Annotated in this window: 50 protein-coding genes (2 of these 50 cut by a window edge); 23 read left to right on the top strand and 27 right to left on the bottom strand. The window is 72.1% G+C overall.

The annotated features are described in order from the left end of the window. On the top strand, positions 1-427 hold the end of the coding sequence (locus AB0F56_RS25310; protein WP_362013549.1) for a bifunctional [glutamine synthetase] adenylyltransferase/[glutamine synthetase]-adenylyl-L-tyrosine phosphorylase. It extends 2,564 nt beyond the left edge of the window; 427 of the gene's 2,991 nt are visible here — the last part of the coding sequence; its start codon lies beyond the left edge, outside the window; its stop codon occupies positions 425-427. Between the two features lie 12 nt (positions 428-439). On the opposite strand, the gene AB0F56_RS25305 is transcribed toward AB0F56_RS25310, so the two are convergent. Continuing rightward, positions 440-1,054, bottom strand: a complete 615-nt coding sequence (locus tag AB0F56_RS25305; protein WP_362013547.1) for a TetR/AcrR family transcriptional regulator C-terminal domain-containing protein — start codon at positions 1,052-1,054, stop codon at positions 440-442. Between the two features lie 106 nt (positions 1,055-1,160). Here AB0F56_RS25305 and AB0F56_RS25300 point away from each other — a divergent pair, with 106 nt between their 5' ends. Together AB0F56_RS25300 and AB0F56_RS25295 are read left to right on the top strand one after the other, a co-directional pair. After that, positions 1,161-2,702 (top strand): APC family permease, encoded by a 1,542-nt coding sequence (locus AB0F56_RS25300; RefSeq protein ID WP_362013546.1) that lies wholly within the window; start codon positions 1,161-1,163, stop codon positions 2,700-2,702. Continuing rightward, positions 2,606-4,180 carry an amidohydrolase gene (locus AB0F56_RS25295; RefSeq protein WP_362013544.1) on the top strand — a complete coding sequence of 525 codons (1,575 nt, stop codon included), beginning with the start codon at positions 2,606-2,608 and terminating at the stop codon, positions 4,178-4,180. The genes AB0F56_RS25300 and AB0F56_RS25295 overlap by 97 nt, the downstream gene beginning before the upstream one ends. Positions 4,181-4,183: 3 nt before the next feature. Here the strand turns inward: AB0F56_RS25295 and AB0F56_RS25290 are convergent, their stop codons facing one another. From AB0F56_RS25290 to AB0F56_RS25280, 3 genes are all read right to left on the bottom strand, one after another. Beyond that, positions 4,184-5,086 carry a phosphatase PAP2 family protein gene (locus tag AB0F56_RS25290; RefSeq protein ID WP_362013542.1) on the bottom strand — a complete coding sequence of 301 codons (903 nt, stop codon included), beginning with the start codon at positions 5,084-5,086 and terminating at the stop codon, positions 4,184-4,186. 102 nt (positions 5,087-5,188) lie between these two features. Next, a complete protein-coding gene (locus AB0F56_RS25285) occupies positions 5,189-6,217 on the bottom strand; it encodes a LacI family DNA-binding transcriptional regulator (protein ID WP_260226580.1) in 1,029 nt (342 codons plus the stop codon). A gap of 25 nt (positions 6,218-6,242) precedes the next feature. Then, entirely contained in the window at positions 6,243-7,910 is a 1,668-nt protein-coding gene (locus tag AB0F56_RS25280; RefSeq protein ID WP_362013539.1) for a glycoside hydrolase family 13 protein, read from the bottom strand. 356 nt (positions 7,911-8,266) lie between these two features. On the opposite strand from AB0F56_RS25280, the gene AB0F56_RS25275 reads away from it, so the two are divergent. From AB0F56_RS25275 to pulA, 7 genes are all read left to right on the top strand, one after another. Next, positions 8,267-9,547, top strand: coding sequence for an extracellular solute-binding protein (locus tag AB0F56_RS25275; protein ID WP_362013537.1), 1,281 nt, complete (start codon positions 8,267-8,269; stop codon positions 9,545-9,547). A 19-nt stretch (positions 9,548-9,566) separates the two neighbouring features. After that, the gene (locus AB0F56_RS25270) at positions 9,567-10,580 is read left to right on the top strand and encodes a sugar ABC transporter permease (RefSeq protein WP_362013535.1); all 1,014 of its coding nucleotides are present in this window, start codon (positions 9,567-9,569) and stop codon (positions 10,578-10,580) included. A 32-nt stretch (positions 10,581-10,612) separates the two neighbouring features. Beyond that, positions 10,613-11,440: a carbohydrate ABC transporter permease gene (locus AB0F56_RS25265; RefSeq protein ID WP_362013616.1), complete on the top strand. Its 828-nt coding sequence runs from the start codon at positions 10,613-10,615 to the stop codon at positions 11,438-11,440. Positions 11,441-11,508: 68 nt separating this feature from the next. Next, complete coding sequence (locus AB0F56_RS25260; RefSeq protein WP_362013533.1) at positions 11,509-13,161, top strand: glycoside hydrolase family 13 protein; 1,653 nt, start codon at positions 11,509-11,511, stop codon at positions 13,159-13,161. Then, the gene (locus tag AB0F56_RS25255) at positions 13,149-14,231 is read left to right on the top strand and encodes a LacI family DNA-binding transcriptional regulator (RefSeq protein ID WP_362013531.1); all 1,083 of its coding nucleotides are present in this window, start codon (positions 13,149-13,151) and stop codon (positions 14,229-14,231) included. The genes AB0F56_RS25260 and AB0F56_RS25255 overlap by 13 nt, the downstream gene beginning before the upstream one ends. Before the next feature lie 122 nt (positions 14,232-14,353). Continuing rightward, entirely contained in the window at positions 14,354-16,045 is a 1,692-nt protein-coding gene (locus AB0F56_RS25250) for a carbohydrate-binding module family 20 domain-containing protein (RefSeq protein ID WP_362013529.1), read from the top strand. Between the two features lie 649 nt (positions 16,046-16,694). Then, positions 16,695-22,070, top strand: a complete 5,376-nt coding sequence (gene pulA / locus AB0F56_RS25245; protein WP_362013527.1) for a pullulanase-type alpha-1,6-glucosidase — start codon at positions 16,695-16,697, stop codon at positions 22,068-22,070. 45 nt (positions 22,071-22,115) lie between these two features. Here pulA and AB0F56_RS25240 read toward each other — a convergent pair whose 3' ends face one another. Then, the gene (locus AB0F56_RS25240) at positions 22,116-22,829 is read right to left on the bottom strand and encodes a TetR/AcrR family transcriptional regulator (protein WP_362013525.1); all 714 of its coding nucleotides are present in this window, start codon (positions 22,827-22,829) and stop codon (positions 22,116-22,118) included. Positions 22,830-22,867: 38 nt separating this feature from the next. On the opposite strand from AB0F56_RS25240, the gene AB0F56_RS25235 reads away from it, so the two are divergent. Continuing rightward, on the top strand, positions 22,868-23,134 hold the full coding sequence (locus AB0F56_RS25235; protein ID WP_362013524.1) for a hypothetical protein: 267 nt from the start codon (positions 22,868-22,870) through the stop codon (positions 23,132-23,134). Between the two features lie 8 nt (positions 23,135-23,142). On the opposite strand, the gene AB0F56_RS25230 is transcribed toward AB0F56_RS25235, so the two are convergent. The 4 genes from AB0F56_RS25230 to AB0F56_RS25215 form a co-directional block, all read right to left on the bottom strand. Then, a complete protein-coding gene (locus AB0F56_RS25230) occupies positions 23,143-24,195 on the bottom strand; it encodes a PDR/VanB family oxidoreductase (RefSeq protein ID WP_362013522.1) in 1,053 nt (350 codons plus the stop codon). Between the two features lies 1 nt (position 24,196). Beyond that, a complete protein-coding gene (locus AB0F56_RS25225; protein WP_362013520.1) occupies positions 24,197-25,081 on the bottom strand; it encodes a metal-dependent hydrolase in 885 nt (294 codons plus the stop codon). A gap of 83 nt (positions 25,082-25,164) precedes the next feature. Further along, entirely contained in the window at positions 25,165-27,114 is a 1,950-nt protein-coding gene (locus AB0F56_RS25220; protein WP_362013614.1) for a hypothetical protein, read from the bottom strand. A gap of 87 nt (positions 27,115-27,201) precedes the next feature. After that, on the bottom strand, positions 27,202-28,002 hold the full coding sequence (locus tag AB0F56_RS25215) for a tyrosine-protein phosphatase (protein ID WP_362013518.1): 801 nt from the start codon (positions 28,000-28,002) through the stop codon (positions 27,202-27,204). Positions 28,003-28,125: 123 nt separating this feature from the next. Here AB0F56_RS25215 and AB0F56_RS25210 point away from each other — a divergent pair, with 123 nt between their 5' ends. Beyond that, positions 28,126-28,539 carry a hypothetical protein gene (locus tag AB0F56_RS25210; protein ID WP_362013517.1) on the top strand — a complete coding sequence of 138 codons (414 nt, stop codon included), beginning with the start codon at positions 28,126-28,128 and terminating at the stop codon, positions 28,537-28,539. 29 nt (positions 28,540-28,568) lie between these two features. Here the strand turns inward: AB0F56_RS25210 and AB0F56_RS25205 are convergent, their stop codons facing one another. Together AB0F56_RS25205 and AB0F56_RS25200 are read right to left on the bottom strand one after the other, a co-directional pair. Continuing rightward, positions 28,569-28,937: a peptidase inhibitor family I36 protein gene (locus AB0F56_RS25205; RefSeq protein WP_362013515.1), complete on the bottom strand. Its 369-nt coding sequence runs from the start codon at positions 28,935-28,937 to the stop codon at positions 28,569-28,571. A 175-nt stretch (positions 28,938-29,112) separates the two neighbouring features. Then, on the bottom strand, positions 29,113-30,489 hold the full coding sequence (locus AB0F56_RS25200; protein ID WP_362013514.1) for a DUF1996 domain-containing protein: 1,377 nt from the start codon (positions 30,487-30,489) through the stop codon (positions 29,113-29,115). A 224-nt stretch (positions 30,490-30,713) separates the two neighbouring features. Between AB0F56_RS25200 and AB0F56_RS25195 the strand changes: the two genes are divergently transcribed. Together AB0F56_RS25195 and AB0F56_RS25190 are read left to right on the top strand one after the other, a co-directional pair. Further along, the gene (locus AB0F56_RS25195) at positions 30,714-31,364 is read left to right on the top strand and encodes a hypothetical protein (protein WP_362013512.1); all 651 of its coding nucleotides are present in this window, start codon (positions 30,714-30,716) and stop codon (positions 31,362-31,364) included. Positions 31,365-31,409: 45 nt separating this feature from the next. After that, positions 31,410-32,846, top strand: coding sequence for a PepSY domain-containing protein (locus tag AB0F56_RS25190; RefSeq protein ID WP_362013510.1), 1,437 nt, complete (start codon positions 31,410-31,412; stop codon positions 32,844-32,846). Here the strand turns inward: AB0F56_RS25190 and AB0F56_RS25185 are convergent, their stop codons facing one another. The 4 genes from AB0F56_RS25185 to AB0F56_RS25170 all read right to left on the bottom strand — a co-directional run bounded on the left by AB0F56_RS25185 (position 32,847) and on the right by AB0F56_RS25170 (position 37,530). Further along, a complete protein-coding gene (locus AB0F56_RS25185) occupies positions 32,847-33,407 on the bottom strand; it encodes a winged helix-turn-helix domain-containing protein (RefSeq protein ID WP_362013508.1) in 561 nt (186 codons plus the stop codon). Between the two features lie 341 nt (positions 33,408-33,748). Next, positions 33,749-34,780, bottom strand: coding sequence for a glutamine synthetase (glnII, locus tag AB0F56_RS25180; protein WP_362013506.1), 1,032 nt, complete (start codon positions 34,778-34,780; stop codon positions 33,749-33,751). Positions 34,781-34,930: 150 nt separating this feature from the next. Next, positions 34,931-36,112 carry a hypothetical protein gene (locus tag AB0F56_RS25175; protein ID WP_362013505.1) on the bottom strand — a complete coding sequence of 394 codons (1,182 nt, stop codon included), beginning with the start codon at positions 36,110-36,112 and terminating at the stop codon, positions 34,931-34,933. Continuing rightward, the gene (locus AB0F56_RS25170; RefSeq protein WP_362013503.1) at positions 36,109-37,530 is read right to left on the bottom strand and encodes a hypothetical protein; all 1,422 of its coding nucleotides are present in this window, start codon (positions 37,528-37,530) and stop codon (positions 36,109-36,111) included. The genes AB0F56_RS25175 and AB0F56_RS25170 overlap by 4 nt, the downstream gene beginning before the upstream one ends. 195 nt (positions 37,531-37,725) lie before the next feature. Here AB0F56_RS25170 and AB0F56_RS25165 point away from each other — a divergent pair, with 195 nt between their 5' ends. Then, positions 37,726-38,619, top strand: coding sequence for a Gfo/Idh/MocA family oxidoreductase (locus AB0F56_RS25165; RefSeq protein ID WP_362013502.1), 894 nt, complete (start codon positions 37,726-37,728; stop codon positions 38,617-38,619). A gap of 21 nt (positions 38,620-38,640) precedes the next feature. Here the strand turns inward: AB0F56_RS25165 and AB0F56_RS25160 are convergent, their stop codons facing one another. Further along, on the bottom strand, positions 38,641-39,099 hold the full coding sequence (locus AB0F56_RS25160) for a MarR family transcriptional regulator (protein ID WP_362013500.1): 459 nt from the start codon (positions 39,097-39,099) through the stop codon (positions 38,641-38,643). 63 nt (positions 39,100-39,162) lie between these two features. On the opposite strand from AB0F56_RS25160, the gene AB0F56_RS25155 reads away from it, so the two are divergent. Next, positions 39,163-40,023 carry an alpha/beta fold hydrolase gene (locus AB0F56_RS25155; RefSeq protein ID WP_362013498.1) on the top strand — a complete coding sequence of 287 codons (861 nt, stop codon included), beginning with the start codon at positions 39,163-39,165 and terminating at the stop codon, positions 40,021-40,023. Between the two features lie 4 nt (positions 40,024-40,027). On the opposite strand, the gene AB0F56_RS25150 is transcribed toward AB0F56_RS25155, so the two are convergent. Beyond that, positions 40,028-40,387 (bottom strand): arsenate reductase family protein, encoded by a 360-nt coding sequence (locus tag AB0F56_RS25150; protein WP_362013496.1) that lies wholly within the window; start codon positions 40,385-40,387, stop codon positions 40,028-40,030. A 148-nt stretch (positions 40,388-40,535) separates the two neighbouring features. Here AB0F56_RS25150 and AB0F56_RS25145 point away from each other — a divergent pair, with 148 nt between their 5' ends. Continuing rightward, positions 40,536-40,811 (top strand): hypothetical protein, encoded by a 276-nt coding sequence (locus AB0F56_RS25145; RefSeq protein ID WP_362013494.1) that lies wholly within the window; start codon positions 40,536-40,538, stop codon positions 40,809-40,811. A 56-nt stretch (positions 40,812-40,867) separates the two neighbouring features. On the opposite strand, the gene AB0F56_RS25140 is transcribed toward AB0F56_RS25145, so the two are convergent. Continuing rightward, entirely contained in the window at positions 40,868-41,692 is an 825-nt protein-coding gene (locus AB0F56_RS25140) for an excalibur calcium-binding domain-containing protein (protein WP_362013492.1), read from the bottom strand. A 188-nt stretch (positions 41,693-41,880) separates the two neighbouring features. After that, positions 41,881-43,290: a type I glutamate--ammonia ligase gene (gene glnA, locus AB0F56_RS25135; RefSeq protein WP_362013490.1), complete on the bottom strand. Its 1,410-nt coding sequence runs from the start codon at positions 43,288-43,290 to the stop codon at positions 41,881-41,883. Positions 43,291-43,513: 223 nt separating this feature from the next. On the opposite strand from glnA, the gene AB0F56_RS25130 reads away from it, so the two are divergent. Then, on the top strand, positions 43,514-43,981 hold the full coding sequence (locus AB0F56_RS25130) for an RDD family protein (RefSeq protein WP_362013488.1): 468 nt from the start codon (positions 43,514-43,516) through the stop codon (positions 43,979-43,981). Between the two features lie 80 nt (positions 43,982-44,061). On the opposite strand, the gene AB0F56_RS25125 is transcribed toward AB0F56_RS25130, so the two are convergent. The 4 genes from AB0F56_RS25125 to lipB form a co-directional block, all read right to left on the bottom strand. Then, positions 44,062-44,766 (bottom strand): DUF4191 domain-containing protein, encoded by a 705-nt coding sequence (locus tag AB0F56_RS25125; RefSeq protein WP_362013486.1) that lies wholly within the window; start codon positions 44,764-44,766, stop codon positions 44,062-44,064. A 10-nt stretch (positions 44,767-44,776) separates the two neighbouring features. Continuing rightward, a complete protein-coding gene (locus AB0F56_RS25120) occupies positions 44,777-44,989 on the bottom strand; it encodes a hypothetical protein (RefSeq protein WP_362013484.1) in 213 nt (70 codons plus the stop codon). Between the two features lie 291 nt (positions 44,990-45,280). Beyond that, entirely contained in the window at positions 45,281-46,249 is a 969-nt protein-coding gene (lipA, locus tag AB0F56_RS25115; protein WP_362013482.1) for a lipoyl synthase, read from the bottom strand. Positions 46,250-46,374: 125 nt separating this feature from the next. Continuing rightward, positions 46,375-47,193 (bottom strand): lipoyl(octanoyl) transferase LipB, encoded by an 819-nt coding sequence (gene lipB / locus AB0F56_RS25110; RefSeq protein WP_362013480.1) that lies wholly within the window; start codon positions 47,191-47,193, stop codon positions 46,375-46,377. Positions 47,194-47,481: 288 nt separating this feature from the next. Between lipB and AB0F56_RS25105 the strand changes: the two genes are divergently transcribed. Then, entirely contained in the window at positions 47,482-48,393 is a 912-nt protein-coding gene (locus tag AB0F56_RS25105; protein ID WP_362013479.1) for a hypothetical protein, read from the top strand. A gap of 206 nt (positions 48,394-48,599) precedes the next feature. Further along, on the top strand, positions 48,600-50,078 hold the full coding sequence (locus tag AB0F56_RS25100) for a regulator (protein WP_362013478.1): 1,479 nt from the start codon (positions 48,600-48,602) through the stop codon (positions 50,076-50,078). A gap of 22 nt (positions 50,079-50,100) precedes the next feature. Here AB0F56_RS25100 and AB0F56_RS25095 read toward each other — a convergent pair whose 3' ends face one another. Both AB0F56_RS25095 and AB0F56_RS25090 read right to left on the bottom strand, forming a co-directional pair. Continuing rightward, on the bottom strand, positions 50,101-51,468 hold the full coding sequence (locus tag AB0F56_RS25095) for an NAD(P)/FAD-dependent oxidoreductase (RefSeq protein WP_362013476.1): 1,368 nt from the start codon (positions 51,466-51,468) through the stop codon (positions 50,101-50,103). A 177-nt stretch (positions 51,469-51,645) separates the two neighbouring features. Then, positions 51,646-52,542: a TIGR01777 family oxidoreductase gene (locus AB0F56_RS25090; RefSeq protein ID WP_362013474.1), complete on the bottom strand. Its 897-nt coding sequence runs from the start codon at positions 52,540-52,542 to the stop codon at positions 51,646-51,648. 46 nt (positions 52,543-52,588) lie between these two features. On the opposite strand from AB0F56_RS25090, the gene AB0F56_RS25085 reads away from it, so the two are divergent. After that, a complete protein-coding gene (locus tag AB0F56_RS25085; RefSeq protein ID WP_362013472.1) occupies positions 52,589-53,092 on the top strand; it encodes a GNAT family N-acetyltransferase in 504 nt (167 codons plus the stop codon). Positions 53,093-53,095: 3 nt separating this feature from the next. Here the strand turns inward: AB0F56_RS25085 and AB0F56_RS25080 are convergent, their stop codons facing one another. Continuing rightward, complete coding sequence (locus tag AB0F56_RS25080; RefSeq protein WP_362013470.1) at positions 53,096-53,764, bottom strand: TetR family transcriptional regulator; 669 nt, start codon at positions 53,762-53,764, stop codon at positions 53,096-53,098. A gap of 112 nt (positions 53,765-53,876) precedes the next feature. Here AB0F56_RS25080 and AB0F56_RS25075 point away from each other — a divergent pair, with 112 nt between their 5' ends. Then, a complete protein-coding gene (locus tag AB0F56_RS25075) occupies positions 53,877-54,662 on the top strand; it encodes an SDR family oxidoreductase (protein WP_362013469.1) in 786 nt (261 codons plus the stop codon). Positions 54,663-54,759: 97 nt separating this feature from the next. Here the strand turns inward: AB0F56_RS25075 and AB0F56_RS25070 are convergent, their stop codons facing one another. After that, positions 54,760-55,287: a DUF4240 domain-containing protein gene (locus AB0F56_RS25070; RefSeq protein WP_362013612.1), complete on the bottom strand. Its 528-nt coding sequence runs from the start codon at positions 55,285-55,287 to the stop codon at positions 54,760-54,762. Positions 55,288-55,387: 100 nt separating this feature from the next. On the opposite strand from AB0F56_RS25070, the gene AB0F56_RS25065 reads away from it, so the two are divergent. Then, a protein-coding gene (locus tag AB0F56_RS25065) for an SDR family oxidoreductase (protein WP_362013467.1) crosses the window boundary here: on the top strand, positions 55,388-55,775 show its start. It continues 533 nt past the right edge of the window; the window shows 388 of its 921 coding nt (coding positions 1-388); its start codon is at positions 55,388-55,390; its stop codon lies beyond the right edge, outside the window.

Genomic DNA, 55,775 nt, shown 5'->3' with positions numbered 1-55,775 from the left:
GATGGAGACCGAGCGGCTGCCGCGCGGCGCCGACCCGACCCTCCACGCCAAGCTCGGCCGGGGCGGCCTGAGCGATGTCGAGTGGACCGTCCAGCTGCTCCAGATGCGGCACGGCTGGGCCGAGCCGGGGCTGCGCACGACCCGGACCCGGGAGGCCCTGGCCGCCGCCCACGCCGCCGGGCTCATCCCCACGGACGAGGCCCAGATCCTGGACGAGGCCTGGGTGCTCGCGACCCGCGTCCGCAACGCGGTGATGCTGGTACGGGGCCGGCCCGGGGACACCTTCCCCTCGGACGGGCGCGAACTGGCGGCGGTCGGGCGGTACTTGGGGTACGGCCCCGGCCATGTCGGGGAGATGGTCGACGACTACCGGCGGATCACGCGCCGGGCCCGCGCGGTCGTCGAGGAGCACTTCTACGGGGCGTAGGGGCGCGGGGGATCAGCCGTCCGCGTGCTCGAGCAGGGCCCGGCAGTGCACCAGGAACGCCTCCAGGGCCAGGTCGAACGCGGCGTCCGCGCGGGCCGGGCCGACCGCCGCGAGGGCCTCGGCCAGCCGCGGGGTCGTGACCTCGTCGGGCAGCTCCCACATGGCGTCCGGGGCCGCGAGGTCGAGCGCCGAGCCCAGGACCATGTTCTCCAGGGCGACGATCACCGTCATCACGTCGGCGTTGTCGAAGCCGACGGCGAGCAGCAGGGTCACCGCCGCCTCGTACTGGGCGAGCACCATCGGCGCCCGCACCGGTGACGTCATCAGCATCGGGATCGCCCGGGGGTGGGCCGCGAAGGCCGCGCGGTAGGAGCGCGCCCAGGCCGCCATCGCCGCGTCCCACGGTCCCGTCTCCAGGGTGGAGCCGTCGATCGCCGCGCTGACCCGCTCCCGCAGCAGCTCCACGATCCCGTCCCGGCCGTCCACATGGTGGTACACCGACGCCGTCTGCACCCCGAGCCGCTTCGCGATCTGCGGGACGCTGAACTCGCCCCGCTCATCGACGAGTTCGAGCGCCACCGTGGTGATCCGCTCGCGGTCGAGGAGGGGCTTGCGGGGCCGGCCCATGATTGATTTTCCCCCTGGTCAGGTCTTCCCGAATCGTTGAACGCGAGGTTACATTGCGCGAACCGAAAGCCTTTAGGTTTCCTGCCTCGGAAGGGCTTCCCGCTCCATGTCCTCAACTACCACCACCGCTCCCAAGGGGCTGAGAACCGGCACGCTCTCCACCGCCGACGTCTCCTTCTTCGTCGTCTCCGCCGCCGCCCCGCTCACCGTCATGGCCGGCGTCGCCCCGATCGCCGTCGTCCTCGGCGGAGTCGGCGCCCCCGCCGGCTACCTCCTCGCCGGCATCACCCTCGCGGTCTTCGCCGTCGGCTTCACCGCCATGAGCCGGCACGTCCGCAACGGCGGCGCCTTCTACGCGTACATCACCCGCGGCCTCGGCAAGCCCGTCGGCATCGCCGCCGCCCTGCTCGCCATGCTCGGCTACAACGGCATGGAGATCGGCGTCTACGGACTCCTCGGCACCGCCACCGCCGACACCGGCCAGGCCCTGTGGGGAATCGACATCCCCTGGCTCCCCGTCTCCCTCGCCGGGCTGCTGCTCATCTGGTACGGCGGCTACCGCTCCATCGACTTCGGCGCCAAGGTCCTCGGCGTCCTGCTCGTCGCCGAGACCGGCATCCTCGTCCTCCTCGCGGGCGGCGTCCTGCTCGACGGCGGCGCCGACGGGCTCACCCTGACCTCCTTCGCCCCCGGCAACGTGCTCGTCCCCGGCACCGCCGCCGTCCTGGCCTTCGCCTTCGCGGCCTTCACCGGCTTCGAGTCGACGGTCATCTACCGCCGCGAGGCCCGCGACCCCGAGCGCACGATCCCCCGCGCCACCTACATCGCCGTCGGCTTCCTCGGCCTCTTCTACGCCTTCGTCGTCTGGACCGTCATCCAGGCCTTCGGCCAGGACAAGGTCGTCCAGGCCGCCACCGACGACCCCGGCGGGCTCTTCTTCGCCGCCATCACCACCTACGTGGGCGCGTGGGCCGCCGATCTGATGCACATCCTGATCGTCACCAGCGTCCTCGCCTCGCTCCTCGCCTTCCACAACGCGATCAACCGGTACGGCCTCGCGCTCGCCGAGGAAGGCGTCCTGCCCGCGGCCTTCGCCCGCGTCCACCCGCGCCACCGCTCCCCGTACGTCTCCGGCATCCTCCAGACCGTCCTCGGCGCGATCGTCGTCGTCGGCTTCGCGGCCGCCGGAGCCGACCCGTACCAGCAACTGCTGCTCTGGGTGAACACCCCCGGCATGATCGGCCTGATGGTCCTCCAGCTCCTCGCGGCGCTCGCCGTACCGCTCTTCTTCCGCCGGATCAGCCACGACGAGGGCACATTGCGCACGGTGGTCGCGCCCGTCGCCGCCTTCGTCCTGCTCGGTGGGGCCATCGGTCTCGTCGTCACCCACGTCGACCTCTTCACCGGCGCCTCCACCACCGTCAACACCATCCTGATCTCCCTCGTCCCCGCCGTCTTCGTCCTCGGCCTCCTCCTCGCGTACCGGCTCCGCCGCACGCGCCCCGAGGTCTACGCGAACTTCGCAGCAGAGCCCGCAGAAGGAGAAACCTCGTGCCCGCCCCCGACCTCGTCCTCGTCGACGCCCACGTCCGCACCCTCGACCCCGACCGACCGCACGCCACCGCTGTCGCCGTCCACGACGGACTGATCACCGCGGTCGGCGACGCGACCGACGCCCGAGACTGGCGCGGACCCGGCACCGAGACCGTCGACCTCGGCGGCGCCACCCTCACCCCCGGCCCCACCGACGCCCACAGCCACCCGGTCTGGGGCCTGGAGATGGCCACCGGGACGGACCTCTCCGCCGTCCGCGACCTCGACGGCCTCCGCTCGGCCCTGGCCGGCGCCGAACGCCGCGAGGGCTGGATCATCGGCTTCGGCCTCGACCACAACGCCTTCGGCGGCCGGCCGATCCACCGCGAGCTGATCGAGGACGTCCTCGGCGGCGCCCCCGCCTTCCTGCGCCTCTACGACGGACACTCGGCCCTCGCGAGCGAGACGGCCCTGAAACTGGCCGCCGTCAACGGCCCCCGCACCTTCGCGCAACGCTCGGAGATCGTCTGCGACGCCGACGGACGGCCCACCGGCCATCTGATCGAACACGCGGCGATGGACCTGATGACCCCCGTCCTGCCCGCCCAGCCCTTGACCGAGCGCCGCGACCGGCTGGTGGAGCTGCTCGGCTCCATGGCCGCGACCGGACTGACCGGCGCGCACGTCATGGACATGGGCGGCCACGACGTACCCGGGCTGCTCACGGCCCTGGAGGCCGACGGCGACCTGCCGCTCCGGCTCCGGCTCGCGCCCTGGTGCATGCCCGGCGCGACCGTCGAGGAGCTGGACGAGCTGGTACGGCTCCAGGAGCGGGCCGGGCGGCTGTGGCGGGTCGGCGGGGTGAAGTTCTTCATGGACGGCACCGTCGAGGGCGGCACCGCCTGGCTGGAGCACGCCGACTGCCACGGCCAGGGCACCGACGCCTTCTGGCCCGACCCGGCCGCCTACTCGGCCGCCGTACGCCACCTCCACGAGGCCGGCGTCGGCACCGCCACGCACGCCATCGGCGACGCGGCGGTCCGGCACGTCCTGGACACGGTGGAAGCGCTCGGCGCCCCGGGCCCCCGGCACCGGATCGAGCACATCGAGACGGTCCCCGACGACCAGCTCGGCCGGTTCGCGGCCCTCGGCGTCGTCGCCTCGATGCAGCCCCCGCACACCGCGTACACCCGGGCCGACCACACCGACGAGTGGTCCAAGCGCCTCGGCGACGTCCGCGCGGACCGCGCCTGGCGCTGCCGGGACCTGCGGGACGCGGGCGCCCATCTGGCGCTCGGCTCGGACTGGCCCATCGCCCACTACGACGCCCGCCAGGTCCTCGCCACCGCCCAGGCCCCCCGCGGGGCCGCCTCGGCCCGACACGGCCTGACCGGTTCGATGGCCCTGGAGGGCCTGACCACGCACGCGGCCGTCGCGGCGGGCGAGGAGCACCTCGGCGGCCGCATCGCCCCGGGCCTCCGCGCCGACCTGACGGCCTTCACCCTGGACCCGACGACGGCTCCCGCGGACGAGACGGCTGAGGCCCCGATCCGCCTGACGATCGCGGGCGGCCGCATCACGCACCGGGGCTAGGGGCTAGCGGGTCGCGCGCTCCTTCTCCTGTTCCTCCTCGCGGGCTTCAGCCGTCCGCGAGGAGGGGCCGCCCCGGGCCACCGGGGCCGGGGTCTCCACCAGCTTGGGGAGGCCCTTGGGGAGGGAGCCGTACCAGAAGTAGGAGACGGCGAAGCCGAAGGCGAGGCAGATCATGCCGCCCACCGCGTCCAGCCAGAAGTGGTTGGCGGTGGCCACGATCACGACCAGCGTGGCGGCGGGGTAGAGCAGACCGAGGATCTTGGCCCAGGGCGCCGAGGCCAGGGCGAAGATGGTCAGACCGCACCAGAGCGACCAGCCGATGTGCATCGACGGCATCGCCGCGTACTGGTTCGACATGTGCTTGAGGTTGCCCGAGGCCATCGAGCCCCAGGTGTGGTGGACCAGGACCGTGTCGATGAAGGACTGGCCGTTCATCAACCGGGGCGGCGCGAGCGGATACAGGTAGTAACCGACCAGGGCCACACCGGTGGTGGCGAACAGGACCGTGCGGGACGCCGCGTAGCGGCCCGGCTGCCATCGGTACAGCCACACCAGCACACCGATCGTCACGACGAAGTGCAGCGTGGCGTAGTAGTAGTTCATCGAGACGATCAGCCATGTCACCGAGTTCACGGCGTGGTTGACGGTCTGCTCGAAGGCCAGTCCGACGCTCTTCTCGACGTCCCAGATCCAGTCGGCGTTCTTCAGCGCCTGGGCCTTCTGCTCCGGTACCGCGTTGCGGATGAGCGAGTACGTCCAGTAACTGACACCGATGAGCAGGATCTCGAACCAGATCCGGGGGCGTCGCGGCATGCGAAGCCTGGCCCGCACACCGCCACCGTCCGACATGGGTGACGGGCTGGCCGCCGTCCGGCCTTCCAAACTCTTCACGGTCGCTTCACCCATAGGAGGAGAGTCTGCCAGATCCATTCCCCTCGTCCGATCATCCCTCCGACGGGTTCGGGGCGCACATGCTCCGCCTTGAGACGGAGGCGCGTGCCGGGACCGTCAGGGATTGCCCTGACTCGGCGCCGAAGCGGTTGAACCGCGAACGACCAGCTCAGGCATGAAGACGAACTCGCTGTGCGGCGCCGGGGTACCCCCGACCTCTTCGAGCAGCGCCCGCACCGCCGCCTGCCCCATCGCCTGCACGGGCTGGCGGATCGTGGTCAGCGGCGGGTCGGTGAACGCTATGAGCGGGGAGTCGTCGAAACCCACCACGGAGACGTCCCGGGGGACCTGGAGCCCCTGCTGCCGGGCCGCCCGGATGGCGCCGAGCGCCATCATGTCGCTCGCGCAGACCACCGCCGTGCAGCCGGCCGAGATCAGCGCGCCCGCGGCGGCCTGCCCGCCCTCCAGCGTGTACAGAGAGTGCTGGATCAACTCCTCGGACTCCTCCGGGGAGAGCCCGAGCCGCTCCTTCATCCCGCGCTGGAACCCCTCGATCTTGCGGAGCACCGGCACGAACCGCTTCGGGCCCACCGCCAGCCCGATCCGGGTGTGCCCGAGCGCGGCGAGATGGGTCACCGCCAGCTGCATCGCGGCCCGGTCGTCGGGCGAGACGAAGGGGGCCTGCACCTTGGGCGAGAAGCCGTTGATCAGGACGTACGGGACGCCCTTGCCGCGCAGCTGGTCGTAGCGCGTCATGTCGGCGGTGGTGTCGGCGTGCAGCCCGGAGACGAAGATGATCCCGGAGACGCCCCGCTCGACGAGCATGTCCGTCAGCTCGTCCTCGGTGGACCCGCCGGGGGTCTGTGTGGCGAGCACGGGGGTGTAGCCCTGCCGGGTCAGGGCCTGCCCGATGACCTGCGCGAGCGCGGGAAAGATCGGGTTGTCCAGTTCGGGGGTTATCAGTCCGACGAGCCCGGCGCTGCGCTGACGCAGCCGGACCGGACGCTCGTATCCGAGGACGTCGAGTGCGGCAAGCACGGATTCACGGGTGGCCGAGGCCACGCCGGGCTTGCCGTTGAGCACGCGGCTGACTGTGGCTTCACTGACCCCCGCCTGGGCTGCGATGTCGGCAAGCCGCGCGGTCATGGGATTGGACTGTACCGGTCGCACGTCAGATTGCCCACCAAACGCAGGAGTCGGCGGGAACCCGGACGTTGTGCGCATGCGCGGCGCGGGCGGTGAACTCCGTGGCGGGGGAGGGGAGTACGAGAACCCCCGGGAGCGGGGTGCTGCTCAGCAGGGGAGAGGCCGTGAGCGGCAGGGGCACCTCCCGCGCCGTCGTGTTCAGGGTGACCAGGACGTCCCCGCCCTCCGAACGGCGCCGGAACGCGAGGACGCCCTCCGGGAGTCCGTCCAGCCACTCCACCGCCTCGCCCGCGCCGAGCGCGGGGTGTTCGCGGCGCAGCCGCAGCGCCCGGCGGTACAGCTCCAGGTCCGAACCCGGGTCGGCGGCCTGCGCGGCGACGCTCAGGCCCGACCACTCCGCGGGCTGCGGGAGCCAGGAGCCGCCGGGACCGAAGCCGTACGACGGTCCCTCCGGCGTCCACGGGAGCGGGACCCGGCAGCCGTCGCGCAGCCCGTCCTGCCCGTCGCCGCGCAGGAACGCCGGGTCCTGCCGCAGCTCGTCCGGCAGGTCCACGACCTCGGGCAGGCCCAGCTCCTCGCCCTGGTAGACGTAGGCGGACCCGGGCAGCGCCAGCATCAGCAGCGCCGCCGCCCGGCCGCGCGCCGGGCTGCCGTACCGCGTGGGGTGCCGGACGACGTCGTGGTTGGAGAGCACCCAGGTCGTCGGGGCGCCCACCGAGGCCGTGGCGCGCAGCGACTCGTCGACGACCGACCGCAGCGCCGTCGCGTCCCACGGACAGTTCAGGAACTGGAAGTTGAAGGCCTGGTGCAGCTCGTCGGGGCGTACGTACAGGGCGAGCCGCTCCGGCGTCGGCGCCCAGGCCTCCGCGACCCCGATCCGGTCGGGGCCGTACGACTCCAGGAGCCGGCGCCAGCCGCGGTGGATCTCGTGCACCCCGTCCTGGTCGAAGAAGGGCAGCCGCTGGGTGCCGATCAGCTTCGCCTGCTGCCCGTGCCCGATGTCCGGCAGGCCCTCCGCCTTGACCATGCCGTGGGCGACGTCGATCCGGAAGCCGTCCACCCCCAGGTCCAGCCAGAACCGGAGCACCGAGTCGAACTCCGCCCGTACCTCCGCGTTCTTCCAGTTCAGGTCCGGCTGCTCGGGCGCGAAGAGGTGGAGGTACCAGGTGCCGTCCGCGACCCGGGTCCAGGCGGGGCCGCCGAAGACCGACTCCCAGTCGTTGGGGGGCTCGGCGCCGGCCGGGCCACGGCCCGGCCGGAAGACGTACCGGTCCCGGCCCACCCCGGCGAGCGCCTGCTGGAACCAGGGGTGCCGGTCGGAGGTGTGGTTGGGGACGATGTCCACGATGACCTTCAGGCCGAGCCCGTGCGCCGCGCGCACCAGGTCGTCGGCGTCCGCCAGGTCCCCGAAGACCGGGTCCACCGCGCGGTAGTCCGCCACGTCGTAGCCGCCGTCGGCCTGCGGGGAGGCGTAGAACGGCGTCAGCCAGACCGCGTCCGCGCCGAGCTCCGCGATGTGCGGCAGCCGCTCCCGTACGCCGCGCAGGTCCCCGATCCCGTCGCCGTCGCTGTCCGCGAAGGAGCGGACGTACACCTGGTAGATGACGGCGTCCCGCCACCAGCCGGGCCGTGCGGGGCTTCCGCAAGAGCTTGCGGAGTCCGACATCGACGGTGAGGTGAGCTCGTGGGCCATGTGCGGTGTCCCTCTCGCGTGTTCCGGGGCGGGTTTCGTGCGGACGACTCGTACTGACAACGAGGTCGGAGCGGCCGTGAAACGGTCCTGCAAGAGATGATGCAAAGACTTGCAGGGCTGGGGGACGGCCGCAAGAGGGCCTGGGGAGGGCCTGGGCCTGCTGTCAAGCGACTCGTCGGCAACCTTCAGGACACGTCGATGTAACGATCGCCGGGTCTTGCAGAAAGTTCTCGCAAGGTCTTTCGGCTCGTTTTCATCCCTGTTACGTTCCTGGCAACCCGGCGCGCCGCGAGGGAGCGGTCGCATGAGGCAGGTTCCAGCCCCTCGTCACCCCGGGATCAGTTGAAGGAGTTCACATGCGGCGTGGCATAGCGGCCACCGCGCTGGTCGCTGCCCTGGGCGTGACCCTGGCGGCGTGCGGAAGTGACGACGGTTCGGCGAACGGCGGCGGCTCGAAGGGCTCCGGCGAGCTCTCCGGCACCGTCACCTGGTGGGACACCTCCACGGTCGGCTCCGAGGACAAGGTCTTCAAGAAGATCGCCGAGGACTTCACCAAGAAGCACCCGAAGGTCACCGTCAAGTACGTGAACGTGCCGTTCGGTGAGGCGCAGAACAAGTTCAAGAACGCCGCGCAGTCCGGCTCCGGCGCCCCGGACGTCATCCGCTCCGAGGTCGCCTGGACCCCGGACTTCGCCAGCCTCGGCTACCTCCAGCCGCTCGACGGCACCCCGGCCCTGAAGGACGAGGGCGACTTCCTCAAGCAGGCGGCCGCCTCGACCAAGTTCGACGGCAAGACCTACGCCGTGCCGCAGGTCATCGACTCCATGGGCATCTTCTACAACAAGAAGATCCTCAAGGACGCCGGCGTCGAGGTCCCCAAGACCATCGCCGAGCTGAAGACCGCCTCCGCCACCATCAAGCAGAAGACCGGCAAGACCGGCATGTACCTGCGCGGTGACGACCCGTACTGGTTCCTCTCCTTCCTGTACGGCGAGGGCGGCGACCTGGTCAACGCCGAGACCAAGACCGTCACCGTCGACGACGCCAACGGCGTCAAGGCGCTGGCGACCGTGAAGGACCTGGTCGACTCCAAGGCCGCGATCACCGACGCGACCAACGGCTGGGACAACATGCAGGCCGCCTTCAAGGACGGCAAGGTCGCGATGATCATCAACGGTCCGTGGGCCGTCACCGACACCTTCGCGGGCAAGGAGTTCGCCGACAAGGCGAACCTGGGCATCGCCCCGGTCCCGGCCGGCTCGGCCGCCCAGGGCGCCCCGCAGGGCGGCCACAACCTGGCGATCTACGCGGGCTCCAAGAACCTGGACGCCTCCTACGCCTTCACCGAGTACATGACCTCGGTCGAGACCCAGACGCAGATCGCCAAGGAGCTCAGCCTGCTCCCCACCCGCGAGTCCGTCTACGTCAAGCCCGACGTCGCGAGCAACCAGATGATCGGCTTCTTCAAGCCCGTCGTCGACAAGGCCGTCGAGCGCCCCTGGATCCCCGAGGGCGGCAGCCTCTTCGAGCCGGTCAAGGTCGAGTACGCCAAGGTCCTCACCGGCCAGGCCACCCCGGAGGCCGGGGCCAAGGCCATCGGCGAGTCCTACCGCAAGCTCCTGAAGGACTGGAAGTAGAAGGAAGGCAGGCCGACTGATGGCTGTGGACACCAGCAGCCAGTCGGTGGCGAAGGCCGCGGGCGACAGCGTCGCCCGCGGCCGGCGCCGCGGTACTGGCACATCCCGGGGCCCGCTCAGGCGCTCCCTCTCCACCCACTGGTACGCCTGGGCGATGGTCGCCCCGGTGGTGATCGTGATCGGCGTGATCATCGGTTACCCGCTGGTGCGCGGCATCTACCTGTCGCTGACCGACGCGAACGAGCGGAACGTCGCGCGCTCCATCGGCGTCAACGAGATCCCCGCGACGTACGAGTTCGTCGGCCTGGACAACTACGCCGACGCGCTCAGCGGCGACCAGTTCCTCTCCACCCTCGGGTGGACGCTGGTGTGGACCGTCGCCTGTGTCTCGGTCACCTTCGGCCTGGGCCTCGTCCTCGCCAACATGCTCAACCGGAAGATCGCGGGCCGCTCGCTCTACCGGCTGCTGCTGATCCTGCCGTGGGCCGTGCCCGGCTTCGTCTCGGTCTTCGCCTGGCGCTTCCTCTACGACGAGCGCCGCGGTCTGCTCAACCAGATCCTCGCCGGCGGCGGCCTCGACGCGCTGCCCTGGCTCAACGACCCCACCTGGGCCAAGTTCTCGGTCATCGCCGTCAACGTCTGGCTCGGCATCCCGTTCATGATGGTCGCCCTCCTCGGCGGGCTGCAGTCCATCCCCGGTGAGCTGTACGAGGCCGCCGAGATGGACGGCGCGAACGCCTGGCAGCGCTTCCGGCACATCACGATGCCCGGACTGCGGTCCGTGTCCACCACCGTGATCCTGCTGTCCACCATCTGGACCTTCAACATGTTCCCGGTGATCTTCCTGCTCACCCGGGGCGGTCCCGGCGAGGCCACCCAGATCCTGGTCACCCAGGCGTACAAGTTCTCCTTCGAGATCAGCCCCCGCGACTTCGCCCAGTCGTCCACCTGGGGCGTCCTGATCCTCGTCCTCCTGATGGTCTTCGCCGCGGTCTACCGGCGCGTCCTCCGCAAGCAGGGAGAAGTCTGGTGACCACCGCCACGAACACCACCGCCAACACCCCGATGCGCGGCCGCCGTTCGCCGCTCGCCTCGGTCGGGCTGCACGCCACCCTGATCGTGGCCTCCGTGATCGCCGTCTTCCCGGTGCTCTGGGTCTTCCTGACCTCGATCAAGCCGGCCAAGTACGCGACCACCACGGACTTCGTCAAGGAGACGACGTTCGAGAACTACACGAACCTGCTGAACGACACCCCGTTCCTCACCTGGTTCGGCAACTCGCTGCTCGTCGCCGGTCTCACCACGGTCCTCGGGGTCTTCATCGCCTCCACCACCGGCTACGCCGTCAGCCGCTTCCGGTTCCCCGGCAAGCGCGGGCTGATGTGGACGCTGCTGATCACCCAGATGTTCCCGGTCGCCGTCCTGATCGTGCCGATCTACAACATCATGTCGTCGATGGGGCTGCTCAACGAGCCCGCCGGCCTGGTCATCACGTACCTCACCATCGCCGTGCCGTTCTGCGCCTGGATGATGAAGGGCTTCTTCGACACCATCCCGCGCGAGATCGACGAGTCCGGGCAGGTCGACGGCCTCACCCCGTTCGGCACCTTCTGGCGGCTCATCCTGCCGCTCGCCAAGCCCGGCATCGCGGTGACGGCGTTCTACTCCTTCATCACCGCCTGGGGCGAGGTCGCCTACGCCTCCGCCTTCATGGTCGGCGACGAGAACCTCACCCTGGCCGGCGGCCTGCAGAAGTTCGTCAACCAGTACGGCGCCCAGTGGGGCCCCATGTCCGCGGCGTCCGTCCTCATCGCCCTCCCGGCCGCGCTGGTGTTCCTCTTCGTCCAGCGGCACCTGGTGACCGGCATGTCCGCCGGCGCGGTGAAGGGCTAGCGGCGGCTGTCCGCCCGCTCCCGTATTCGTCTTCGTCCTTACGCCTCTCCTTACCGATCAAGGAAGACATGACCCAGCATCTCGCTGCCCCCGCCGCCGCCCCGACCACCGGCACGCACACGGGCTGGTGGAGAGACGCGGTGATCTACCAGGTCTACCCACGCAGCTTCGCCGACGGAAACGGCGACGGCATGGGCGACCTGGAGGGCATCCGCAGCCGGCTGCCGTATCTGAAGGACCTCGGCGTCGACGCCGTCTGGCTCAGCCCCTTCTACGCCTCCCCGCAGGCCGACGCCGGCTACGACGTCGCCGACTACCGGGCCATCGACCCGATGTTCGGCAACCTGCTCGACGCCGACGCGCTCATCCGCGAGGCGCACGAGCTGGACTTGCGGATCATCGTCGACCTGGTGCCCAACCACTCCTCCGACCAGCACGAGTGGTTCCAGCGCGCGCTGCGCGAGGGCCCCGGCTCCCCGCTGCGCGAGCGCTACCACTTCCGCCCCGGCAAGGGCGAGAACGGCGAACTGCCGCCCAACGACTGGGAGTCCATCTTCGGCGGCCCCGCCTGGACGCGGGTGGCGGACGGCGACTGGTACCTGCACCTCTTCGCGCCCGAGCAGCCCGACTTCAACTGGGAACACCCCGCCGTACGCGACGAGTTCCGCTCCATCCTGCGCTTCTGGCTCGACATGGGCGTCGACGGCTTCCGCGTCGACGTCGCCCACGGCCTGGTCAAGGCCGAGGGCCTCCCGGACATCGGCGCCCACGACCAGCTCAAGCTGCTCGGCAACGACGTCATGCCCTTCTTCGACCAGGACGGCGTCCACGAGATCTACCGCTCCTGGCGCCAGGTCCTGAGCGAGTACGACGGCGAGCGCGTCCTCGTCGCCGAGGCGTGGACCCCGACCGTCGAGCGCACCGCCCACTACGTCCGCCCCGACGAGATGCACCAGGCCTTCAACTTCCAGTACCTGGGCACCCATTGGGACGCCGAGGAGCTGCGCCGGGTCATCGACGCCTCGCTCGCCGCGATGCGCCCGGTCGGCGCGCCCACCACCTGGGTGCTCTCCAACCACGACGTCACCCGGCACGCGACCCGCTTCGCCAACCCGGCGGGCCTCGGCACCCAGCTGCGCGAGCCCGGCGACCGCGCGCTCGGCCTGCGCCGGGCCCGGGCGGCGACGCTCCTGATGCTGGCGCTGCCCGGCTCGGCGTACGTCTACCAGGGCGAGGAGCTCGGTCTGCCGGACGTCACCGACCTGCCCGACGAAGTGCGTCAGGACCCGTCGTTCTTCCGGGCCACCGGCCAGGACGGCTTCCGCGACGGCTGCCGGGTGCCCATCCCGTGGACCGTCGAGGGTTCGTCGTACGGCTTCGGCGACGGCGGCAGCTGGCTGCCGCAGCCGGCGACCTGGGGCGGCCTGAGCGTCGAGGCCCAGGCGGGCGACCCCGGCTCCACCCTGGAGCTGTACCGCAGCGCGCTCGCGGTGCGCCGCGAGCGACCCGAACTCGGTGCGGGCGAAGGCGTCGAGTGGCTGGAGGCACCCGAGGGTGTGCTCTCCTTCCGCCGCGACGGCTTCGTCTGCACCGCCAACACCACCGGCCGGGCCATCTCCGTCCCGCTGCCCGGCCGGTTCCTCCTCTCCAACGAGACCGTCTCCCACGGAGAGGGTGTCGTGGAACTGCCCGCCGACACCACCGTCTGGTGGGCGGTGTGACCGTTCCCCTGCCGCGGGGCGCCGGGAACGGCGCCCCGCGGCTCGCGGACATCGCGGCCCAGTCGGGCGTCAGCGAGGCCACGGTCAGCCGCGTCCTCAACGGCAAGGCGGGTGTGGCCGGCGGCACCCGGCACCGCGTCCTGGCCGCGCTCGACGTGCTCGGCTACGAGCGTCCCGTACGGCTCAAACGCCGCAGCGCGGGCCTGGTCGGCCTGGTCGTGCCCGAGCTGACCAACCCGATCTTCCCCGCGTTCGCGCAGGTCATCGAGCAGGTCCTGGCCGGGCACGGCTACACCCCCGTGCTCTGCACCCAGATGCCGGGCGGGGCCACCGAGGACGAGCTGGTCGAGCAGCTGGAGGAGCGCGGGGTCACCGGCATCGTGTTCCTCTCCGGGCTGCACGCGGACGCCACCGCCGACCCTGAGCGGTACGTCCGACTGGCCGCGCGGGGCGTCCCGTTCGTCCTCATCAACGGCTACAACGAGCGCGTGGACGCCAACTTCGTCTCGCCCGACGACCGCGCCGCGGCGCGGATGGCCGTACGGCACCTGGTCGAGCTTGGCCACGAGCGGATCGGCCTGGCGATCGGGCCGACGCGTTACGTCCCCTCGCGCCGGAAGGCCGAGGGCTTCACGGCCGAGCTGCACGCGACCCTCGGCCTGGACCGTGCGGAGGCCGAACGGTACATCCGGCCCACGCTGTTCGGCGTCGAGGGCGGGCACGCGGCGGCCGACATCCTGCTCGACCAGGGCTGCACCGGGATCGTGTGCGGCTCCGACCTGATGGCGCTCGGCGCGATCCGCGCGGTGCGCGCCCGGGGCCTCGACGTGCCCCGTGACGTGTCGGTGGTCGGCTTCGACGACTCGCCGCTCATCGCCTTCACCGACCCGCCGCTCACCACCGTGCGCCAGCCCGTGCAGGCGATGGCTACGGCGGCGGTGGGCGCGCTCCTGGAGGAGGTGGAGGGCAACCCCGTGCAGCGCACGGAGTTCGTCTTCCAGCCGGAGCTGGTGGTACGCGGCTCCACGGCGCAGCCGCCGGCCGGGCGCTCGCTGCAACTCCTTGCGTAATTGCTTGCGTTGAGGGGTCCAAAGGGTTGACCCCGCCCCGGGGCGCTCGTACGGTCACGGCTGAAAACAGTTGCTGTTATTTTCGGCAACTTCTTGCGACAGGGACGTCGTCAGGAGGAATCATGGCCAGAAAGACCGTGGCCGCTGCACTCGCCTTGGTGGCGGGAGCCGCTGTGGCCGTCACGGCGCCGCCGCCCGCCCCGGCGTGGGCGGCGGCACCCGGGCCCAAGGACGTCACCGCGGTGATGTTCGAGTGGAAGTTCGCCTCGGTGGCCAAGGCCTGTACGGACCAGCTCGGTCCGGCCGGCTACGGCTACGTACAGGTCTCGCCGCCCCAGGAACGGATCCAGGGCTCGACCTGGTGGACCGCGTACCAGCCCGTCAGCTACAAGATCGCCGGACCGCTCGGTGACCGCACCGCCTTCAAGTCGATGGTCGACACCTGCCACGCGGCGGGTGTGAAGGTCGTCGCCGACACCGTCATCAACCACATGGCGAACGCGTCGGGTACGGGGACGGGCGGAACCTCGTTCTCCAAGTACGACTACCCGGGCCTGTACTCGGGCGCCGACATGGACGACTGCCGGGCCACCATCTCCACCTACCAGGACCGGGCCAACGTCCAGAACTGCGAGCTGGTGGGCCTCCCGGACCTCGACACCGGCGAGGACTGGGTGCGGGGCCGGATCGCCGCGTACATGAACGACCTGCTGTCGCTGGGCGTGGACGGCTTCCGCGTCGACGCGGCCAAGCACATGCCGGCGGCGGACCTCGCGAACATCAAGTCGCGGCTGAGCAACCCGGGCGTCTACTGGAAGCAGGAGGCGATATTCGGGGCCGGTGAGGCGGTGTCGCCGAGCGAGTACCTGGGCAACGGGGACGTGCAGGAGTTCCGCTACGCGCGGGACCTGAAGCGGATCTTCGGCTCGGAGAAGCTGTCGTACCTGAGCAACTTCGGCGAATCATGGGGCTACATGCCGTCGGGCTCGTCGGGCGTCTTCGTGGACAACCACGACACGGAGCGCGGCGGCGACACCCTCAACTACAAGAACGGCGCGACGTACACCCTGGCCTCGGTGTTCATGCTGGCCTGGCCGTACGGCTCCCCGGACGTCCACTCCGGCTACGAGTGGTCCGACAAGGACGCGGGCGCGCCGGGCGGTGGCCAGGTCAACGCCTGCTACACCGACGGGTGGAAGTGCCAGCACGCGTGGCGCGAGATCGCCTCGATGGTGGGCTTCCGCAACGCGACGCGCGGCACGGCGGTCGGCAACTGGTGGGACAACGGCAACAACGCGATCGCGTTCGGGCGGGGCGACAAGGGGTACGTCGCGATCAACCACGAGAGCGGCTCGCTGACGCGCACGTTCCAGACGGGGCTGGCAGCGGGCACGTACTGCGACGTGCAGACCGGCACGCCGGTGACGGTGAACGCGTCGGGCCAGTTCACGGCGACGCTGGGGTCGAACACGGCGCTGGCGCTGCACGCGAACGCGCGCACGTGCGCGCCGCCTTCATCGACGTCGGGGGCGTCCTTCGGGGTCACGGCGACGACGACGGTGGGCCAGAACATCTACGTGACGGGCAACCGCACGGAGCTGGGCAACTGGTCCCCGACGGCGGCGCTGAAACTGGACCCGGCGTCGTACCCGACCTGGAAGCTGGACGTCCCCCTCCCGGCGGGCACGACGTTCGAGTACAAGTACCTCCGCAAGGACGCGGCGGGCAACGTGACGTGGGAGTCGGGCGCGAACCGCGTAGCGACGGTCCCGTCGGCCGGCCAGGTATCCCTGACGGACACGTTCCGCACGTGACGCACGGCGCCTGTACGGGGCCGGGCTGAACGACCCCGTACCGGGGGACGGGCTGAGCGCCCCTGCCTCGGGCACCGCCCCCGTGGGTTGTGCCCACCCGTTCCGCCCCGGCGGAACGTTTGCCCACGACGGTGGTTGCGGCGGCGGCGCGAAGCTGCGGCCCGCGTGCGGGGCTCGGGCTGAACGTCCTTGTCCCGGGCACTGCCCCCGTGCCGGGGCCCGGCCGAACGGCCCTGCCTCGGGCACCGCCCCCGTGGGTTGTGCCCACCCCGTTCCGCCCCGGCGGAACGTTTGCCCACGACGGGGGTCGCGATCCTGCGGCGCGCACCGCCCACCGGCGGCGCCGCGGGGCCGTGGCCCACGGTCTTGTTCCGGGTGCCGCCCTTGTGGGTTGTGCCCATCCGGTCCGCCCCGGCGGAACGCCCGCCCACAAAGGGAGCCGCCACCCGGCGGCGCCCCGCCCACCGCCCGCGGCGCGGACCTGCCGCGCCACCCGCCCACCGCCTTGCGGCGCGAAGCCGCCGCACCGCCCGCCCCCCGGGGCCCGGGGGGCGAAGCCCCCGGTAGTACCGGCCCGCCCCCACCAGCCCCCGGCAGAGTTTCGGGGAGGGGTGGGGCGGGGTGTCCGAACTCGTTAAGGAGAACGCACTTGTTCCGCACCGGACGATCGCGCGCCCTAGGCGTCGCCCTCGCCGCGAGTCTGGCGGTCGGGCTCGGCCCCGCCCTCCCCGCAGCCGCCGCGCCCCCGCCCCCACCACCCCCCACCGACCGGGCGCTCGCCGACCAACCCGCCCGCCACGACCTCACCCGCGAGCAGTTCTACTTCGTCCTGCCCGACCGCTTCGCCAACGGCGACCCCGCCAACGACCGCGGCCGCCTCACCGGCACCCGCCTCCAGACCGGGTTCGACCCTGCCGACAAGGGGTTCTACCAAGGTGGCGACCTCAAGGGGCTCACGAAGAAGCTCGACTACATCAAGGGGCTCGGCACCACCGCCATCTGGCTCGCGCCGATCTTCAAGAACCAGCCCGTCCAGGGCACCGGCAAGGACGCCAGCGCCGGCTACCACGGCTACTGGATCACCGACTTCACCCAGGTCGACCCCCACTTCGGCACCAACGCCGACCTGGAGAAGCTGATCGACCAGGCCCACGCCAAGGGCATGAAGGTCTTCTTCGACGTCATCACCAACCACACCGCCGACGTCGTCGACTATGAGGAGAAGGCGTACGACTACCTCTCCAAGGGTGCCTTCCCGTACCTGACGAACGACGGCGTCCCCTTCGACGACCGCAGCGGCACCTTCCCCCGCGTCGACGCCGACTCCTTCCCCCGCACCCCCGTCGTCCCCGCCGACAAGAAGAACCTCAAGGTTCCCTCCTGGCTCAACGACCCCACGATGTACCACAACCGCGGCGACTCCACCTTCGCCGGCGAGTCCTCCCAGTACGGCGACTTCGTCGGACTCGACGACCTCTGGACCGAGCGTCCCGAGGTCGTCGAGGGGATGGAGAAGATCTACCAGCGGTGGGTTCGGGACTTCCGCATAGACGGGTTCCGTATCGACACCGTCAAGCACGTCGACACCGCCTTCTGGACCCAGTGGGCCACCGCCCTCGACGCGTACGCCGCCAAGCGCGGGCGCGACGACTTCTTCATGTTCGGTGAGGTGTACTCCGCCGACCCGGCGATCACCGCCCCGTACGTCACCGAGGGCCGCCTCGACGCCACCCTCGACTTCCCCTTCCAGGACGCCGCCCGCGCCTTCGCCTCCCAGGGCGGTCCGGCGGACAAGCTGGCCAACCTCTTCGGCCAGGACTACCGCTACACCACCGACAAGGCCAACGCCTACGAGTCCGTGCCCTTCCTCGGCAACCACGACATGGGCCGCTTCGGCACCTTCCTGAAGCAGGACAACCCGAAGGCCGACGACGCCGAACTCCTCGCCCGCTACCGGCTCGCCAACGAGCTGATGTTCCTCACCCGGGGCAACCCCGTCGTCTACTACGGCGACGAGCAGGGCTACACCGGCGCCGGCGGCGACAAGGACGCCCGCCAGACCCTCTTCGCCTCGAAGACCGCCGACTACCTGGACGACGACCAGCTCGGCACCGACCGCACCCACGCCACCGACGCGTACGACCCCACGCACCCCCTCTACCGGCAGATCGCCGCCCTCTCGAAGCTCACGCGCGAGCACCCCGCTCTGCGCGACGGCGTCCAGGAGCAGCGGTACGCCGAGGGCAACGTCTACGCCTTCTCCCGTACCGACGCCCGGGCCAAGGTCGAGTACGTCGTCGCCGTGAACAGCTCCACCGAGGCCAGGACCGTCGAGATCCCCACCGGCTCCGCCGCCGGCACGGACTTCACCGCCCTCCACGGCGGCGGCTCGACCCGCGTCACCAGCGCCGGTGACACCAAGGTCAAGGTGACCGTCCCCGCCCTCGGCTCCCTCGTGCTCAAGGCCGCCAAGCCGCTCCCCGCGCCCGCCGCCACCCCCACGCTCACCCTCAAGGCGCCCGCCGCCGGAGCCACCGGCACCGTCGAGATCAGCGCCGACGTCGACGGCGGCCGGCTCAACCGCGTCGTCTTCGCCGCCCAGACCGGCACCGGGAAGTGGCAGGTCCTCGGCTCCGCCGACCACGCCCCGTACAAGGTCACCCAGAAGGTCACCGCGCCCGCCGGAACGGCCCTGCGCTACAAGGCCGTCGTCGTCGACAGCGCCGGCCGCACCGCGAGCGCGACCACCGCGACCACCAGCGGCGCCCCGGCCGTCGAGCAGCCGCCGACCGCCACCCAGCGCGACTACGCGATCGTCCACTACAAGCGCCCCGCCGGGGACTACGACGACTGGGGCCTCTACACCTGGGGCGACATCGCCGACGGCGAGGGCACCACCTGGCCCGCCGGAAAGCCGTTCACCGGCCGTGACGCGTACGGCGCCTTCGCCTACGTCAAGCTCAAGCCCGGCGCCTCCTCGGTCGGCTTCATCGCCGTGAACAAGGACGGCGTCAAGGACACCGACGCCGACCGGACCGTCGACCTGTCCCGCACCGGCGAGGTCTGGATCGAGCAGGGCAAGCCGACCGTCATGAACTCCGCGCCCGACGGTGCGTACCCGCCGCAGGACACGACCAAGGCCGTCCTGCACTACAAGCGGGCCGACGGGAACTACACGGGCTGGGGGCTGCACACCTGGACCGGCGCCGCGAACCCCACCGACTGGAGCAAGCCGCTGGAGCCGGTCCGCGTCGACGCCTACGGAGCCGTCTACGAGGTCCCGCTCGCCGCCGGCGCCACCTCCCTCTCCTACATCCTCCACAAGGGCGACGAGAAGGACCTGCCCAGCGACCAGTCCCTCGACCTGAAGGCCAACGGCCACGAGGTCTGGCTGCTCGGCGGCCAGGAGAAGTACCTGCTCCCGCAGCCCAAGGGCGGCGGCGCGGCCCTGGACCTCACCAAGGCCCAGGCCGTCTGGATCGACGGGACGACGCTCGCCTGGAACGGCAGCGACGCCGCCGCCTCCAGCGTGCTGCTCGCCTCCCGCGACGGTTCGATCATCGTCGAGGACGGCGCGCTGAGCGGCGACCGGCAGGTGCTGCGCCTGAACCGGACGCAGCTCACGGACGCCCAGAAGGCCGCGTTCCCGCACCTGAAGTCGTACGGCGCCTTCACCGTCGACCCGCGCGACCGCGACCGGATCCGCGAGGCCCTGGGGGGTCAGCTCGTCGCCGCCCAGTACGCCGCGAACGGCGCCGTCCTGACCGCCACCGGCGTCCAGCTCGCCGGGGTCCTCGACGCGCTGTACGCGCCGAAGGCGACCGGCGCCGACCTCGGCCCGGTCTTCCGCAACGGCCGTCCCACGCTCTCCCTCTGGGCGCCCACCGCCCAGTCGGTCGCCCTCGAACTCGACGGCAGGACCGTGCCCATGCGCCGCGACGACGCCTCCGGCGTCTGGTCGGCCACCGGCACGCGCGCGTGGACCGGAAAGCCGTACCGGTACGTGGTGAAGGTCTGGGCCCCGAGCGTCCAGCGGCTCGTCACCAACAAGGTCACCGACCCCTACTCCACCGCCCTGACCACCGACTCCACCCACAGCCTCGTCGTCGACCTCACGGACCCGAAGCTCGCCCCCAAGGGCTGGACCGGCCTGAAGAAGCCCGCGGCCGTCCCCCTGCGGGACGCCCAGATCCAGGAGCTCCACGTCCGCGACTTCTCGATCGCGGACACCACGGCCGTCCCGGCCCACCGGGGCACGTACCTCGCCTTCACCGACGCGGGCAGCAAGGGCTCGCGCCACCTTCGTGACCTGGCCGCCTCGGGGACCTCGTACGTCCACCTCCTCCCGGCCTTCGACATCGGCACGATCCCCGAGAAGAAGTCCGACCAGACCGCCCCCGCCTGCGACCTGAAGGTCTACGCCCCCGACTCCGAGGAGCAGCAGGCCTGCGTGGCCGCCGCCGCGGCCAAGGACGCCTACAACTGGGGCTACGACCCGCTGCACTACACCGTCCCCGAGGGCTCCTACGCCACCGACCCCGAAGGCACCCGCCGCACGGTCGAGTTCCGGCAGATGGTCCAGTCCCTCAACGGGGCCGGACTGCGCACGGTCATGGACGTCGTCTACAACCACACGGTGGCGAGCGGCCAGGCCGACAGGTCCGTCCTGGACAAGGTCGTGCCCGGCTACTACCAGCGCCTCCAGGCCGACGGCTCCGTCGCCACCTCCACCTGCTGCGCCAACACCGCGCCCGAGAACGCCATGATGGGCAAGCTCGTCGTGGACTCGGTCGTCACCTGGGCCAAGCAGTACAAGGTGGACGGCTTCCGCTTCGACCTCATGGGCCACCACCCGAAGGCGAACATCCTCGCCGTCCGCAAGGCCCTGGACGCGCTGACCGTGGCGAAGGACGGTGTCGACGGCAAGGCGATCGTCCTCTACGGCGAGGGCTGGAACTTCGGCGAGATCGCCGACGACGCCCGCTTCGTCCAGGCCACCCAGAAGAACATGGCCGGCACCGGGATCGCGACCTTCTCCGACCGGGCCCGTGACGCCGTGCGCGGCGGCGGCCCCTTCGACGAGGACCCGGGCGTCCAGGGCTTCGCCTCGGGCCTCTTCACCGACCCCAACTCCTCGACGGCCAACGGCACCCCGGAGCAGCAGAAGGCCCGCCTGCTCCACTACCAGGACCTGATCAAGGTCGGTCTCTCCGGCAACCTCGCCGACTACACCTTCACCGACACCTCGGGCCGTACGGTCAAGGGCAGCCAGGTCGACTACAACGGCTCCCCGGCGGGGTACGCGGCGGCCCCCGGCGACGCGCTCGCGTACGCCGACGCCCACGACAACGAGACCCTGTACGACGCGCTCGCCTTCAAGCTCCCGGCGACCACCTCGGCCGCCGACCGGGCGCGCATGCAGGTCCTCGCCATGGCGACGGCGACGCTCTCGCAGGGCCCCGCGCTCTCCCAGGCGGGCTCTGACCTGCTGCGTTCCAAGTCGCTCGACCGCAACTCGTACGACAGCGGTGACTGGTTCAACGCGATCCACTGGGACTGCCGGGACGGCAACGGCTTCGGCCGCGGCCTGCCGCCGGCGGCGGACAACAAGCCGAAGTGGGGGTACGGAAAGCCCCTGCTGACCGCCCCCTCACTGACGGTCGGCTGCGCCGAGATCGACGGAGCCTCGGCCGCGTACCGGGACCTGCAGAAGATCCGTACGACCGAGCCCGCCTTCTCCCTGGCGACCGCCGGGCAGGTCCAGGACGCCCTGTCCTTCCCGCTCTCGGGCACGGACGAGACCCCGGGCGTGATCACCATGCGTCTGGGCGACCTCGTGGCGGTCTTCAACGCGACCCCGCAGCGGCAGCCCCAGCGGATCGCGGCCCTGTCCGGAAAGCCCTACGCCCTCCACCCGCTCCAGGCGGCGGGCGCGGACACCACGGCGAAGTCGGCGTCCTACGACCCGACGACGGGCACCTTCACGGTCCCGTCCCGCACAGTGGCCGTCTTCAAGGCCGGCTGAGCACAGGGCCGGGTGGGCACTCCTCAGGGGGTGCCCACCCGGCGGCTAGCGCGCGCCCTGCGCCGGCACCCTCGGTACCAGGGTCATGAGCCGGCCGACCAGCTCGCCGAACGGGCCGTCCGACGGCTCGTCGGCGAGCATGCGGATCAGTATGTCCGCCATCTCCGTGTCGTACGCCGCACTCACCGCCGCGAGGGCCGCGAAGTCGTGCACCAGCTGGAGCTCGAGCTCCGCGCGCGGCACCCGACGCCCGTCGAGCCAGATCAGCGCCGTCGACTCCGCCAGCGACACCCAGGAGCGGACGACCAGTTCCAGGCGGGCCGAGGGGGTCTCCACCTCCAGGTGCGCCAGGATCTGCTCGTACGCCGCCTGCCGCACCTCGTCGATCATCGCGTTCGTCGTGGAGGAGCCCACCGCGGGGCCGCCCCGCATCAGCGCCGCGAAGCCCGGGCCGTGGTCGTCGACGAAGTCGAAGAACCGGCCCATCACCCGCAGCAGCCGCGCGCCAAGGGGCCCATGCGGCGGCTCCAGGAAGCGGGCGGCCAGCTCGTCCGCCGCCCGCCGCAGCGCCGCCTCGTACAGGCTCTGCTTGCCGGGGAAGTAGTGGTAGACCAGCGGCCGCGAGATCCCCGCGGCCGCGGCGATCTCGTCGATGGAGACCTCGTCGGGCGAGCGGTGGCTGAACAGCTCGAGGGCCACCCCGATCAGCTGCTGCTTGCGCTCCTCGACGCCCATCCTGCGGCGCACTCCGGTCGTCATGCGAACAGCCTAACGGGCGTCCGATACGCTCCCTCGACATGAGCACATCCGGTTTGAGCCCGAAGCAGGCACGCCAACTACGGATAGCCGCCGCGTCCGTTCTGCTGGTCGCCATGGCCGTGGTCCTGGCGATCCGGCTCGCGAGCCGGACGTCCGTTCTGGTCGTCGGCGTGTACGGGCTCGCGATGATCCTCTGCGGCGTCGTGATCGAGCTCTCCCGCAACGGCCGTACCCGCCTGGGCACCTGGCTCCTGGTGGGCGGCCTCGCGGCCGCCCTCGCCTTCGACTGGCTGATCCTGCCCTGACCCGACCCCTACAGGTCCAGTACCAGGCGCTCCCCGGCGCACCGCGAGACGCAGATCAGCATCGAGCCCGGCCGCTCTCCGTCCGTGAGCAGCTCGTCCCGGTGGTCGACCTCGCCCTCCAGGACCCGCTGTTGGCAGGTGCCGCAGAAGCCCTGCTCGCAGGAGTACGCGACCCCGGGCACCGCGCCCCGGACGGCGGCGAGGACCGACTGGTCGGCGGCCACCGTCACCGTACGCCCGGAGCGGCGCAGTTCGACCTCGAACGGGCCGCCGCCCGCCGTACCGGCGGGGGAGAAGCGCTCCAGGTGCGCGGTCCGGCCCTCGGGCAGCGCGGCGGACACCGCGGCCATCAGGCCCTCGGGGCCGCAGCAGTAGACGACCGCCTCCTCGGCGAGCTCGGCGAGGAAGCCGAGGTCGGGGCGGCCGGACTCGTCCTCGGTCACCACCGACACCCTGCCGCCGGCGAGCTTCTCGATCTCCTCCACGTACGGCAGGGTCGCGCGGCTGCGCCCGCAGTACAGCAGCCGCCACTCCGCGCCCGCCGCCTCCGCCGCGCGCAGCATCGGAAGGACAGGCGTGATGCCGATGCCTCCCGCCACGAAGACGTACGCCGGGGCGTCGACGAGCGGGAAGCGGTTGCGCGGCCCGCGGATCTCGATCTCCGTGCCCACGTGGAGCTGCTCGTGCACCTCGCGCGAACCGCCCCGGCCGTCCTCGATGAGCCGGGTCGCCACGGTGTACGCGTCGGTCTCGGCCGGGTCGCCGCACAGCGAGTACTGGCGGACGAGCCCGGACGGCAGGATCAGGTCGATGTGGGCGCCCGGCTGCCAGGCGGGCAGGCCGGTGCCTTCCAGGCGGAGCCGGACCACGCCCTCGGCGGGCTCGGTGCGCTCGGCGACCAGGACCCTGAGGGTCACGGTCGCGAGCCGGCCGCGGCCCGAGGTCGGCTCGTCGAGGGCGGGCATCGGCCAGAGCGGGGCGGCGGTGATCCGGCGGCGCATGGCGCGCTTGGCGAGGACCGCGGCCCCGGCGATCAGGACGACGGTACGGAGACGGGGCATGTCAGCGGCCTCCGTTGGCGCCGGGGGAGTTGGCCAGGTACGCGACGGCCTGGGCGGTGTTCCCCTCCTGGGAGGGGTGGTAGGCCCGGCTGAGGTAGCGCGGGACGGCCCGCAGCAGGTCGGGTGTGGACGGCAGCACACCCTCCCGGCCCTTGCGGACCAACTGGCCCACCGAGGCACGGCCGTCGACGAGCGTCGGGTCGTTCTCCATGAAGAAGCGGGTGCCGCGCTGCCAGAGGAAGACCAGCGCGGTGAACGCGGTGGCCCAGGTGCGGGCGCGGCGCCGGTAGCCGCCGTCGAGGTGCATGAACAGCTCGAAGGCGACCGAGCGGTGCTCGACCTCCTCCGCGCCGTGCCAGCGCAGCAGGTCCAGCATCGTCGGGTCCGCGCCCCGCCGGTCCAACTCCTCGGCGTTCAGTACCCAGTTGCCGAGGAAGGCCGTGTAGTGCTCGATGGCGGCGATCAGCGCCACCCGCTCCATCAGCCACCAGCGCCGCGCCCGGCCGGGCGGCAGGGTCCGGTCGCTGAGCAGCTTCTCGAAGAACCAGTCGACCTGCGCGGTGTACGGAGTGGGGTCCAGGCCCAGCTTCTTGAGGTGCGGGAGCACGTCGTCGTGGGCCTGGGAGTGGACGGCCTCCTGGCCGATGAAGCCGATGACGTCGCTACGCAGCCGGTCGTCGGTGATGAACGGGAGCACCTGCTTGTACACGTGCACGAACCAGCGTTCGCCGGCCGGGAGCAGCAGGTGCAGCACGTTGATGGTGTGGGTCGTGAACGGGTCGCCGGGAACCCAGTGGAGCGGGGTCTCCTCCCAGTCGAAGGAGACCTTGCGGGCCTTGAGTTCGATGTGCTCCGACGCCACCGGTGCAGGCTGCGTATTAGACATGCCGTCAATGTACTGAGGGGTAAGCAGTTGGCAACAGGGTCGTGCACGAGATTTCGACCCGCGCGTGATCCAGGCGAATCGCCCTAGCGCAGCGCCCCCACCCGCGTCCCGTTCCTCAGTGTGCCGTCGAGGTTCGCACGGGCGCCCGCCTTCGCCCGTACCGCGAGCAGCCGGCCCTCCGCCTCGCCCTTCACGCCGCCCGTGGTGCGCAGCGACACGAACTCCCCGCTGCCCGCGGCCAGGACGTACCAGTGCCCGCTCTTCGCCTGCCAGAGCACCCCCGCCAGGACCCTCGGGTCGCGCACCCCGCACGTCGGGGACTCCTCGGCCCGGGCCGCGACGGCCGCGGCCACCTTCGGCGCCTGGACCTGGAACTGGGCGAGGACCCGGCTCCCGTTGCCCCGCCAGGTCTCCGCCCGCGCGCACACCCAGGCCGCCCGGCCCCCGCCCTCGGGCAGCCGCTGCTCGGCGAACGGCCAGGCGTTCACCGACCGCACCCCGTGCGAGCGGACCGCGGTGAGCCCGCACGCCGCCCGCGCCCACATCTCCCGCGCCGCCCTGGCCGTCGCGTCCTTCCCCGTCACGTCCTTGGGCGCCGAGGGCGGCCCCGAGGTCAGCCGGGCCGGGGCCAGTTCTCCGAGATCGGCAAGCAGCCGCTCCCCGGTCGCGTCCCGCACCTGGAGCGTGTTCCACGCCGTGCACCCCTGGGCCTGCGCCGGGCTGAGCAGGGGCTCGGTCACCCCGTGCGCGTCGCGGCCGAGCCGCCAGGGCTCCTTGGCCGGCGCCAGCAGGTCCCGCACGGCCGTCTCCTGTACCCAAGGCGCCGTCAGATAGCGGACGTTGGCCGTCGTACGGGAGAGCACGAGCGCCGCCGAACCGACCAGGTCCGCGCCGTCGGTCCGCGCGAAGTCCAGGGCCGCCCCCGCGCTCCCCGCACGCGGCTCCGCGTACCGGACCGCCCGCAGCCCGTCGTGCAGCAGCACGATCCGCGAGCCGTCCACCTCGCCCGCGTACAGCAGCTGGGGCGGGCCCATCGGGGGGCCCACCGGCGTCCCCGGGGTCGCCGAGGACCGCACCGCCGGGCCCGGCCTCGCCCACACCGCGAGGGCCCGGCGCAGCAGCCCCCGGTCGTCCGCCAGGGCGCCCCTGGCCGGCCACACCGAGAAGTCCGTCCGCGCCGAGCTCTGCCAGTACCCGGCCGGGACGCGCCGCAGCTTCGCCGGGTCGAGCGCCGCCTCGGCGGCCGGATTGCGCGCGTACGAGGGCGCGGCGGCGCCGGGGCCCCAGCCGTCGCCGGGCAGCCCGAGCAGCGTCCCGCACACCAGGGCGGCCGCGAGGGCGGCGAGCGCGGCCCGGCCGTGTTGGCGGCGGCGCATCAGGTCCGGCGGTCGGGCCTGGAGCGAGCAGGGATCGAACTCGGGCGAGTCGAGGAGGGCGTACTGCGCGGGGAGCTCGTCCGCCTCCGCGAGCGCCGCCGCCGCGTCGGCCCGCGCCACCCCGGCCGCCCCGAGCACCCGCAGCACCTCAGGGTCGCCCTGCCGCTCCAGCCCCCGCAGCACGTACACCGCGCGGGCCGGTCCGGAGAGCGCGGAGAGCCTCTGGTCCAGGGCCAGTTCGTCGGCCCCGCCGGCCCGCGGGAACAGCCGCAGCCCCCACACCTGCGGCAGCAGCGGCGGGAACTGCGGCCGCCGGGGCAGCGCCCGGCGCAGCAGCGGCAGCCCCGCGATCAGCGCCTGCCGCAGCACCTCGCCCCGCACGTACGCGTACCCGGGGTCGACGGCGTCCTCGGCCCGGCGCGCTCCGGGGATCCCGGAACCGGACGTCCGGCGGCGCGGCAGCGAGCCCTGGACGAGCGCGTGCGCCGTCAGGACCCGCCGGTTGCGCCCGAGCGAGGGCGGCAGCACGAGGTACGCGATCCGGACGAGACGCTGGTAGTGCTCGACGAGCGCCGCCTCGGCCTGTTCGACATCGACCGGGTCGAGGGGGGAGCCGAGGGGGGAGGCGTCGAGTTCCTGGGTGCTCACATTCAGCAGAACGAGCGAATGGTGCGATGGTCACCTCGGACGGGTCCCCCGGACGGGTCCCTCGGACGGAGGACCCCTGGGCAGAACCCGGGCGCCTCAGACGTCGTACACCGTCAGCCGCTCGCGGATCACGTCCGTCACCTCGTCGGGGACGCCGAGCCCGTCCCGTACGTACGCCTCCATCGACCCGTGCCGGACCGCCACCTCGTCGAGCGCCGCGTCCAGGTACTCCGGTACGACCCCGATCAGGGCGAGGGCCAGCTCCGGGTCGCCGCCCTGTGCCGTGAACCCCTCGATCATCGGCGCGAAGGCCTGCCGTACCGCCGGATTGACCGACAGGTACTCCGTCATGACCGTCTTCTCGTCCGCGCCGAGCAGCGTGAGCGCGATCGTCGCCGCCCAGCCCGTGCGGTCCTTGCCGGCCGTGCAGTGGAAGAGCAGCGGCCCGCCGCGCGGATCGCCCAGCTCGGTGAGGAACGCCCGGTAGGCGAGGCGGGCGGAGTCGGTCGACACGAAGGCCCGGTACGTGCGGGTGAAGGCCTCGTGGGCGCGGCCCCCGCCGAGGGCCTGCTCGGCCAGCATCGGGTTGGTCAGGAGGGACTTCAGCTGGGCGGCGGGCGGCAGGCCGCTGGCGGCCAGATGGTCGGCGAGCACGTCCGCCAGGAGCAGCCGCCCGCCCGGTGGCAGGTGGTCGGGGCGGTCCGCGCGCTCGTGCGCGGTGCGGAAGTCGACGACGGTACGGATGCCGAGGGCGGCCACGGCGGGCTCGGTCGGGTCGAGCCGGTCGAGCTGCGCGGAGCGGAAGATCCGGCCCGAGCGCACGCTGCGGCCCCCGCCGAGGGGGAGGGTGCCCAGGTCACGGAGGTTGGCGACGGTGGCGGCGGGGATGGCGGGCATGGCGTCGACTCCTCCGGATCGGCCCCTCAGGGCGGTACGTACAGGGGCATAGCCCACCAAACCGTAACCGATCGGATTCCGCTCACCCTGGCGCGACCGGGCGGGCAGGATGGGCGGATGCTGATGCGTACGCGACGAACGGCAGCGGTGGCCGCGGCCCTGCTCGCCCTGGCGGCCTGCGAGTCGGCGCCCGGGGACGCCCCCGCCGAAGCGAGCGGCACGCTCGAACAGATAGCGGAACGCGCCGTCTGCACCCCGGAGGTCCAGACGGACGCGACGGAGCTGCGCCAGGCGAAGTGCGCGACGGACGACGGCACGTACGTCCTGACGACCTTCGCGACCGACCGCGGCCAGCGCGAGTGGCTCAACCAGGCCAAGGACTACGGCGGTTCCTACCTCGTCGGCCGCAAGTGGGCGGTCTCGGGCGAGGCGGGGACGGTGGAGCGGGTACGCGAACGGCTCGGCGGTCGCATCGAGACCACCGAGCCGCACGGGACGCATTCCTCAGGTGCGGACGCGGGTTCGGGCCACCACTAGACCTTTCGTCGTCCGGATCCCGTTCCTCGTCAGCACTGGCCCTTCCGTACCGAGCTGATGAAGCTGTGCAGTTCGCCCAGACTCCCCGCCGTGTTCGCCTCCCAGGCGCCGTGGAGCTGCGCCTTGCTGTAGTTGTAGTCGCCGTAGGTGCACCAGACGCTGTCGGTGTGGTTGGCGTACGACGCGGCCAGGTCGTCGAAGCCCTGCTGGGCGAGGTTGGGGCTGCCCAGGCGGAACGACGCGATCGCGCCGTTGCCGTCGTATTCGCTGAAGAGACAGAAGTGTCCGCTGGGGCACCGGTCGTATCCGCTGGGTGCCGCGGCCGCGGAGCCGGTCGCGAAGACCAGCGCGGCGGCGAACGCGGGCGGGGCGAGGAGTCCGAGGATGTTGCGTTTCACGGGCAGCTCCGAAGAAGAGTGGGTTCACGGAGTCGTATGCCCCGGGGCTCGGCTGCCCGAGCTCCCCCACATGGCCCTACCGGAGTCCTTGATCGTCTCTCCGTACGCCCCCGCGCACGCGCCGGTGATCTTCGGGCCGGATCCGGGCGTCCCCGGACCCGGCGCGCGACGGGTCCTAGGAGCACCTGCGGCCGCTGTTGACGCAGTCCACCACCCTCCGCATCAGCCGCTGGTCGAAGACGTTGATGAAGTCGCCGTGGTCCGTGATCGGCTTGTGGAGCTGTTCGGGGAACGAGTCGACGGCGAAGCCGGGGCCGGGAGGCACGTCGTAGACGATCCTCTGGACGAGCTGCGGGATGGCGCGGAAGCCCTTGCCGCACCGTCCGCTCGCCGGGTCGGCGAAGGCCACGTGGGTGCGGTGGTTGGCGCTGTCGGTGTTCCGGCCGTCCCAGCAGCTCTGGAAGCGGAAGGTCCGGACCACCTTGCTGCCCTGCGGGCAGATCGGGTACTTGTCCTTGAGCTGGCGGTTCTCGAACCCGGTGCACGACCAGGAGGCGTTGGCGTTCGCGTCGCCGTTGGTGAAGGCCTTGGCGTCGCCGGTGATGATCCGCAGGAAGCGGGGCATCGCCGTGACCTTGGAGACGGGGCTGCCGACGAAGTTCAGGGTGACCTGCGCGGGTGTCTGGATCTCGCCCACGTTCTGGTCCTTGCCGCCGCCGTCCGCGTTGGCGTCGTTCTCGGCCTTGCCGTTCTGGAGCCGCAGCACGGGCCAGTAGTACGTGGACCGGTCGCCCTGGTTGCGGCACGTGGTCCGGCCCCTGGCGAGGTCCTGGTCGCTCGCGAAGGCGTCGTTGGCCTGGTTGCCGACGTAGTCGTGCATGTGGTGGGCGCCGTTGCTCACGCCCGGCGCGACGATGACGTTGTCCGGGTTGAACCTGCCGTTCTGGTTCCGGCCGCAGTCGGTGACGAACGAGCCGCGCGAGCCGCCCCGGCGCTGCTGGGGGAGGTTCACATTGGGGCGTACGGAGCGGATGTCGACGAAGTCGGAGGCCTCGGGCCCGTTCCCCGACTGCCCCTGCTCGCTGCCGCCGCGACCGCCGCCGCTGGGCTCGTCGTCGGCGCGCAGGGTGCACGGCGCGAGCCCGTCGAGCGGCTCGTCCACGGACTGCCCGATCCGCTGCAGTACGGGGAGCCGCTCGTCCTTCAGCGGGGCCAGGATCTGCTGCTCGGCGAAGTCCGGGTCGCTCTCGACCCGTTCCCTGTCGTCGGCGAGCTGCTGGTAGGCGGCCGTGATCTGGCTGTCGAGGGCGGCGAGTTCCCGGTCCACGGAGTCCCGAGCCTCCTCCGGTACGTCGGTCAGCTCCTCGGCCGCGTCGGGACAGTCGATCGTCGAGACCGCGTTCCGCGCGTCGGACGGCGGCGGATCGCCCCGGCCCTCGCCGGCGGAGGCGTAGACATTGACGGCGACCAGGCCGCCCGCGCCCAGAATCAGGGCGACGGAGACGGCCACAACTCGTTTCGCGCGTGTCGAACGTTTTCGTGTGCGTCGCATGGGACTCCATACGCACGCCACGCCCCACGCGTTCAGCCAGACCGATACGTAGGTTCGTTCGATGCGTCGACCGGGAGGTTGACCAGGGAGGCGGTCTCCCGCTCGCGGCGACGGGATGTCACCATGGCCGAATCATGACGGAGTCCCGGTCGCCGATACGCGCCCTGCGAGCCGCGCTTTTCGCGGCGGTCTGCGTGGTATTGGCTGCGGTGGGGCATTCATCCATGTCTGCGCACGAGATCCCGGCGGGTTCGCTGTACGCGGCGTTCGCCGTCACGGGTGGCATCGCGTGGCTGGCCGGTGGCCGGCGGCGCGGCCCGGCCGCGATCGCGGGCGGCCTCGCGGCCGTCCAGACGGCGCTGCACCTGATCTTCTCGGCCGGCCAGGGACACGGCGGCGGCACGTCCCGCCACACGGCGACGGACCACTCCGCCGCCATGACGGACGCCGCAATGAAGGACCCGGCCATGGCGCACATGGCGGCCACGGACCCGACCACGGCGCACGCGACCATGGACCCGGCGACGGTCCATGCGATGGATTCGGCCATGGCGATGACGATGGGCGCCGACGGAGGCCATTCCTCCCTCGGCATGCTCGCCGCCCACCTCCTCGCCGCCGTCGTCTGCGGCCTCTGGCTGGCCAGGGGCGAGGCCGCGCTCTTCGCGCTCGCCCGGACCTTCGCCGCGCTCGCCTTCACCCCGCTGCGCCTGCTGCTCGCCGTCGTCCGCGTGCCCGAGCCGCCCCGGTCCGTACGCCCCCGCCCGCGCACCCGGCGCCGTCCGCACGACGTCGTCCTCGCGCACAGCCTCTCCCGGCGCGGCCCGCCCCGGCTGTCCGTACCCCGCGCCACCGCCCTCGGAGCACACGTCTGACCCGGGGGCCGATTCCCCCTGTCGACACCGACTCCTAGGACAGTCATGACCATCGACGACCTCGCGCGCCCGGAATCCGCCGAAGCGCCACCCGAGAGAACCGCCACCCGACCCGGGACCTGGAGCGCGCTGCGCCCCCTCGTCCTGCGCCTGCACTTCTACGCCGGCGTCCTCATCGCCCCCTTCCTGCTCGTCGCCGCCGCCAGCGGCCTGCTGTACGCGCTCTCCTTCCAGGCGGAGAAGATCGTCTACGCGCACGAGCTGGAGGTCCCCGTCGGGAAGAAGGTCCTGCCGCTCTCGCAGCAGGTCCACGCCGCCACCAAGGTGAACCCCAACGGCACCGTCACCGCCGTCTGGCCCTCCGCCGAGGAAGGCGCCACCACCCGCGTCCTCATGGCCGACCCCGACGTCGAGGAGGGCAAGTCCCTCGCCGTCTTCGTCGACCCGTACACCGCCGAGATCCGCGGCCGGCTCCCCAGCTACGGCAGCTCCGGCGCGCTCCCGCTGCGCACCTGGATCGACGAGCTCCACCGCGATCTGCACCTGGGCGACCTCGGCCGCAACTACAGCGAGCTGGCCGCCAGCTGGCTCTGGGTGATAGCCCTCGGCGGCCTGGCGCTCTGGATCGGCCGGCGCCGCAAGAACCGACGTGACCTCTTCGTACCGGAACGCGGCCCCAAGTCCCGCCGCCGTACGCTCTCCTGGCACGGCACGGTCGGCCTGTGGGCGGTCGCCGGACTCGTGGTGCTCTCCGCGACCGGTCTGACCTGGTCGCGGTACGCGGGCGAGAACATCGGCGCGGTCCAGGACCAGCTCGGCGGCGCTACCCCGTCCGTCTCCGCGACCCTCGCCGGGGCGGGCGGCGGTTCCTCGGAGCACGAGGGCCACGACATGAGCGGCCACACGGCCGCCCCCAAGGGCCCGGACGTCGGCATCGACAAGGTGCTCGAGGCGGCCCGCGCCAAGGGCATCGAGGGCAAGCTGTCCGTCGTCCTGCCCTCCGAGGGCAAGGGGTACGTCGTCAAGGAGACCGACGCCCAGTTCCCCGTGCACCTCGACTCGGTGGCCGTGAACCCGGCCGACGGCGCGGTCATGGACGAACTCCGCTTCACCGACTACCCGGTGCTCGCCCAGCTCACCCGCTTCGGCATCGACCTGCACATGGGCGTGACGTTCGGCCTGGTCAACCAGCTCGCGCTGGCCGCCCTCGCCCTCGCGCTCATCCTGCTGATCGTCTGGGGCTACCGGATGTGGTGGCTCCGCCGCCCCGGCCGCCCGGTCGCGCGCGGGGCGTGGCGGAAGGTTCCGCCGACCATGCTGCTTCCGCTGCTCGCGGTGACGGCCCTGGTGGGCTGGTTCGTCCCGATGCTCGGGCTCAGCCTGGTGGCGTTCCTGGTCGTGGACCTCGCCCTCGCCCTGGTGGCCAGGGTGAAGGCGAGGTCCCAGGCGTCGCAGGACTCCGAGGAGTCCCCCGCGGCCTGATCAGGGCGCGTACTTGTAGCCGACCCGCCGCACGGTCTGGATCGTGTGGCGGTGCTCGGCGCCCAGCTTGCGGCGCAACCGCGCCACATGGACGTCGACGGTCCGCCCGTCGCCCACGTGCCCGTACCCCCACACCGTCGTGACCAGCTGGTCGCGGGTGTGGACCCGGTGCGGGTGGGCGACGAGGTGGGCGAGCAGCTCGAACTCCAGGTACGTGAGGTCCATCTCGGCCCCGTCGACATGGGCGACGCGCCGGGCGGAGTCGATCGTCACGGGCCCCTGCTCGTCCTCCGGGACGACGGGGGCGACGGGGGCCACGGGGGCCGGGGCGGCCGGCTGCCCGCCGGCGGGCAGCAGCACGAGATACCCGACCATCGGCGGCCGCCCGGGCAGCGTCGGCAGCGCGTGCGGCGGCGCGGGCAGCAGGGTGGCACCGGGCGGCAGGAACTCCGCTACCTGGGAGAGGTCGACGACCTCGTTGGGATCGACGGCCCGCAGTCGGTGCCGGCCGGGGCGGAGCGGCGTGAGGGGAGCGGTCTGGGCGGTCTGGGTGTGGGCCATGGCAAGCTCAGCTCTTTCGCGCGAGACGGAGAGAAGACGAAGACGTACGACGTCGTTTCGCGCGTCGGCCGAAGGCCGGGACCGGTTCACACACCGGTCGGGGCGTTAGAGGGCCGACGCGTTCCTCACGCGCCGACAGCACCGGTCGAAGTCGTGGTGCTGCCGGGAAGGCCAGAACGGCTCGAGGTCGAAGCGACCTGTCGCGGTGTCGTTCTGGGTGATGGCCATATCCCTACTCTACTACTCGGGAATACCCGCGACGACCCCCTTACCGGCCGCAACGCCGAAAGGGCGCCCCACCGTTCGACGGTGGGGCGCCCCTTCGGGACAGCGGGTGCGGATCAGACCTGGCCGGCCTTCTCCAGGGCCTCGCAGCAGGTGTCGACCAGGAGTCGGGTCACCGTGTACGGGTCCACGTTCGCGTTCGGGCGACGGTCCTCGATGTAGCCCTTCTGGTCCTGCTCGACCTGCCACGGGATACGGACCGAGGCGCCGCGGTCGGAGACACCGTAGGAGTACTCGTCCCACGGGGCGGTCTCGTGCAGGCCCGTCAGGCGGTCGTCGATGCCGGCGCCGTAGTTCTTGACGTGGTCGAGCGGCTTCGAGCCCTCGCCCAGCGACTTGGCCGCGGTGATGATCGCGTCGTAACCCTCGCGCATCGCCTTCGTGGAGAAGTTGGTGTGCGCGCCCGCGCCGTTCCAGTCGCCCTTCACCGGCTTCGGGTCCAGCGTCGCCGAGACCTTGAAGTCCTCGGCCGTGCGGTAGAGCAGCCAGCGGGCCACCCACAGCTGGTCCGCGACCTCCAGCGGCGCCAGCGGGCCGACCTGGAACTCCCACTGGCCCGGCATGACCTCGGCGTTGATGCCGGAGATGCCCAGACCCGCCTTCAGACAGTTCTCCAGGTGCGCCTCGACGATGTCACGGCCGAAGATCTCGTCGGCGCCGACACCGCAGTAGTAGCCGCCCTGCGGGGCCGGGAAGCCGCCGACCGGGAAGCCGAGCGGACGCTCGCCGTCGAAGAAGGTGTACTCCTGCTCGATGCCGAAGATCGGCTCCTGCGCGGCGTACTTCGCGTAGACCTCGGCCAGCGCGGCACGCGTGTTGGAGTCGTGCGGCGTCATGTCCGTGTTCAGGACCTCGCACATCACCAGCACGTCGGCGCCGCCGCGGATCGGGTCGGGGCAGACGAAGACCGGCTTCAGGACGCGGTCCGAGGCGTGGCCCTTGGCCTGGTTCGTGCTGGAACCGTCGAAGCCCCAGATGGGCAGCTCCTCCAGGGAGGCGCCCGAGCCCGGCATGATCTTCGTCTTCGAACGAAGCTTGGCGGTCGGCTCGGTGCCGTCGATCCAGATGTACTCAGCCTTGAAGGTCACGGGCCTCATCCTTTGGCGTGCTGCTGCTGCGGGGAGCGTGCTGCGGCTCGCGACGCTGCGAGAGCTGCGGTGGTGTGTGTCTGTCTGCCTGCGCGCAGCTTGGCAACACGGGATTTCCCGGTCGTTGCCCGAATGTGAACCCCGTGTTACTCAGCTTTCCTGTGTTTCACGGACCCGTCGTGCGGTGGCGTGGACGTCGAGCAGCGACGCGAATCCGGCGTTCTCGACCCGCCGCACGAGCTCGGCGTACGAGGTTCCCAGCGCCTCGGCCGTCCGGCCCAGGTGCCAGTCGCACTCCGCGAGCCGGCGCAGCAGATGACCGCGTCGGATCTGGTTCTCGGACAGCCGGAAGGTCTTCAGGTACACCGTCCGGCCCTTGCGGTCGGCGATCAGCTCGCCGATGTGCTGCTCCTGACCGCCCCGTAGGAACGGCGGAAGGAACCGGTACAGATCGTACGAATCCATCCGGTACACCCGCTCGTAGGCGTACGAGGTCTCCAGCAGGTCGCGCGCCATGAGCCCGTCGTGCGCCTCCGCCCACGAACGCTCCTGTGCCCGGGCAGCCGCCCGCAGATCGGCGAGCGTACGGACGGAGCCCGCCCCGTCCCGGATGCGGGCCGTGAACTCCGGCACCTCGGCGCCGTAGAACGCGTACTGGTGGATCAGCTCCCCGTACAGGTCCTCGATCAGCGTCGGGTGGAGCGCCCGATAGTCCTGCGGGTGGGGCACGACGAACGCGGCGGCCAGGGAGTCGGCCACGTACAGCATGAGTCCGCACTGCCCCGGGTGGATCTCGAAGACCCGCAGCGCCTCCGCGAGCCCCGGCACGCTCCACCCCGCGTACGCCGCCTCGGCCCGCGCCGAAAGCCCTTGGCGGACCGCCTGCTGCGACCACTCGTCCCAGACGACGGAAGGCCCGCCGAAGTGGAGCGCCAGATACCCCTCCAGGGCGAGGTGCAGAGGCAGGAAGCGCAGCCGCTTCTCCGCCCGCCCGTCCTTGCGCCGGCGCTTGGCGAGCCGGTGGTGATGGGTGCGGCGCACGGGAACGGCGGGCGGCGCGTCGGCCCCCAGCCGGGTGCCGTACGCGGCCGCCTCGCGCTCCTCGCCGGACCAGTCCGCGACGAAGCCGTGCGGGATGTACGAGGTGTACGTCGTACGGTCCCCGAGGTCGACGGAGTCCCAGCCGGGGTCTCCGTACGCCTGGGATCCGTACGCCTGGCGGTGGAGCCGCAGCCCCTCCACCGGCTCGGCCCGCACCAGCGGTACGAGCCGCACCCCGCCCCACACCTGCGCGGGCCGGACCTCCAGACCGGTCAGATCGATCCGGGTCACCCTCGCGCCTCCTTCAGGAACAGCTCCACCCGCCGGTCCAGATAGGCCAGCAGCTCCGCGAGCCCCGTCCGCCCCTCCGCGAACTGGGCGACCTCCACGAGCGCCGCCAGGTCCTCCGCGTCCCGGATCCCGGCCGTCGGCACGCTCGGCGCGAGCCGGCGCACGTCGAACCCGTCCGCGTCGTATACGGGGTTCACATGAACGGCGCTCGTCCGGCGCTCCGGATCGAGCCGGGTCCGCCAGACGCGCAGCACCTCGCCCGCGAGGCCCGGCGGGGCGTTGTCCCAGCCGTCCGAGACGATCACCAGACGGTCGGGGGAGCGGCCCTCGGGGGTCTCCAGCGCGTCGAGGACCCGCGTCCCGAGCGGGGTCGGCCCCCAGGGGCGTACGAGCAGCGGATCGGTGGTGCCCGAGGTCCAGTGCGCGGTGTACGCCCCCGGCGCGGCGAGCGCGTCGAGGAGGAAGTGGCAGCCCAGGGCGACGGCCAGCGGCCGGCGCCGCTTCACGGCCGAACCGGAGGCGGAGTAGCTGTCGTCGAGCACCGCGGCGACCCGCCCCCACGTCCCGGCGTACGGCCCCGCGACCCGGTGGGCGGCAGCCCGCAGCGCACCCGTCAGCTCCTCGCGCCGCGCGACCCTCTCCCCGAAGGGGAGGGAGAGGACGTAGAGCGCGAGCCGGGTCAGCGGCATCACGGTCAGGTCGCGGGCGCGCTCCGTGCGCAGCCGCTCCAGGCGGGTCATCCTGGGCGCGATCCGCTCCAGGAACACCTCGCGCGGGACGCCGTGCCGGGCCGCGAACCCCTCGGCGACGGTGAACGGCAGCTCGTACAGCGCCCCCTGCTCGTAGTGGGCGCGCCGGAACGCGTCCAGGTACGGGTGCTCGTAGCGGACCCGGCGACCGGGCCGGAAGAGGAAGTCGCCGCACTCGGCTTCGGGGAGGGGGAGGTGGGTGTGGCGGGCGGTGGCCTTCAGCCCGGATCGGTACTTGACGGCGTCGTGGCCGAGGTCGGCGCGGCCGGCCAGCCAGTCGCGGACGATCGCGCGCGTGCGGCGGTTGTTGACCTTGGCGGCGCGCAGGGCGCGGAGGAGCCGGTAGACCCGCTGCGGGGGCAGCGCGGCGAGCCGGGCGGCGATCAGCCGCCCCTCGGCCCGCTTCTCGTCCGCCCCACCGGCCTCGTCGGCGGTGCGCAGCAACTGCTCGACGATCGCGGCCGCGTTGTGGTCGTTGATGTCGAGCGCGAGCGCGGCGGCGTACACGGGCCGGTAGTTGACGCGGACGTACTCGTGCAGAAAGGCGAGCGAGAGCCGCTGCTCCCCGGCGGAGGAGCGGAACTCCCGCTGGCCGGTGGAGGTGACGGCGGCGTTGACGAAGAGCAGGACGTCCTCGGCGGCGATGAGGTCGGCGTACGTCTCCGTCATGAGGTCCTCGCAGGGGTGGGGTCGCCGGCCGGGGAATGGGGGAGCGAACAGCGAAAACGTTGCTGCAAAGGCAGGTCCCGGAAGTCGCACCGGAGTCCCGCGGCCGGCGCATGCAACGTAACACCGAGGAAGGGCGGGAACGCCACCGGATTTCCGCCGGGGGACGTTGTCGGGGGGACACGGCAGACTGGCCCCATGAAGATGCGCATCGGACTCCTCGGCACGGGCCCCTGGGCCGCACGGACGCACGCGCCGGCGCTGGCCGCGCACCCCGGTGTCGAGTTCGCCGGGGTCTGGGGCCGGAGGCCCGAGGCCGCGGCCGAACTGGCGGCCGCCTTCGGCACGACGGCGTACGACGACGAGGAGGACCTCTTCGAGTCCTGCGACGCGATCGCCTTCGCGCTGCCCCCGGACGTCCAGTCCCCGCTCGCGCTCCGGGCGGCGTCGACGGGCCGCCATCTGCTCCTGGACAAGCCGGTGGCGACGACGGTCGAGACGGCGCGGCAGGTCGCCGATGTCGCGGACCGGGGCGGGGCCGCCTCGGTCGTCTTCTGCACGCTCCGCTTCGCGGAGCCGACGGCCCGCTGGATCGACGAACAGGCGGCGGCGGGCGGCTGGTTCCTGGGCGAGGCGCACTGGCTGGGCTCACTCTTCGCGCCGGGCTCCGCGAGCGCGTACGCGGCCTCGCCGTGGCGGCGCGAGAAGGGCGGCCTGTGGGACGTGGGCCCGCACGTCCTCTCGGCGTACCTCCCGATCCTCGGCGACGTCACCGAAGTGACCGCCGCCCGGGGCCCGGCGGACACCCACCACCTGGTCCTGCGCCACACCTCGGGCGCGAGCAGCACGGCGACCCTCACCCTCTCCGCACCCCCGGAGGTGGCGGAGGCCGCGATGACGCTGTACGGCGAGCGGGGCCGGGTGGAACTCCCGCGCTGGGACGGCGCGGTGGACGCGTACGGCCGGGCGATCGACGCCCTGATCGAGGCGGCCCGGACGGAGAAGCCCCACCCCTGCGACGCCCACTTCGGCGCCCGGCTCACGGAGATCCTGGCGCAGGCGGAGGCCCAGGTGACGGGCTCGTCGGCCTAGGACGAGCAGGCCCACACTCCCTTAGGGCCTGAGTGGCTCCTCCGGGGCCATGAGCTCCCGTACGCCCGTAAGGAACCGCCGTACGGCATCCACCTCGGCCACATCGAACTCCCGCAGCAGGGCAACCGTTCCGTCGATCAGCGGGCCGAAGGAGGCCCGGCCGAGTTCCTTGGCGCTCTCCTCGACGCGGAGCAGTACGCGGCGGCGGTCGCGGTCGTCCCGGACGCGGGCGAGGTGGCCGAGCCGTTCGAGACGGTCGATGACGGCCGTCGTCCCGGCGGAGTTGAGGCCGAGCTGCGCGCCGAGCCATCCGGCGGTCGCGTCCGTCTCCGCGCGCTCGGCGTCGAGCAGGCAGATCAGGGCGCGGACGTCGGTGGCGTGCATGCCGTTGCCTGCGGCGAACTCGCCCTGGCGCAAGCCGTATTCGACCGTGACCGCGCGCAGCAGATGAAAGATGCGCAGCTCCGGTGAGTCTGTCATGCGCCGCCCCTTCGCCGTATTATCTCGCTCAGCGAGATTATCGCCGAGCGAGAGGTCTGCGCCATGCCCAAGGCCACCGTCCCCCTTGCGTTCCTCGCCGCCTACGACGCCGAGCTCGCCCGGTGGCCCGCCGGTACGACCACCTCCGAGCGGGTGACGGCGTACGGCACGACGCATCTCCTCAGCCATGGCCCCGTGGGCGCCCCGCCCGTCCTGCTCCTGCCGGGCGGCGGAGCCACCGCCACCGGCTGGCACGCCATGGCCGCCGCGCTCGGCCGGACCCACCGGGTCCACGCGGTCGACCTGATCGGAGAACCGGGCCGTAGCGTCCCGGCGGCCGGCAGGCCCCTCCGTACCGTCGACGACCTCACGGCCTGGCTGGGCGCGCTGCTCGACGGCCTCGGCCTCGACTCCGCCGCCTTCGTCGGCCACTCCTACGGCGCCTGGATCGCCCTCCACCACGCCCTGCGGGCCCCCGGGCGCGTCGACCGGCTGGTCCTCCTCGACCCGACGAACTGCTTCACCGCCTTCAGCCCGCGCTACCTGATCCGCGCCCTGCCCATGCTGCTGCGCCCCACGCCCGCCCGGACCGACGCGTTCCTGCGGTGGGAGACGGGCGGCGGCGCCGAACTCGACCCTGGAGGGCGGCGGTTGCTGACGCTGGCGGCCGACTTCCCGAGCACCCGCCCGGTCACGGGCCCCCGCCCGGCCCCCGCCGACCTTGCCACCCTGAAGCCGCCGACGCTGCTGCTCCTCGCGGAGCGGAGCCGGGCCCACGCCTCAGCCGACGTGGCGGCCCGGGCGCGGGCCACCGCCCCGCACGTGGAGACGGCGACGGTGGCCGGGGCCACGCACCACACGCTGCCGACGGGCGCGCCGAGGGAGACGTACGAGCGCGTGGCGCGCTTCCTGACGACCGCGTGACCTGTCAGCGGGACAGCGCGTCCCGCACCGCCTCATCGCTCCGCCCCACCACGGCCGTACCGTCGTCGGCGGTGATGATCGGCCGCTGGATGAGCTTGGGGTGGGCCGACAGGGCCTCGATCCACCGCTCACGGCTCGCTTCGTCGCGCGCCCAGTCCTTCACGCCGAGCTCCTTCGCGACCGCCTCCTGGGTCCGCGTGATGTCCCACGGTTCGAGGCCGAGCCGCTCCAGGACGTCCTTGATCTCGGCGGGGCTCGGTACGTCCTCCAGGTAGCGCCGCACGGTGTACTCGGCGCCCTCCTCGTCGAGCAGATGCAGCGCGCCACGGCACTTCGAACAGGCGGGATTGATCCAGATCTCCATGGCCCCAACGGTACCCGGCGCGCGCCCGTCCAGTACCCCTCAAACCCGGTCTGAACAGGGGCGATTGTCAGTGGGGGCGCCTAAAATAGGGGGTGAAGGTGAGGGTCCCGGGGAGGGCCCGCACCCCGCATTCGCCAGGAGGTCGCCCATGGCACTCGCCGTGATCCGGACACCGTCCCTCGAACCCTGGAAGCCCCTCCAGAAGCAGCCGCTCCCCGCGGGCCGCCCCCGCGAGTGGTACGTGAGCCACAACCGCCGCCTGAAGGCCATGCGCCTCGCGATCGTCCTGCTCGACGCGGGCGTTCACGACCCGGCGCGGGCGAGCAACGACAAGATACGCACGACGGCGGAACTCATCGGCATCCACCCGCCCTCGGACACCACCTGCCGCATGGTCCGCGCCCTGATCCGCTACGGCCGCTGACCCGAGAGGAACACCGGAGGCCCCGGAGCGCTTGACTGCGCTCCGGGGCCTCCCGCTCACCTCTCGCAGCCGACGCCGTCCCCGTCACGGTCGAGGTGGCGCGCGTAGCCCGGGTCACCACTGCGGATCGGCGCGGCACCGGCGGCCCTCACCGCGTCGCAGTTCTTGTAGTACACGTTGTCCGGCTCGTCCCGCGTGGGCTCAGGAGCGGGGGTCGTGCGCACGGGCTGGGGCTTGGGCTTCGGGGAAACCGTCGGCTTGGGTGTCGGCTTCGGCGACTGCGTGGGACGCAGGACGGTCCCGGTGGCGGCGGGGCACTTCGTACCGGGCGTCACCAGATCAACATTCGGATCTGCAGTCGCCGGCACGAGTCGGGTCCCCGCAGCCGGCCCCTGGAAGCAGACGATCCAGGTCGCGTGGTCCGCGGGCAGGCTGACGTCGGCGTACGCACTGCCCGCCCGCAACTCCCCGTCGATCAGCGCCTCCACGGCGGCCTCGGCCTCCGAGAAGGCATTGCCGACGACGTTCGGCATCACGACATCGGCGCTGGGCGAGGGAGTGGGCGACGGGCTGACGGTCGTCGGCGCGGGCGTCGGGCTCGCCGAAGCCACCGTCTTCGCCTTCGCGTCGTCGTCCTTCTTCTCCGCCGGCGGGTCGCCGAAGAACGGCAGCAGGAACCAGATCCCCGAGAGCGCGGTGGCCAGGATCTTCTTCGGGCCGCTCCACGGACTCAGCCAGGCCAGCGCGATCCCCGCGGGCGGCAGCACGACCAACGCCGCGATGACCAGCGCCGGATGCTGCCACCACCGCCGCCGCACCGGCGGCGGCACCTGGGTCCCGTAAGGGTTCGGGTACGGCTGAGCAGGCTGATTCGGGTACACGGCGGCGCTCCTCGCAGCAGGGCCACTCCGAGGAGCGGCAGCAAAATGCGAGGGAATCGTAAACACCAAGTGAAGATCGCCGCACAGGTGTTGCACAAATTGAGACACACGGCCGAGCACAACGCGGAGGCCCCGCCACTCTCCGGGGAGAGCGACGGGGCCTCGTGCAGCGGTGTGCCGCGTCCGGCTTAGAGGTCGAAGTAGAGCTCGAACTCGTGCGGGTGCGGGCGGAGCTGGATCGGGGCGATTTCGTTCGTGCGCTTGTAGTCGATCCAGGTCTCGATCAGGTCGGAGGTGAAGACACCGCCGGCCTGCAGGTACTCGTTGTCCGCCTCCAGGGCGTCGAGGACCGCCGGGAGCGAGGTCGGGACCTGCTGGACGTTCGCGTGCTCCTCGGGAGCCAGCTCGTACAGGTCCTTGTCGATCGGCTCGGCCGGCTCGATCTTGTTCTTGACGCCGTCGAGGCCCGCGAGCAGCAGCGCCGAGAAGGCGAGGTACGGGTTCGAGGACGGGTCCGGCGCGCGGAACTCGACGCGCTTGGCCTTCGGGTTCGAGCCCGTGATCGGGATGCGCATGGCGGCGGAGCGGTTGCGCTGCGAGTACACCATGTTGACCGGGGCCTCGAAGCCCGGTACCAGGCGGTGGTACGAGTTCACCGTCGGGTTGGTGAAGGCGAGCAGCGACGGGGCGTGCTTGAGGATGCCGCCGATGTAGTAGCGGGCGGTGTCCGAGAGGCCCGCGTAGCCCGTCTCGTCGTAGAACAGCGGGTCGCCGTTGGCCCAGAGCGACTGGTGGACGTGCATGCCCGAGCCGTTGTCGCCGAAGATCGGCTTCGGCATGAAGGTCGCGGTCTTGCCGTTGCGCCAGGCGACGTTCTTCACGATGTACTTGAAGAGCATCAGGTCGTCGGCCGCGGCCAGCAGCGTGTTGAACTTGTAGTTGATCTCCGCCTGGCCGGCCGTGCCGACCTCGTGGTGCTGGCGCTCGACCTGGAGGCCGACGTTCTCCAGCTCCAGGGAGATCTCCGCGCGCAGGTCGGCGAAGTGGTCGACCGGCGGGGCCGGGAAGTAGCCGCCCTTGTAGCGGACCTTGTAGCCGCGGTTGTCCTCGACCGCACCGGTGTTCCAGGCGCCGGCCTCGGAGTCGATGTGGTAGAAGCCCTCGTTGGCCGTGGTGTTGAAGCGCACGGAGTCGAAGACGTAGAACTCGGCCTCGGGGCCGAAGTACGCGGTGTCGGCGATGCCGGTGGAGGCGAGGTACGCCTCGGCCTTCTTCGCGATGTTGCGCGGGTCACGGCTGTACTGCTCGCCCGTGATCGGGTCGTGGATGAAGAAGTTGATGTTCAGCGTCTTGTCGCGGCGGAACGGGTCCAGGCGGGCCGTCGACAGGTCGGCGCGCAGAGCCATGTCGGACTCGTGGATGGCCTGGAAGCCGCGGATCGACGAGCCGTCGAAGGCCAGCTCGTCGGACGGGTCGAACGCCGTCGCCGGGATCGTGAAGTGCTGCATCACTCCCGGAAGGTCACAGAAACGGACGTCGACCATCTTGACGTCATTGTCCTTGATGAACTTCTTGGCCTCGTCGGCGTTCTGGAACATCCAACTCCTCCTACTCCCGGCCCGGGGAGGGGCGGGGTTGCAAGCTCGTTTCGTGCGGCCAGTGCGGTGGCACACGCTGGACCCGACCATAGGCAGGGGGGATTTCTCAAGCGTGACCCATTTGTTTCGCCCAAGTTAACCGGCCCGGGTGTCGCTCCGCTCCTCGGCGCTCCTCGGCCACCCGGGCCGAAGTGATCAAAAACGGGCACAGTACCGTGGACGCGTGGACAACAGGGAAGCACTCGGATCATGGCTGTCCGGCCCCCGCGCGGCGGCCGAGAACGCAGGCGTCGACTTCGGTTACCGCGGTCAGCAGCTCGGGCTCCCCGAGGAGGGGCCCGGTTCGATCGCCCGTCCCGGCCGCCGGATCGGCGCCCTCGCCGTCGACTGGGCCCTCTGCATGGTGATCGCATACGGCCTCGTCACGGACGGCTACAGCCAGGCGACCGGCAACTGGGCGCTCCTCATCCTGCTCGTCCTGAGCGTCCTCACGGTCGGCACCATCGGCTCCACCCCGGGCAAGCGGATCTTCGGTCTCCGGGTCGCCTCGGTGACCGGCGGCCGGCTCGGCATCCTGCGCGTCCTCCTCCGCAGCGTCCTCGTCTGCCTCGCCATCCCGGCCCTCATCTGGGACCGCGACGGCCGCGGCCTCCACGACCGTCTCTCCGGCGCCGTCCAGGTTCGGATCTGACCCCGTAGGACCAGGCATACGAAGAAGGGGCACCCCGGAGGTCCGGGGTGCCCCTTCTTCGTCACGGACTTCTCAGAGGGTCAGCGCATCTTTCCGCCGCGCGGCATCCGCATGCCCTTCGGCATCGGACCCTTCGGCAGCGGCATGTTGCTCATCAGGTCGCCCATCGCCCGCAGCCGGTCGTTGGCCGCCGTCACCTGCGGGCCCGAGAGGACACGCGGGAGCTTCAGCATGGTCGTACGGACCTTCTTGAGGGGCACCTGACCCTCGCCGTTGCCCACGATGATGTCGGTGACCGGGACGTCCACGACGATCCGGGCCATCTTCTTCTTCTCGGCCGCGAGCAGCGGCTTCAGCCGGTTCGGGTTGCCCTCGGCCACCAGCACGATGCCCGCCCGGCCGACCGCGCGGTGCACGACGTCCTGGCTCTTGTTCATCGCGATCGCCGGGGTCGTGGTCCAGCCGCGCCCGACGTTCTGCAGCACCGCCGCGGCAGCGCCCGGCTGGCCCTCCATCTGGCCGAAGGCCGCGCGCTCGGCACGTCGTCCGAAGATGATCGCCATCGCGAGCAGCGCCAGGATGAAGCCCAGAATGCCCAGGTAGACCGGGTGACCGATCAGGAAGCCGATCGCGAGGAGGACACCGAGTACGACGATGCCCACGCCCGCGACGACAAGCCCGACCTTAGGGTCGGCCTTTCGGGTCATCTTGTACGTGAGGGCGATCTGCTTCAGTCGCCCCTGGTTCGCAGCGTCACCGCTGCCCGTGTTTGCCTTCCTCGCCATGTCCTGAAGTTTACGTGGCCCGGGAAGCGCGGCCAGCCACGGCCTCCATCACATCCTGGGCCTCGACCCTGTCCTTCGCGCGGCGGCGGTCCTCCAGGACCGACGTCCAGGCGTTGCGGCGGGCGGTCCGCTGGCCGCCGGCGAGCAGCAGCGCCTCGACGGCCTTCAGGGCGTCGGTGACGGACGGGATGGCGGTGGCACGGACATGTGTCGCGGCCTGCATGACGGGGTCCTCCCTCAAGCATGGATGAGATGAGGTGGGGGGTGGAGCGGAGTGTGGCGTCCCGCTGTGGCGGTGAGTGAAGCCAGGCTCACAGATTGGTGTTACCAGTGCGTGACCCGGCGGTCAAACACTGATGAAACGTTGATGGGGCCATCTGTACGCCTCCGGAAACGCTGACGCGGCCCGTACGAGCCCCTGAGCTGGGGGGTCGTACGGACCGCGGCGATTCCGGCCACTACCTGCCGGTAACTACTTGTGCGCGAATTCACACACGCTGCACGGTGGCGGGGATCAGACCGCCTGGGTCGCGTTGTCGACCTCGCCGCGCTTCTCGATCGCCTGCTGGTACAGCCGGCCCGCGCGGTACGAGGAGCGCACCAGCGGACCCGACATCACACCGGAGAAGCCGATCTCGTCGGCCTCCTCCTTCAGCTCCACGAACTCCTGCGGCTTCACCCAGCGCTCCACGGGGTGGTGCCGGACCGTGGGGCGCAGGTACTGCGTGATCGTGATCAGCTCGCAGCCGGCCGCGTGCAGCTGCTGGAGCGCCTCGCTGATCTCCTCGCGGGTCTCGCCCATGCCGAGGATCAGGTTCGACTTCGTGACCAGACCGTAGTCACGGGCCTGGGTGATGACGTCCAGCGAGCGCTCGTAGCGGAAGCCGGGGCGGATCCGCTTGAAGATCCGCGGCACCGTCTCGACGTTGTGCGCGAAGACCTCGGGGCGCGAGGCGAAGACCTCGGCGAGGAGCTCCGGCACCGCGTTGAAGTCGGGGGCGAGCAGCTCGACCTTCGTACGGCCGTCGGCGCGGGCCGCCGTCTGCTCGTGGATCTGGCGCACGGTCTCCGCGTACAGCCAGGCGCCGCCGTCCTCCAGGTCGTCGCGCGCGACGCCGGTGATGGTGGCGTAGTTCAGGTCCATCGTGACGACCGACTCGCCGACGCGGCGGGGCTCGTCACGGTCGAGGGCCTCGGGCTTGCCCGTGTCGATCTGGCAGAAGTCGCAGCGCCTCGTGCACTGGTCGCCACCGATGAGGAAGGTGGCCTCGCGGTCCTCCCAGCACTCGAAGATGTTGGGACAGCCCGCCTCCTGGCAGACCGTGTGCAGGCCCTCCTTCTTCACGAGGCCCTGCATCTTCGTGTACTCGGGTCCCATCTTCGCCCGGGTCTTGATCCACTCGGGCTTGCGCTCGATGGGGGTCTGGGCGTTACGGACCTCCAGGCGCAGCATCTTGCGTCCGTCGGGTGCGACTGCGGACACGACCGGCTCCCTGTAGCTTCGATTCTTCGGCGCACACCAGGGTACGCCCGTTGTTCATGCGGTTTTGTTTACGCTTGGCCAACCTGTGGCCAGGGCCCGTCATTCCCCAGGGCCCCGAGGGGTCCCTAGGCGGAGACGGCCGCGGGCGCGGGCTCGCGCTCGGGGACCTCGCGGGCCTTCAGCTCCGCGTTCTCCAGCACCTCGGCGAGGTGCCGCTCGACCACCGGCAGGACGTCCTCGATGGTGATGTCCCGGCCCAGCTCGTTGGCGAGCGAGGCGACGCCCGCGTCGCGGATGCCGCACGGGATGATCCGGTCGAACCAGGTGTTGTCCGGGTTCACGTTCAGCGCGAAGCCGTGCATGGTGACGCCCTTGGCGACCCGGATGCCGATCGCCGCCAGCTTCCGGTCCTCGCGGCGCTGGCCGGCGTTGGACGGGGCGTACTCGGGACCGTTGAGGCGCGGGTCGAACTCCTCGTCGGTCAGCCGGGGGTCGAAGTCCAGGGAGAGCCCGCCGAGCGCGGGGCGCTGCTCGACCGGGTCGCCCAGCACCCACACTCCGCTGCGGCCCTCGATCCGGGTGGTCTCCAGGCCGAACTCGGCGGCCGTGCGGATCAGCGCCTCCTCCAGGCGGCGGACGTGCGCGACGACGTCCACCGGGCGGGGCAGCTTCATGATCGGGTAGCCGACGAGCTGGCCCGGGCCGTGCCAGGTGATCTTGCCGCCCCGGTCCACGTCCACCACGGGCGTCCCGTCGAGGGGGCGCTCGCTCTCCGCCGTACGCCGGCCGGCCGTGTACACGGGCGGGTGCTCCAGGAGCAGGCACGTGTCCGGGACCTCGTCGGCGAACCGGGCTGCGTGCACCTCGCGCTGCTTGTCCCAGGCCACCTGGTACTCGACGGCGTCCTCGCCGAAGCCCAAGCGGACGAATCGCAGCTCACTCACGGCAATGCCTCCTCCTGGATGCCGTGGCCGGGTTCCGGGGATCGTCCCGGGCCGGTTCGGCACCATGCGTCATTCGCGCCCATGCCACTGTACGGCGGCGCCGCGCGCCCACGGAGGGCCGGTGCGGACGGAGGTCGAAGGGGCGACGGTCCGTGGTCGTACGCCCTCCATCCGGCTACGGAACGTGACGGCGTGTCCCGTCGGGAGAATCGGTTCACCGCTCCGGGCCCGCCCTAGCGTCAGCCGCGCAGCGAACCCTCGGCACGGCACAGAGAGGCCAGACCGTCCATGCGCGTTCCCCCTGTTCCCCCGCCCCGCCGCCCCCGGGCCCGGCGCCTCCTCTCCCTCCTCACCGCGACGCTCCTGACGGCCGGCGTGAGCGCCGCGGCGGCCTACACCCCGAGCGCCGCCGCGGACCCCGCCCGCCCCGAGGCGAGGAAGGCGCCTCGCGCCCTGCAGCCCGTCCGCGTGGAGGGCGCGTGGCGCAGCACCGGGCCGAGCGGTGAGCAGTCGGCCCGCGTGCAGTGCCCGGCCGGCTACTACGCGACGGGTGGCGGCGCCGACACCGACGGCGGCCAGCCCGCGCTCTCCACCTCGATCGCCGTGCCGCAGCAGACCGACACCGCCGACGGCTGGTCCGTCACGGCGCGCAACTACAGCACGCAGGGCGGCATGAGCATCCGCGCCTACGTCGTCTGCGACCAGGCGGCGCACTCCGTACGCCAGACCACGACCTACGGTGTGCCGGGCTCCAGCGTCGGCGACGCGGTGGCGGCCTGTCCCGCGGGAACGACCGCCAGCGGCGGCGGCCACATGGCGATCGGCATCGGCCCCGGCGACCAGTCCGTCTTCCTCGTCCAGGACTCGGGCCCCGTCGGCAACGACCGCTGGCGGGCCGAGGGGTACAACCACGCGCTCGACGAAGGCTTCATCACCGCGCAGGTGATCTGCTCCACCCAGCCGCACGTCGTACGGCTCGGTGAGCCGTACCGCACGCCGCACGACTACATCGGCAGTTCCATCGCGACCTGCTCGCCGGCGACGAACGAAGTGCCCACCGGCGGCGGCCAGTTCGTCGGCATCCAGGTCTATCCGCAGGAGTCCCTGCCGACGCCCTGGGGCTGGAACGTCGCCGCACGGAACACCAGCGGCTCGCCGCAGGACGTCCGCGCCGTGGTGATCTGCCGCCCCCTCGGCTGACCGGCACCGGTCCCGTCGGGTCTCGTCCCGCAGGGTTGCCGCCAGGTGCTCGCCGGCGGCAACCCTCCCTCCCGTTCCTCACACGATCGGATGAATGTGGGGCGAAGGTGGCGGTAAGGGCGGTGAGGGCCGCTAAATTCGCGCCGTTCCAGGAGGGTCCACACGAGGTTCCACCCGGGCCCGGAAGGCAGGAGACCGCACAGCTGATGACGGAACGACCTCCGCAGCGCATCCCGAACCGCCAGCTCGCCGCGCTCATCGCGGAAGCCGGCTTCTCCAACGCGGGCCTGGCCAGACGGGTCGACCAGCTAGGCCTGGAGCACGGGCTCGACCTGCGGTACGACAAGACCTCCGTGACCCGCTGGCTGCGCGGCCAGCAGCCCCGGGGCACCACGCCCGCCCTCATCGCCGAGGTCTTCACCCGCCGCCTCGGTCGCCGTCTCTCCGCCCAGGACCTCGGTCTCGACGCCTGCGCGCCGGTCTACGCGGGCCTGGAGTTCGCCGCCTCGCCCGAGGAGGCGGTCGACATCGTCAGCGGCCTGTGGCGCAAGGACTCCGGCAGCCACGCAGAACTCCGCAAGATCGCGTTCACCCCTGCGGGCCTCGTCGTCCCCAGCCGGGACTGGCTGATCGGCCGCGCCGACGACCGGGTGGCGCGGGGCGAGCCGCCGGCGCCGAACGGCCGGCTAGGCCCGGACGGCCGGCTCGCCCAGGACCCGCGCGTCCCGCCGCAGGGCCGGCTCTCCGTCCCCCGGCAGCGCGGTACGGACCGGGGGCCCGGGCAGCGGGTCTCCAGCGGCGACATCTCCGCCCTGCGCTCGGTCGGAGAGCTGTTCCGCACCCTCGACCACGCGTACGGCGGCGGCCACGCCCGCCAGGCGCTCGTGCGCTACCTGGAGCACGAGGCCGAGCCGATGCTGCGCGGCACGTACGGGGAGTCCGTCGGCCGCCGCCTGTTCGCCGCGGCCGCCGACCTGACGCGCCTGGCCGGCTGGACCTCGTACGACATCGCGGCGCACGGACTCGCCCAGCGGTACTTCGTCCAGGCGCTGCGGCTCGCGCAGGCGGCGGGGGACCGGGCGTACGGCTCCTACGTCCTCATCGCCATGAGCCGGCAGGCCGTCTACCTCGGCCACGGGCGCGAGGCCGTGCAGCTGGCCCGGGTCGCCCAGCAGGGCGTCGGCTCGGCCGCCCCGCCCGTCGTCCAGGCCCTGCTGCACTCCGTCGAGGCGCGCGGGCACAGCGTGCTCGGCGAGGCGCGGGCGTGCGGGGCCGCCCTCGCCCGCGCCGAGCGGGCCCTCGAAGCGGCGAGGCCCGGGGACGACGTGCCGTACTGGGCGCGGCCCTTCGACGAGGCGCAGCTCGCCGACGAGTTCGGCCACTGCCACCGCGACCTCCAGCAGTACCGCGCCGCCGCCCAGCACGCCGAACGCTCCCTCCAGCTCCGCGCCCCCGGCTTCGCCCGCAGCCGGCTGTTCTGCCGCGTGGTCCTCGCCTCCGCCCGCCTCGGCCTCGGCGAACTGGACCAGGCCTGCGCTCTCGGAGCGGAGGCGGCCCAGCAGGCCTCCGAGATGCGCTCGGCGCGCGCCCTGGAGTACGTACGCGACTTCGAGCGCCGCCTGGAGCCGTACCGCGACGCGGCCGCGGTCCGTACCTACCGCGACCGCGTGGCGGCGATCGGCTGAGCCGTACGGTCCTTACGGATTCCTAGGCCGCGACCTCCGCCGGAGCGCCCTGCGGGACCGGGATGCCCAGGTCCGTCAGGAGCGCGTGGGCCGCGCGGTGGGCGGAGGTGAGGGCGCCCTGCGGGGTGGACGTGTCGCGGTGGTCGCCGCAGACGTAGAGACCGGCGAGGAGCCGGACCGGTCGGCGCGGGTCGTGCGGCGGGGGCATCGCCGGGATCGCGTCGGGCGTGTGGTGGAGCGCGAGCAGCTCCCACTCGTCCGTCGACGTCCCGTACAGCGTCGCGAGGTGCTTGCGCACCCGGCGCTCCATGTCGTCGGGCGGGGCGCCCAGGACCGTCGAGGTGACCAGGGCCCGGCCGTCGGGCGCGCGCGAGGGGTCGACGGCGCTCATGACCGCCGAGTGCGCGACCGGGCCGCCCGGGTCGGACTCCAGGAGCAGGACCGGATCGCGCGTGGGCGGCTCGGGGGCCGTGTGGTGCAGGACCGTCACCGCGTGGAAGGCCGGCAGCCGCAGCCCCGGCAGCAGCTCGGCCGCCGTCCGCGCGCCCGTCGCGAGGATCACCGAGCGGCAGCCGAACACCCCGTGCTCCGCCGTCCCGACCCGGTCGATCCCCACCTCCGTGACCCGCACCCCGGTCCGTACCGTGCCCTCCGGGAGCGCCGCCGCGAGCAGTTCGGGCAGCATCCCCGAGCCGCCCTCCGGCACGGACAACCGGCCCCGTGCGAACGCGCGCAGGGCCAGGTCGGCGTAGCGGCTGGACGTGCCCAGGTCGGGGTCGCCGAGCAGGGCCGCGACCAGCGGCCGCAGCACGCTCTGGACCGTACGGGCGGGCAGCCGGGCCGTCAGGGCCTCGCGTGCGGTCCGCTCCTGACGCGTCAGCAGGCGCTGCACGGGGGTCGTCGCGAGCCGTGCCAGGGACGCGCCGAGGCGCGCCTGGTCCAGCGAGGCCGCCGGATTCCGGGGGGCGCTCGCGAGGGCGCGCGCCACCGTGTACGCGCCCCCCACGCGCCAGGCGGCGTGCGGAGACCCCCACCCCCGGCTGTGCGGAGCACGGCGGCGCGGGTGCGGGAACGGTTCGCCGATCCGCACGTACCGGCCGTCGCTGTGCACCATGGCCCCCGGCGCGAACGGCCGCAGCGTCACCCCGGCGAGCCCCCGGGTGCGGAGCAGTTCCGCGTACGACGTCGTCAGGAGCGGCCCCACCCGGTCGAGCCGGAAGCCGTCGACGTCGTCGGTGACCATCCGGCCGCCGACCCGGGGGTCGGCCTCCAGGACCGTGACGCCGAGTCCGGCGCTGGTCAGCCGGTGCGCGGCCGCGAGTCCCGCGATCCCGGCCCCGACTATGACGACGTCCGTGACGACATCCGTGTGGCGTGCGGTACTGAGCACGTGCCCCTCCCCAGGTCGGCGCGGCTTGGTGGGAGGCCTATGCCCCCAACAGGCCCCCGGAATGCCCTCGTTCGCATTCAGGGCATGCCAGCCTCGGACAGTCGCGCCCACCCGCGCCAGCGGCGCGCGCGGGGGTGCACGGAGCACGGGGTCGCACCGCCGGAGTCTGCGTCCCGGTCAGGCCGCCGCGCGGATCGACTCGTCGATCGTCGGGAACGCGAACGAGAAGCCCGACTCCAACAGGCGACTCGGCAGCACCCGCTGACTGCCGATCACGTCGGTCGCGAACTCCCCGAGCGCCAGGCGCAGCGCGGGCGCGGGGACGGCGAAGAGCGTCGGGCGGCGCAGGACCCGGCCCATCGCCGCCGTCACCTCCCGGTTGGTGACCGGCTCCGGGGCCGTCAGGTTCACCGGGCCGGACAGCGACTCGGTGTCGATCATGTGCCGCAGGGCGGCGACCTCGTCGTGCAGCGAGATGAAGCTCCAGTACTGCCGGCCGTCGCCGAGCCGCCCGCCGATCCCGGCGCGGAACACCGGGAAGAGCCGCCCCCACGCGCCGCCCTCGGCCGCCACCACGAGGCCCGTGCGGGCGTAGGCGACCCGGATGCCGGCCTCCTCGGCGGGGGCCGCCGCCGCCTCCCACTCCACGCACACCGAGGGCAGGAAGCCCTCGCCGGCGGGCGCGCTCTCGTCCACGGCGCGCGAGCCCGTGTCGCCGTAGTAGCCCAGCGCCGTGCCGCACACCAGGACCTTCGGCGGCTCGGCGAGGGAGGCGAGGGCCTGCGCGATCGCCCGCGTACCGAGCACCCGGCTGTCGCGGATCTCCTTCTTGTACGCCTCGCTCCAGCGCCGCTCCCCGACGCCCGCGCCCGCCAGATGCACGACCGCGTCGACGCCGACGAGCCCGGCCGCGTCCACGTACAGCCGCGCGGGGTCCCACTCGACCTCGTCGGCGGTCCGGGCGGGACGGCGGACGAGACGGGAGACCTGGTGGCCGTCGGCGCGCAGGGAGCGCACCAGGGCCGAGCCGATGAGTCCGGAGGCGCCGGTGACGGCGATGCGGGAGCGTTCCATGCGCCCATCCTGCCCTTCCGGGCCCGCGCGTGGCACAGTGGCCGCCATGATCACGCCGGAGACGCGCATACGCCGGGCCGTTCCCGCCGACGAGGGCGCCCTCGGGGAACTCGACCGGTCCACCTGGTCGCCGCTGCACGCCGTGCAGCCCGCCCCCGAACCCCCGTACCGCCCGTTCTTCGACGAGCGGCACCAGCCCGAGGACTACCTGGTGGCGGAGGACGGCACCAAGGTGGTTGTCGGGTATCTGCGGCTCGTCCCGGCCACCCCGCTCGCCTGCAACCAGCACGTCCGCCAGATCCAGGGGCTCGCCGTGGCCGACAGCGCGCGCGGCCGGGGCGTGGGCCGTGCGCTGCTGCGCGCCGCGTTCGCGGAGGCCCGGCGCCAGGGGGCCCGGCGGATCACCCTGCGCGTCCTCGGCCACAACGCCCCGGCCCGCGCGCTTTACGAAGCCGAGGGCTTCGCCGTCGAGGGCGTCCTGCCCGGCGAGTTCTTCCTGGACGGCGCGTACGTGGACGACGTCCTGATGGGCCGCTCGCTCACGCCGTAGCGGCTAGGCGCCGGCGGGTGCCAACGGGCCCATCCCGCCCATCAGTTCGCGCAGGCAGCGCACCGCCAGTTCGGCCGGGGCGCCCTTGCCCCTGACCGGGGCGTCCGTCTCGGCCCAGGCCTCCAGGGCCACCCGGATCGCGTCCGTGGCGGCCGCTGCCGCGAGCCGGACCTCCAGCGGGTCCGCGTCGGGGCCCGCGAGCTCGGCCACCACGGCGAGCAGCTTCTCCTCCGACTCCTGGTTGACCCGGTACCAGACCGCCCGCAGCGCCGGGTCCTCGGCCGCCGCCCGCAGCAGCCCGCGCGTCCAGCGCAGCCCCTCGGCGGCCTCCTCGTCGGCCCCCGCGAGCGCCTCGGCGATCGACCGTTCGAGGGCGGCCGGCACGGTCGACCCGGGCTCCGCCGCCGCGAGCGACTCCCGCCAGCGGTCCGCGCCGCCCGCGAGGAGCGGGGCGACGGCGTCCTGCTTGGAGCGGAAGTAGCGGTAGAAGGTGCGCAGCGCGACCCCGGCGCGCAGCGCGATGTCCTCGGCCGTCGTGCCGTCCGGTCCGCGCTCGGTGAAGAGCTCGGCGGCGGCGCGCGCGATGTCGAGCTGGGTGGCCGCCTTGCGGCGCTCGGTCAGGGTGCTCACCGTACGAGAGTACGCCCCACCCCTGCCGACCTTGCATTTCATGCAACTGTGGCAAAACGTGCCACCTAGGCGTACGGTGTGCTCTGCATCAAGACATCAGAGCGTCGAGACATCAGGGCATCGAGAAGCTCGTCATCGAGAGGTCGGACAGGACATGAACCGCTACGAAGGACGCCGCGCACTGGTCACCGGTGGCGGCTCCGGCATCGGCCAGGCCACCGTGCTGCGCATGCTCGCCGAGGGCGGCCGCGTCGTCGCCGCCGACATCAGCGAGGACGGCCTCAAGGACACCGTCGGCAAGGCCGGCGCCGCCGCCGACCGGCTCACCACGGTCGTCGTGAACGTCGCCGACGAGAGCTCCGTGCGCGCGGGCGTCGCCGCCGCCGTCACCGCCCTCGGCGGCCTGGACGTGCTGGTCAACGCGGCCGGAATCCTGCGCTCCGCGCACACCCACGAGACCACCCTGGACTCCTTCGAGCAGGTCGTCCGGATCAACCTGACCGGCACCTTCCTGATGATCCGCGAGGCGATCCCGGCCCTCCTCGAGGGCGACGGCTCCGCCGTCGTGAACTTCTCCTCCACCTCGGCGCAGTTCGCCCACCCGTACATGGCCGCCTACGCGGCCAGCAAGGGCGGCATCCAGTCCATGACCCACGCGCTCGCCGCCGAGTACGCCAAGCAGGGCATCCGCTTCACCGCCGTCCAGCCCGGCTCCATCTCCTCCGGCATGACCGACGGCACCGGAGCCAGCCGGCAGAGCGTCGGCCCCGGCCTCCCCGAGGACGCCGACCTCTCCCTCTTCATGAAGCTCGCCCCCGCCCTCGGCCAGGGCTTCGCCGGTCCGGAGACCGTCGCCGGCGTCGTCGCGATGCTCGCGAGCGAGGACGGCAGGTTCATCACCGGCACCGAGGTCCGCATCGACGGCGGCACGCACTTCTGAGGCGCCAAGGACCGGTACGGACCCGGTGGGGGTCCCCCCAGGGCGAAGCCCTAGGGGGAGGGACGGCCCCCGGGCCCGTACCTCTTACGCCGGATCCTCAGCCCGCCAGGGCGCCGAACCGTTCCCACAGCCGCGGGTAGCGCGCCGAGAGCGCCGCGTCGTCCGCCAGGTCGAAGGCCACGCCCTCCGGCTCCGCCGGCTGCGGCGGGATCCCGAGGTCGGGCGCCTCGATTCCGGTGAGCTGCTCGTACGCCTCGTCGGCGGCGAAGCCCAGCTCCTCGCCGTCCCCGTCGATCTCCTCGTCGAAGTCGTCGAGCAGCTCGGCGAGGGCGTCCGGATCGTGCACCGCGCCCTCGAAGACCTCCCGGCCCTGGCCGATCAGCCAGCAGCGGAAGTAGTCGAAGGCGTCGTCGCCCGCGCCGTCGAGCAGCACCGCCGCCGCGCCCCACAGATCCCAGCGGTACGCGCGGTTGTAGCGGGCCTCGAAATGGCGGGCGAAGTCGAGCACGGAGTCGGGGTCGAGCTGCAGCAGCCGCTCGACGAGCAGGTCGGCGTGTTCCTCGGGATCGCCCTCGGCGGCCTCTCGGGTCGAGTCGATGATCTCCCAGAACTCCGTTTCGTCCATCACGGCATCCAGCATCGACCGTGGGGGAGGGCGGCGCACCCGGAAACAGCCAAAATCAAATCGGACAGGAGATGTCGTACTTTCCTGTCACGCTCCTTCCATGGAGACCGAAACGAAGCCGCTGAGCGGCAGGATCGCACTGGTCGCGGGCGCCACACGGGGCGCGGGACGGGCCATCGCCGTACAGCTGGGCGCCGCCGGCGCCACCGTGTACGTGACCGGGCGGACCACCCGGGAGAGGGTCAGCGAGGTCGGCCGTGCGACGGAGACGATCGAGGAGACGGCCGAGCTGGTGACGGCGGCCGGCGGCGAGGGCGTCGCGGTGCCGACCGACCACCTGGAGATCGACCAGGTCGAGGCGCTGATCGCGCGCATCGACGCGGAGCGGGGCCGGCTCGACGTCCTCGTCAACGACGTGTGGGGCGGGGAGCACCTGCTCAAGTTCGGCCTGAAGATCTGGGAGACGGATCTGACCGACGGACTGCGGA

This window comes from Streptomyces sp. NPDC026092 (assembly GCF_040638605.1).
Taxonomy (GTDB): Bacteria; Actinomycetota; Actinomycetes; order Streptomycetales; family Streptomycetaceae; genus Streptomyces.
The sequence above is the reverse complement of the archived record's forward strand: the minus strand, read 5'-3'. Positions and strand labels throughout refer to the sequence as shown.

Excerpts from the sequence above, each read along its gene's own strand:
- AB0F56_RS25225 (WP_362013520.1), bottom strand. The coding sequence starts at position 25,081 with ATGTCTAATACGCAGCCTGCACCGGTGGCGTCGGAGCACATCGAACTC.
- AB0F56_RS25160 (WP_362013500.1), bottom strand. The coding sequence starts at position 39,099 with ATGACAGACTCACCGGAGCTGCGCATCTTTCATCTGCTGCGCGCGGTC.
- AB0F56_RS25145 (WP_362013494.1), top strand. The coding sequence starts at position 40,536 with ATGGCACTCGCCGTGATCCGGACACCGTCCCTCGAACCCTGGAAGCCC.
- AB0F56_RS25150 (WP_362013496.1), bottom strand. The coding sequence starts at position 40,387 with ATGGAGATCTGGATCAATCCCGCCTGTTCGAAGTGCCGTGGCGCGCTG.
- AB0F56_RS25240 (WP_362013525.1), bottom strand. The coding sequence starts at position 22,829 with ATGACGACCGGAGTGCGCCGCAGGATGGGCGTCGAGGAGCGCAAGCAG.
- AB0F56_RS25200 (WP_362013514.1), bottom strand. The coding sequence starts at position 30,489 with ATGCGACGCACACGAAAACGTTCGACACGCGCGAAACGAGTTGTGGCC.
- AB0F56_RS25260 (WP_362013533.1), top strand. The coding sequence starts at position 11,509 with ATGACCCAGCATCTCGCTGCCCCCGCCGCCGCCCCGACCACCGGCACG.
- AB0F56_RS25125 (WP_362013486.1), bottom strand. The coding sequence starts at position 44,766 with ATGGCGAGGAAGGCAAACACGGGCAGCGGTGACGCTGCGAACCAGGGG.
- AB0F56_RS25285 (WP_260226580.1), bottom strand. The coding sequence starts at position 6,217 with ATGACCGCGCGGCTTGCCGACATCGCAGCCCAGGCGGGGGTCAGTGAA.
- AB0F56_RS25165 (WP_362013502.1), top strand. The coding sequence starts at position 37,726 with ATGAAGATGCGCATCGGACTCCTCGGCACGGGCCCCTGGGCCGCACGG.
- AB0F56_RS25105 (WP_362013479.1), top strand. The coding sequence starts at position 47,482 with ATGCGCGTTCCCCCTGTTCCCCCGCCCCGCCGCCCCCGGGCCCGGCGC.
- AB0F56_RS25290 (WP_362013542.1), bottom strand. The coding sequence starts at position 5,086 with ATGGGTGAAGCGACCGTGAAGAGTTTGGAAGGCCGGACGGCGGCCAGC.
- AB0F56_RS25195 (WP_362013512.1), top strand. The coding sequence starts at position 30,714 with ATGTCTGCGCACGAGATCCCGGCGGGTTCGCTGTACGCGGCGTTCGCC.
- AB0F56_RS25090 (WP_362013474.1), bottom strand. The coding sequence starts at position 52,542 with ATGGAACGCTCCCGCATCGCCGTCACCGGCGCCTCCGGACTCATCGGC.
- AB0F56_RS25230 (WP_362013522.1), bottom strand. The coding sequence starts at position 24,195 with ATGCCCCGTCTCCGTACCGTCGTCCTGATCGCCGGGGCCGCGGTCCTC.
- AB0F56_RS25155 (WP_362013498.1), top strand. The coding sequence starts at position 39,163 with ATGCCCAAGGCCACCGTCCCCCTTGCGTTCCTCGCCGCCTACGACGCC.
- AB0F56_RS25265 (WP_362013616.1), top strand. The coding sequence starts at position 10,613 with ATGCGCGGCCGCCGTTCGCCGCTCGCCTCGGTCGGGCTGCACGCCACC.
- AB0F56_RS25270 (WP_362013535.1), top strand. The coding sequence starts at position 9,567 with ATGGCTGTGGACACCAGCAGCCAGTCGGTGGCGAAGGCCGCGGGCGAC.
- AB0F56_RS25185 (WP_362013508.1), bottom strand. The coding sequence starts at position 33,407 with ATGGCCCACACCCAGACCGCCCAGACCGCTCCCCTCACGCCGCTCCGC.
- AB0F56_RS25190 (WP_362013510.1), top strand. The coding sequence starts at position 31,410 with ATGACCATCGACGACCTCGCGCGCCCGGAATCCGCCGAAGCGCCACCC.
- AB0F56_RS25300 (WP_362013546.1), top strand. The coding sequence starts at position 1,161 with ATGTCCTCAACTACCACCACCGCTCCCAAGGGGCTGAGAACCGGCACG.
- AB0F56_RS25070 (WP_362013612.1), bottom strand. The coding sequence starts at position 55,287 with ATGGACGAAACGGAGTTCTGGGAGATCATCGACTCGACCCGAGAGGCC.
- glnA (WP_362013490.1), bottom strand. The coding sequence starts at position 43,290 with ATGTTCCAGAACGCCGACGAGGCCAAGAAGTTCATCAAGGACAATGAC.
- AB0F56_RS25215 (WP_362013518.1), bottom strand. The coding sequence starts at position 28,002 with ATGCCCGCCATCCCCGCCGCCACCGTCGCCAACCTCCGTGACCTGGGC.
- AB0F56_RS25080 (WP_362013470.1), bottom strand. The coding sequence starts at position 53,764 with ATGAAATGCAAGGTCGGCAGGGGTGGGGCGTACTCTCGTACGGTGAGC.
- AB0F56_RS25085 (WP_362013472.1), top strand. The coding sequence starts at position 52,589 with ATGATCACGCCGGAGACGCGCATACGCCGGGCCGTTCCCGCCGACGAG.
- AB0F56_RS25100 (WP_362013478.1), top strand. The coding sequence starts at position 48,600 with ATGACGGAACGACCTCCGCAGCGCATCCCGAACCGCCAGCTCGCCGCG.
- AB0F56_RS25210 (WP_362013517.1), top strand. The coding sequence starts at position 28,126 with ATGCGTACGCGACGAACGGCAGCGGTGGCCGCGGCCCTGCTCGCCCTG.
- AB0F56_RS25250 (WP_362013529.1), top strand. The coding sequence starts at position 14,354 with ATGGCCAGAAAGACCGTGGCCGCTGCACTCGCCTTGGTGGCGGGAGCC.
- AB0F56_RS25305 (WP_362013547.1), bottom strand. The coding sequence starts at position 1,054 with ATGGGCCGGCCCCGCAAGCCCCTCCTCGACCGCGAGCGGATCACCACG.
- AB0F56_RS25170 (WP_362013503.1), bottom strand. The coding sequence starts at position 37,530 with ATGACGGAGACGTACGCCGACCTCATCGCCGCCGAGGACGTCCTGCTC.
- AB0F56_RS25120 (WP_362013484.1), bottom strand. The coding sequence starts at position 44,989 with ATGCAGGCCGCGACACATGTCCGTGCCACCGCCATCCCGTCCGTCACC.
- AB0F56_RS25075 (WP_362013469.1), top strand. The coding sequence starts at position 53,877 with ATGAACCGCTACGAAGGACGCCGCGCACTGGTCACCGGTGGCGGCTCC.
- AB0F56_RS25275 (WP_362013537.1), top strand. The coding sequence starts at position 8,267 with ATGCGGCGTGGCATAGCGGCCACCGCGCTGGTCGCTGCCCTGGGCGTG.
- AB0F56_RS25280 (WP_362013539.1), bottom strand. The coding sequence starts at position 7,910 with ATGGCCCACGAGCTCACCTCACCGTCGATGTCGGACTCCGCAAGCTCT.
- AB0F56_RS25235 (WP_362013524.1), top strand. The coding sequence starts at position 22,868 with ATGAGCACATCCGGTTTGAGCCCGAAGCAGGCACGCCAACTACGGATA.